This window comes from Rudanella paleaurantiibacter (genome assembly GCF_009184635.1).
In the GTDB taxonomy this organism is placed as follows: Bacteria; Bacteroidota; Bacteroidia; order Cytophagales; family Spirosomataceae; genus Rudanella; species Rudanella paleaurantiibacter.
Window position 1 is genome coordinate 57672 of record NZ_WELI01000008.1, and the last position, 57671, is coordinate 115342.

Below are 57671 nucleotides of genomic sequence, written 5' to 3' on the forward strand. Positions count from 1 at the left end.
GTAAGTGGACCAACCATTGTAGTCAATTGTACGGCCTCTAATGTAACGGTATCGGCTGTTACACCTACCGCAGCTCGGGTGCAATGGAGTACGCCTGTGGGTTTTACCGGTACCTACAACTTTGAGTGGAGTGAGGGGGGAAGTTCCTTTACCCTTATTCCGGGATTGAATACAACCAGCTACGCGCTGACCAACCTACAGCCAAACAAAACGTATCAGGTGCGTGTAAGTACGGTTTGTGCGCCGGGCATTGTTGGCACGAATTCCACCTCGTTCATGACAACCTGCGCGCCCCCGGTCATTTCCTACGCCCCAACAGGCCCCACGTGGGTTACCCCTCATTGGACGATACCTGACCAGAGCACACCCCATGAATTGCAGTGGCGACCACTCGGGGCGTCTGACTGGAACACGCTGGCTAATTTACCGTCGGGTATCCACACCCTTGAAGACCTCACGCCCGGACAGTCCTACGAGCTGCGTGTTCGTCGGCAATGCACGCCCGATGTCTACACCGATTATTCGGCGATTCGGGTTGTTATACCGGGCTGTATGCCACCCACAACAGCCGTAGCGCAGGTGAGTGGCACCGAGGCTGAAATTACCTGGGGCACGGGCTCAACAGGTTTGTACGAGTTACAATGGCGCCCCCAGGGGACCGAAAGCTTTTCAACCGTGACGGGTCTGAGCACAGCCCGCTACACGCTTACGAATCTACAGCCAAATACCACCTACGAGTGGAGGCTGGGCAGTGTGTGTGCGGCAAACATTCCGCCAACCTCGTATCTGACACGCACATTCTCCACGTCCTGCCCCGTTCCACAAAATGTATTGGCTACTGTTATGACAGGGGCACTCGGAACAGTCGGCCTGAATTGGACTGGCGCATTGAATGCGTCGTATCGCGTGGAGCGGCAGGCCCTCGGCGATTCAGATTGGGTTATTGTTCCTAACCTGCCAACTCAGCCGAGTGTATCCTTTACCGACCTGGCACCTAACAAGACGTACCAGTTTCGGGTAACAACCGTTTGCCCGAATGCCGGGGAGTCGTCGCCGGTTGTCTCAAACACGGTGGCGTTACCCTGCCCGATTCCTACTTATGCCTACAGTGCCCGACAAACGGCTACCTCAGTATGGCTGCAGTTGCCACCATCCGGTAATGTTAACATCAGCGGATATGAGGTGCGCTGGCGTTCAACCTACGGCGAACCCGCGGAATGGCAAAGCCGCTCGGCTTCGACGGATGGGCTGTTCTATCTCAGTGACTTAACCACCAATTCGTCGTATGAATATCAAGTCCGAACGGTGTGTGGGGCAGTTGGGTCATCGGCATACAGCGCAAGTCGAACACTGTACGTAGGATGTCAGAAACCCACTATTTCCTCCCCAACGCCCACCCCGATTATCAATGGTAGCGCTGCCCTTCAGTGGATTCCCCGCTCGACGGTGGGGACGTTTGAGATTCAGTATCGAAAGTTGGGTGAACTCCCCTGGGCAACTATTTCGACTACGCAATCGGGTAGTTATACGTTGACCAATACAACCCCCAATACAATGTATGAGTGGCGGGTGCGGGGTATGTGTACAGACGGTCAATGGTCTGAGTATTCCGATCCGCAAACGCTCAGCCCTCCCGATTATGCTCGTTCTCGACATGTGGTGAACCGGAAAGAAGATTTGTTGAATCAGACGACGGCCAAACTTAGCTGGGAGGGTAGGGGCGATGGCATCAGTAGTTTTGAGATTCGCATTCGTCCGGCCCTGACAACGAGTTGGGGTGAACCTATGCCCGTTAGTAGTCAGTCGTTGGTATTAACCAATTTGCAGCCGGGTATGAGCTATAACTGGCAAATCCGTTGGGTCAGTGCGTCGGGTGAGCGTGGCCCCTGGGAGTATACAGAGTTTTTTGCAATGATTTGTCCCAGATTCAGTTTCAGTAGGGTTTCTCCAGCAGGGGCTAATTCGTTCACGCTGCAGCCATACAATACTGATAGTTGGAATGAACCTACGGCTGGACTGCTTCGCTATCGCACGGGTTCTGATGATTGGCAAACCGTTCCGATCAACAGCCTCACAATGGTACTGACTGGGTTGCAACCCAGTTCAACCTATCAATACCAGACCCAACGATTATGTGCCAGTGGGGATCGCTCGGAGTGGACAGAATCAACAGAGATGACCGCGGCTTGTCAGGCATCCGTTGAGGCATTGGTCCTCAATCCGACGCTTGTCCGGTTTAGTGTTTTGAATCCCCAAACGCTGCCTGTTTCGGTACAGGTTCGGCGGTTGGGTACATCGGTTTGGGAGTCTATTAGCCTGAATACCAATTCGTATGACAAGGCCGGATTACAGCCCGGTACCGTGTATGAATGGCGCGTATTGCGAACCTGTTACCCGCCCGGCCTGACCAATTTTGCCGTCCCGCAACAATTTGTAACCCGGTGCCCGGTGCCCCCCGCGCCTGCTCTGATAGCCCGAACGGCCACCAGTGCCGATGTCAGATGGCCTGCCGACCAGGGCGCAATGACCGTACAGTGGCGTAAAGTAGGGCAAACTGACTGGCAAACGGCATCGGGTGTGCAATCGCCGTATCTGGCAACGGGGTTACTGCCGGGGCAGGGGTACCAGTTTCGGCTCCGCAGCTTATGTGCCGACGGGCTGACGAACAGTGGCATCAGTGCCGAAACGTATTTTCAGGCTACCTGCCCGGCAGGGGCTTATTACGGAACGAATGGCGTTGTCACGGCTCCTGCTGCCCAGAGCGTAACGAGTAATAGTGTTCAGATTGTCTGGTCGGGCAAAACACCCGGTTCTGACGTCTCGTTTACGCTCCGCTGGCGTCCCTTTGGGCAGCTTGCCTGGAATGAGACCTCCATCTCCACGCCGTTGTATGAACTTACTAACTTAACAGGTAACACAACCTATGAGTGGCAAATTATGGGCGACTGTGGCACCGGAGGGCAAACAGCCGCTGATCGAGCAACGTTCAGGACTCTTCCTGATCGTTCGGGCTTTTACACGATTCTCCCCGGCGATTGGACCGACCCCGGCATCTGGTCGGGAGCGGCATTGCCCACCTCAACTGACCGGACACAGATCCGGCACGTTGTTACAGTGTTACCCTATTTGCCTGCACAGTCTCAGGCTATTCAGTTCGACAACGGCGGAGGTATGAAATTGAAGGGGAAGGTGGTTATGGGGCAATAGATCCTTTTCACTCCCCCATCTGCTTATAAATGGCCCGGAGTTGGGCGTCTTTTTCGGCAGTTCGGATGGCGGCCCGGAGTTGCGATACCCCTGGCAAGTCTAGGAGAAGGCCCAGGGCCTGATACGCCCCAAACCGGGCGTACGGGCTGGCATCGTTGCGGGCAATGGCCTCCAGCGTGGGCAGGGCTTTCTTCTGAATTGCCTGACTCGACAACAACAGGTACTTACCGAAGGCCAGCAAAAACTCGTACCGCTCGGTTGGGCGAATCTTACCAATCGATTGCGTAAACCAGTCGTACCGGCGTGGGTCGGCAGCTTCGGCGTAGTAATCGGCCACGGCCGCCAGAACCGAGCCGTTTCGCTCGTTGGCAAACTGAGCCACAATGGCGTCGGCATCGGCGGGTTTGCCTTTCAGGTAACTCACCAGAGCTACCGACACCACCGTGTACGACGAATCGGTGAGCGCCTGCTTAAACACCACGCTGTTGGCCGGGTTGCGTAAGGTCGACAGGGTAGCGAGTGCTTCGGCCCGGACCGCTGATTTGGGGTCGCGGCCAGCCAGCTGACGTAGCCGATTATCGACCACCGATACGGCATCGCCCGTGTAATTGGCCAACCCGCTGACGGCCATCTGCCTGATTTTCCAGAACGGATCGTCGAGGGCTTTTATCAGCGTTTGTACCACATCGGGGTGGGTGAGGGCACCTGGTTCGAGGAGCCGGGTCAGGCTCTCGACCCGCGCCCGGAACGTGTCGGCATGTGTGTACTGAAACAGCGACTCGGCCCGCGACCGCGTATGCTCCACCGTGCCCACCAGCCGGTAGTCGGCGTCGAACAAAACCAGTTCCGGCTGTTCGGCCACAGGCAGGGTAACGGTTTGGTCGGCCTGGTTGAGCCACACGTCGTACCGCGTACGCTTGCCTTTCACCCAAACATCAATCAATACCGGCACCCGGTAGGCCGACACAAAACCGGGGATGCCGAGGCTGTCTTGCCGCTGCCGAACCTGCAACGTAAGTCGGCCGGGGGTGTACTGTTGTTCTACCCGCACCACGGCATGACCCGGTGCCAGAAACCACTGCTCAAAAAACCAGTTGAGGTCTTGCCCGGTCACGGCTTCAAAGGCCTCGCGGAGGTTGGCCACCTCGGCCGTACCGAAACGGTGCGTGTTCAGATACCGTTTGAGCGACGCAAAAAAGGCTTCATCGCCCACCACCTTGCGGAGCAGATGCAGCACGAGCCCCCCTTTCTGGTACGAGTGGGCGTCGAACATATCTTCGCGGTCGGCATGGCGGTACCGAATGAGGGGCTCTTGCTTGGTTTCGGCCTCCGATAGATACTGGAACAAATCAGACTGTCGCTGCAGCTCGGCCTCGTCGGGGCCTTTGGCGTGTTCGAACCACAGGTACTCGGCGTAAGTTGCAAAGGCTTCGTTGAGGGGCAGGTTAGCCCACGACTCGCAGGTGACCAGATCGCCAAACCAGTGGTGTGCCAGTTCGTGTGCGATCACGGCATCCGAGTTTTCGTCAACCAGTTGCCGGGCGTCCATCTGTACGGCTTCGTTGTGAACGGTGGCGGTGGTATTTTCCATAGCTCCGCTCACAAAATCGCGCACCACCATTTGGCTGTATTTGTGCCATACATACGGCACCCCAAACACCTGTTCGAAAAAGCGAATCATGGCCGGGGTACGCCCAAAAATTCCCCGGGCGTTTTTTTCATAAGCCGGTTCTACGTAATAGCTCACTTCCAGCCCCTTGCGGTCGGCGGTGGGGGGGAGAGAGTCGCGGACGTAGGCAAAATCGCCCACGCCCACCATAGCCAGATACGGCGCGTGGGGCAGGGTTTGAACCCAGCGGTCTGTACGGGTGCCGTCGGGGTTGCGGGTTTGCGAAACAAGCTGCCCGTTCGACAGGGTCCGGTAGCGGCTCTCGACCGTCAGCCGAAAATCCTGCGTCATTTTCTCATTCGGCGTGTCGACCGTCGGAAACCAGCACGAATTGGCCTCCGTTTCGCCCTGTGTCCAGATCTGCCGTGGTACACCGGGTTGCTTGCCGTCGGGATTGATAAAATACAGCCCTTTGTCGTCGGAGGTAGCCCCGGCTGTGCTGCTGCGTTCGGTCGGGCCGCGTTCGGTTTTAGGCAGTTCGTTCGGTCGGGCTGTGTATGTAATCCGAATCGCAAACGATTCCGTGCGGGTATAGGTGCGCGGTAGCTTCACCCGGAGCACGCGGCCATCCGTGTACGCGTAGGAGAGGGGCGTAGTGGTGGGTTTGGCCCGGTTGGTGTCGATTAAGGCAACGCTGCTAATCAGGAATCCTTTGGCGTCGATAGCCACCGAGTCCTGCGGATAAAACCACGGTTTGAACCAGAGCGTAGCGGTGCCGGCTGCCTGTTGCTTCGTCCAGTCGAAACGAAGGTCGAGGTCGGTGTGGAGCAGGTCACAGGCTAAGGTTCGGCTGGGGTTGTAGGGGCCAAACCGGGTTTGATAAAAGGCCGAACGGACCGTGTCGGTCTGAGCCGAAACAAGCCACGGGGCCAACAGCAGCAGAGAGGTAAGAAGTGCGCGCAAGAGGAGATTCGTAAAATAAACGTTAAAGATAGACCTGGTGTCGGACAAGTTGGTAAGCGATCACATCTTTATCGACTCTGTACGTACCAGGACAAAATTGAATGGATAATGTACAGTGTACAATGGGTAATGAATTGTCTGATAATCAGTGGTATAACCTATTGCGTATTCTTCAGTACTGGACATTCGGACTTCAGACACTGGACGTTAGACTTACTACCTTTAGAGGTAGGTCTAACGTCTAATGTCCAACATCTAATGGCCGGTACTGCGTGTGTATTATTCCTTGTGCATTCACGTAGTAACAAACAATAAAGTTATAATTTGGTCGGAAATCCAGTTCTATGCTACCCGTTTACCAGCTTCAATCGTTTCCCCGGCACCACCCCGATACTCCGTTTTACATGACCCGGCTCGAACGGCTGGTTCAGGAAGTGCAGGGCATTGAGAAACCCCACGGCCACACGTTTTATCTGGTCATGTGGATTAGTCAGGGCAGCGGTACGCATACCATCGACTTCCGAACATACGAGGTGGCACCCCGGCAGTTGTATTTTCTGACGCCGGGCCAGATTCACAGTTGGGCTCTCTCGGCCGATGCCCGCGGCTACAACCTGTTTTTCGAGGCCAGTTTTTTCAAAGGTCGGTTTGGCAACCGGCTGCATCAGTATCCGTTTTACCATTCGCATCAGCACCAGCCCCTGCTGTCCGACATTCCCGAGTCTGATTTGTTTCAGAACGTGTTCGATTACGCTTTCGATGAGTACGAGGGCGGGCAACCACATCGCCCCGATGTGTTTTTGTCGTTTGTACACATTCTGCTCGAAAAGGCCAGTCGGCTGTATCGGGAGCAGCAACCGGGTGTGGATACCCAGCTATACGACCGGCTCCGGAAGTACGAAGAGTTGCTCGAAAAGCAGTTTCTGACCGTGCGTGAGGTGCGTCAGTACGCCGATCAGATGAACCTTTCGCCCAACTACCTCAATCATATCTGTCGGCAAATTGTGGGTAAAACGGCCAGTCAGTTGTGGCAGGAGCGGCTACTGATCGAGGCCCAGCGGTTGCTCACCCATACGGCCGAATCGATCAAGGAAATTGCGTTTGGGCTTGGTTTCGACGACCCATCGTACTTTGTGCGGTTCTTTCGGAAAATGACCGGGCGCACACCGGCCGACTTCCGGGAATCGGGTGGTAATCGTTGATTTGTACCATAGTGTGGGTGGTTTGTGGTTGGCTGGCCCAGGGGGCATTCGTACCTTTGTAAGGCCAAATCGCCCGCTTTTGTCGCGCACGTGCCGACCCGCCGGGTGGTGGCTTACGCTATGAGAAACAGCCGATTGTATGCCATATTGTTCAATAAATGTCCCCGTTGCCACGAGGGCGATTTCTTCGTAACCGGGAGTGCATTCAGCCGTAATTTCGACAAAATGCACGAGCGTTGCCCGCATTGCGACGAGAACCTCATTCCCGAACCGGGCTTTTATTGGGGCTCCATGTTTGTAAGTTACGCGTTCTACACCGCTTACGCCCTCATTACATTCTGGATACTCGTAACGGGCCTGAACCTGGATCTGGATTACTACCTCGTTGGGCTTATTCCAACGCTTCTGTTGCTGACACCGTATTTTTTCAGATTGGCACGCCGTACCTGGCTGTCTATTTTTATCAAGCCTCGGCCCCACTCGGCCTGAGGTGTATCTACAAAAGCGATTAAATAACGTGAGTTATGGATAATGCATATTGCAAATATCTTTTCCACAGTTAGTTGCTGGCGCACAGGGCTTCGACAGGCTCAGCCTGACCACAAATTTGTGAGCCGCCTGTCAGGCTGAGCTTGTCGAAGCCCTGTGCGCCAGCAATGTTCCGCAACTCACGTTAAATAGCAAGGCCCCCGGCAAACCAGTTGCCGGGGGCCTTGCTGCGTATAGAACAGGGGTTATTTCATGGGTGAGTAATCGGTCGGTACCAGATACAGCGACTCAACCTTGCTCGTGATCGGGCCTTCTTTCTCCGAATCACCTTTCGCCTTCAACCACTTGGGGTCTTTCCGGAAAGCGTCGAATGAAGCTTTACCCGCGGCTTCGCTCTCGTGAGCGAGGAAATACACGAGCCGGGGCTGCCCATTGGCGTCGGGCGCGGTGGGCTCCGTTGTCAGGAAATAAGCCACGTTGGTCATGCCGTGCTTTTTGAAAAGCTTTAGGGTATGGTTGCGGAACCGGTCGAGCAGGTTGGGCATTTTGCCGGGCGCGGCCGTGTAGGTACGCATCTCAAAGGTCCGCACGGGCGACTTGGCCTTTACGCTCACCTTGGGCGAAAAGTCGGTTTCTTTCATAAAAATCTGGTCGACTTTAGCCACGAGTTTGCCTCTGGCTTCCGTCTTAGCGACTACCTCTTTCCAGGCGGGGTCGCTGCCAAACGCTTTCCACGACGCATCGCGGGCGGCCTTATCGGGGTAGGCCAGAATGTACACCAACTGTTTGTTGGTGGTATCGGTAGGGGTCCAGTAGCCGATATTTTCCATGCCGTGTTTTTCAAACAGCTTGGTGGTGTACTGCCGGAACCGGTCGACGATTTCGGCGTACTTACCCGGTGTTGGGTAGTAAATCCGAATTTCGTACAGTCGGTCAGAGGGCTTAGCGGTTGGCTCACCGTCCCGGTTTGGTCGGGCCGCATTCGGTCGGGCTGATACTGTCAGAGCCGCGAGCAAAAACAAAGCAACGAAAGTAGTAAAACGAAGCATGAGGGGTAAAATGCTGTTAAAGCGAATGAGTCGAAAATCTGCCTTGCCCGGCGTGTGAGGTAATTTAACGAGTAACGAATACCCGGGTATTTACCTTACCTGATGCTGTGCCTAGCATTATCATGTAAATGCCGGGTGGCCAGTTATCTACTGAGAAGGACTCAGTTTGTGGAGTTCCGGTACCTTTACGGTTCATGCGAAACAAAGCCTGACCACTCATGGAGACAATGTGTATGGTGGCTGTTTCGCGAGCAGGTGCAATCCACTTTAGTGTGGCCTGGGTGGTAATAGGATTCGGGTAAGCCTGAATGGTAAGCCCCGGCTTAAACGGCGTATCATCGGTGGCCAGTGGGGTTAAAACTGTCAATCGGTACGCATTGCCTACATCACCTATACCGCAATCGTTTTGTAAGGAGCGCAGACTGTATGTGGTGCTGGCTGTGGGTTTTTCCCAAACAATGAATGGGTTGTTTGAGGTTGTTATGGCTTTCCCATTCCACAAAACTAAGTTATAAGGGGCATCACCAGTAAAACGAATTCGGATGGCTGTACTATCATAAAGTGTCACGATGGAGTCGCCTGATAGAGTTGCCCGTGCGGGCACCGACACGCGAACTTCTAACCGACTGAGTGGGCTTTCGCAGTCATTCACTACCTGTTTGACATAATAATTGAAAATACCGGTTGCATTTGGCGAAAAGCTAATCTGGTCACGGGCTGTGCCGCTACCATCAGGAGTATTGTACCAACGAAGACCGACACCTGTAGCTGCCAGATTTTGAGTTGCCGTGCCAAGACATAGTTTTAACGGTGATTCTACAATTGGGGCAACCGGCTGAGGTCGTATGGTTACCTGAATGGTTGATGGTGAGCTGAGGCAGCTTCCTATCTGCTGTCGTACTTGATACGTAAGTGTACCAGCCGTCGAATTGGGTGGCATAGGTGCTGTGCTACTGGTTCCGGTGATACCCGGCCCGCTCCACTGTAAGCCTACTCCACTTGCCCGCAGGGGAGTGGATACGCTGTTTTGGCAGATAAACTGATTGGTGACCACATCGGGTGGGTTTGGCTGAGCCAGCACTTGTGCATCGACCTGGGTACGGGGGCTTTCGCAGCCAGTGCTAACGGAAACCTGTGACACGTAGTAGGTCAATGTTCCGACACGACTGGTGTTTGGGCTTGGCGAGTCGGTGGTAAAGGTGCCACCTGTGGCCTGCTGATACCAACGTAAGCCAGTCCCGGATGCTGTAAGAGACCGGGGAGAATCGTTTAAACAATATAAGACAGGATTGGCGGCAACAGACGGGCGGTCGGGAGCCTTAACAACCGTTTGCTGAAGCCGGGCTCGGTTGCTTTCGCATCCATTAATAATCTGACTTACGTAGTACAGTTCGACTCCTTCAGTGCTTGTTCGTGGAGTCGGGGCCTGAGTGCTTCCAACTCCGCCAGTTTCGTTGGGGTACCAGCGAAAATTCTGGCCTGTAACAGCCGCGGATAGAACGGTTCCCGAAACTTGAGCAAATTGACATACAGAGGCTGGTGTAGAAACCGCAGGAGCAGCCGGTGGTGCCGTGATGGTAACTACGATTGCGGTTAAATCAGATGCGCAACCGTTCTGATTCTGAGAGACATAAAATGTCTGATTACCTATAGTTCCTGTATTAGGAACTGGTGCATTGGAGCCAAGGCTTTGTTGGCTTGCGGTATACCACTGAAGGCCAACGCCTTGAGCCGTTAGCGCCGACGCGCCCCCATTTTGGCAGTAAGTGACCGGTGTGGAAACTACGGGGGCGGATGACTTACTGTTTGCGATAACACGAATCAGCGCACTACTACTCGGACAGCCATTAACCGTTTGGGTGACGCGGTAACTACTTGATCGGTCATTGGGGGGGATTGGTGCTGTATTCCCAAAGGATTGCCCCGTATCGTCAGCACTAAACCATTGTAGGTTAGAGCCTATGGCCGTGATTGTTGGTGGTGTACTGCCTATACAGAAGCCATAATCAGTTACCGACGGGGGGGATGGTCGGGTAAATACCAGATCGGCCGTGGCACTGGGAGGCAAGTTGCTGTCTGATACAATACGTAGCTTGTAGCCGGTTCCGGGGGCGTCATTTCCGGGGGTAACTCCGGTCAGTGGACTACTTGTACTCGAGGCTATTTCACGTGGATTGGCAAAACTTCCTGATGCGTCAGAGAGCTGAAGTCTGTAGCGTGTCCCCGTAGCGACATTGCCACTAACGGCAAAGCTGACAGATAGGGTATTTCCAGGACAGGTATTGGGGTGACTGACTCCGGTAATTGCCAAGGCTAACCTCGATACACGAATCTGGGAAGATCCGCTGACAGTACCTGCACCACAATAACCACTAAATGATAAAAGCCGTGACGTACTAAACAGATAGTCGCTTGTTGGGTAAATGGGTAGTAGTACCGTGTTGTTTGTTGTGTTTGTGACTGTCTGGATCCCGTTTCTTAAATCATTGTAGCTGTACGACCATGGCCCTTGCCCGGAAAACGTTAATCGAATGCTTGCGGCCTCTCCTTCATTAATATTAGTGGTGCCGTCGGAGATAATAGCAGACGGTTGACTTGCCACTACAAATAGATTACTTAGGCTGGCATTGGTTGTAGCAGTTGCGTGCAGAATGGCCAGTTTATAGCGGCCCACCGGGAGCGAGTTGAGGAGCGTTGTGGAGGCAAGCATCGCTTTTGCCGTGCCGGTAGTAGATGTATACACTCCCTGATTCGGAATTAGTCGAACAGGGTTTATGGCCGAAGTAGCATTTTCGGAATAGACACCAATGGTGTAATTCTGCGTTTGTAATCCATTATCAGTAGCAGTCCAGGTAAGTTCGATAGAGCTACTATATCCTGCACAGATAGTATGGGGGGTAATATTTGTGATGACGGTGTTGATAGTACCCAAGGAGGGTTGAACCTGAAAGGCGGCACTGTTAGTCCCGGTAATGGTTGTTGGTAAGCCCGTTGATGCTACCCGTACTCGGTATGTGCCGGCGGCCAGATTGGCAGGCAAAGAAGCCGAAATAGAACGTAGGTCGCCTGAACTATATGTGGCTGGTTCCCGACTGGTGTAAGCCGGGTTTGAACTTAGGTTCTGTATGAAATTACCATTGGCGTCGAGCAACTGAACCTGAAAGCCGAGCCCTATCGGAAAAGTCCCTACCCCTGTACTGAAAAAGACGGGGAGTGTAGAGCCTGGTGATACTGAGCCTGTAACGGAAAGTTGTGTGGTTATAGGCAGTGTCCGAACCGTGATATTGACGGAGCCGGTTACAGTACCTGAAAAGTTCAGAATTTTGGTTCGGTCGATGACCGTGCTACCGGTTGGTCGAATATTAAAATAGCCAGTTCCGGAAACAGTTTTCGTAATATTCTCGCCCGGTGAGAAAATCTGGAACGACCGGGTCCCGCTCCCCCCAAACAGGGCGTAAATGGCCACATCTCCAACCTGGTTGCCCACTTGAAAAACATTGCCTGTAGACCACGTTTCGGGTGGTGTATCCGGAGGGCCATACAAAATAGATAAGGAGAGGGGTTGGGCTTGCAGAAAGGAACAGACCAAGAGAAATCCGGAAAGAAGTAGAATACGTCTCATGAGTCGAGTTGAGATAAATAGTGTGAAAATCAGTCAAAGGCAGGTACTACTTATTCGCTTGCTGCTTCTGACGTTTGTGGGCTTTGAGCAGTTTACCTATACCAGTTACCAGTAAGCCTACGCCGGTAGCTCCGGCACCGTACACGGCATAGCTATTTGATCCAGAAAAAGAGGTAAAACTCAACGGGGTTAGGGGGCTTCCTGTAGGTTGGAGCGATAGTTCACGCCATTGCTCGTATTCGGCGTTTAAGACATCTACCTTTCCTGTATACGTTTTATAGTCGGTCTGAAGGCGGGAGTGAATCAAGTACCCACCTGCTAAGCTAACCACCCCGCCGGCTATCAGAAGCCACCCTTGCCGTTGGTAGCGTGGATTAGGCGGTGGGGGACCTGAAACCGTTGTCGGTTGTGTAACCGGGGTAGGGGGCTGTGGGGGTGGAGTTACAGATGGCGCAAACGCTAGTCTTGTAATCATCACAGACCAGCCTTTACCAACCCGCTCGGCCCGAAATTCGGCTACTCGTCGGGTTGGCTGATAGGGCTTTGCTATCTGGTTATGCTGACTTTTAAACGTCGATACAAAGTAAACTTGTAGATAGGGAACAGCCCCATTTTGAACATTACGGGGAATCACCTCCGTGAAGTCAATACTAAACCCTTCTGTCTTGGTATAAAAGAGGTCTAGATTGCGTAGATATTTTTCAATAGGCACATCGGCAGGTTTCCCGGCACCGGTGTTTTCAGGGTTGATATCATCCTCAACAATGACCCCATCATTCAGGAAAATCTGGTTAGCATTGGGCAAAAAACTATTCTTGATCACGGCGTCTCGTTCAAACTCCGACACATCGCTGAAGGTGATGGTATTGAGCAGAGCCCGTAGGTTCTCAATTTGTTTACGGGCCATATTTCGGATCTCTGCCTGATCGCTTTTCGAGAGGTTAGGTATAGGCTTTGGTTTGGTTTGAGCCATGCCCGCGACGGATGAGAGCAGTAAAAGGAAAGGTAATAGTTTTCTCATGGGCAGTTGGTGTAGTAAAAGCGGGCGCGGCTTCCATCAGACCGGGCATACCCTGTGGGATAATTTTGTGCGTTGTACGCGTAATTGTACTGTAGGATTGAACTTTCAATCAAGAAACCAGACCGATAACGCCGGATGGTTTCGGTCTGCACATTGCTCCGGGCACGGCCGTTTGCGCTGAGGTCGCTTTCTGGAAATCCCTTAAAGCGCAGTTCACCTGTACGGATAGGCAGACGATTATCGTAGCTGATGGTTCGCTCGATACGCTCGCCTGTATCGCCATAACTTATTGTTTGGTTGGTTATTTGCCCCTGTGCATCGTAAGTGTATCGGGTAGTGTCTTTGCCACTAACCGTGCGACTAATCAGGCCGTTGGTGAGGTCTATAAGTTGGAATTTCGGTTGTTGGATTCGGATGGGGCGCCCGTCGGAGCCTACCGATATCTCTGTTAGCAACGTACCTGAAGCTGCTACTTCTCTATATTGGCTTAATTGGTTACCTGTGTACTGATAGGTAGTGGTCCAGGGAGAATCGTTTGGTACGGTGCCGCTGATTCGGCGAATAGACTGAATTTGCTTTGGTGTACCTTGATATTCATACACAAAGGCCCCTTCCGTAATGGTTGGCAGGCCGTTTGTGTACGTAGTAATCCGGTCGGTGCGGCTGTTTAAGTAGTGATCGGGGCCGAAGCCAAAAAACTGGCTAATCTGCCGGGTAATGCGTCCCTTCTCTTTGCGGATAGCAGTTGTTTTGGTAAGATGTCCAAATGAATCATACTCATAAGCCGTTGAATCGGAATACCCCTCGTAGGTATACGTGGCCAGGCCAAGACGGCAACCTGCTGGAATAATCGAATTGGGTAAATCTGGAGTATGGCTGCAACCAGTCCCCCCCAATACACCCAGCATAAGAATGTTGCGAATGAATTGTCTCATTGATCAATCTCAAGTTTTAGAAAAACCCGTCGGTTTTTAGCTTTATTCTCTTCTGTGTCACGAGGGGAAATAGGATATCGGCTACCCTGACCACTCCAGGCCATTTTCTTTTCGGGCACCCCCTGCCACAACAAGAAGTTGCTGATCATTCGCGCCCTGAGCTCAGACAGGTAGCGGTTAATTTGTTCATCGCCTTCAGGGTCGGTATGGCCAATGATTTTTAGACGATACTCTGGGTGTGTTTGCATAAATACACCTACCTGCCGTAGCAGGTCGCGGTCCTCTTCATCGAGGAGATAGCTGCCCTGTTCGAAGTAGATCAAAGGCAGTTCGTCGGGCAAGCGATAGACACGTTTCGGCGATACCGTCAGGTGAGGGCGCGCCGTTGAGGTAGCTGCACCGGCCGAAATATTTGGGGGAGGGGCTATAGCCGGCAGCGCAATCACGTTAAGACCGGTTCGAATCGTAAGTGGTTGGCTGTAGCGGGCAACGCCGGTCGTGTGTTTCGCGGTTAGCTTGTACTGCCCCGGCTGAATCATGTAGGTGCACAGTTGGTTATCCACGCCGGGTACACTTTGTAGAGGTGTGGTTGTGTTGTCTCGAACAGATTGTAGCTCTCCGTTTACCTTCTGTTGACCCTGCGGAATTTGTATTGACACTACTGTCAGTTCCCGTAGTAGCTTGATGGAGTGTGTACGTTGCTGCCCATCAAGCTGTTCAATGACAATATTTCCCTGATAAGGTAGATAACCTGATTGCTGAATTTCCAGAGCTACGATATCCTGTTTTGAGAAGGATGCGCGGAACAAACCTTTGCTATCCGTATCAAAGCAGCGTTTTGTTTGTTCGTTCGTTGAAAATAAGCATGCTTTGACTCGTAAAGGAGAGTTGGTAAGGGCATCGGTTACGGTAAAGAGTCCACGCTGTGGCATACCCATCTTTGGGCTTCCCTGCTGCTCATAGTGTCGTTGTGCCGACTGTTGGTACAGCTGATCGACCCCTTGTTTATCTAAGGCTACAAGAGGAATAAGAACTCCGAAAACGACCGCTGATCGATTCGCTGAAAGGTTGGACAGAGAGAGTTGCTGAGTGTGATAGCCTGTATGCTCAATAATTAATACGGTTGCCCTACAGTCGAGGTCAATTCGAAACTGCCCCGAGCCTTCGGCTGATTGCCCCAACAAAACCCGCCCTGTAGGTAGCTTAACGGATAAGCTGGCTTGTATAGGTTGCCGGGTTTTATAATCCAGCACAACTCCTGATACGATGAGGCAATTGTCTGCCCGGCTATTTCCTGCGCTTATAAATGAAACCCACCATAGGGCAAGTACTATCCACCTGATCGCTCGCACGTCCACACCCGTATAGGTTTAGGGCTTAATTATTCGCCACTCCGATGTTACCCAGTAATACCTGCCAGTTGAGTTGCCCTTCACCGTTTACGGTTTTCTCATACGACTGTAGCTTGACCCGTACATTTTTTTGGGTTACGTCGCTGTAGAGAACATTGCGTCCTCCTGGGCCGCCGTAACCCGTAAAGGTTTGTTGACCAGTGATAGTACCGTAATAGTTGCCGTCAGCAGCTTGTGTTAACTCCCTGATATATTGAATTTCGGACCATTCGATATTGGTTCGACTGTAAGGGAGTAATTTCAAGCGGGTCAGGTACTCCCGAATTGGGTATCGGCGAGAGCCGGGTCTGTTGGTAGAGGTAACTTCAATTGTAGCAGTAGGCATGAATAATCGTACTGCTTGCTCAATGGCTTGATCGCGTCGATCTAAAGGAATTGATTTATTCGTGATGACATTGAGGTATCCTGAGAACTCATCAACGCGCTGTAACGCTTTGACTCTGTACGATTCATATTCTGAATCACTCAAGGTAGGTCTTGCTTTGGCCACAGCAACTGCCGTTACTGGTGTACTTACTGGCGAATTGACAGCGGGGGTAGAAGGATCAGATGCTTGTTGCCCTGTGTTTACTACCACAACAACAGCTGGCACATTAGCCGTTTCTGATGTATTGGGTTTGGGGCCCGAAACAACTGTTTCGGAGGTTCCGGTAGCCGCAACGGGAACCGTGGGTTCTGTTTTAGCTACGGTGCTAACCGGTTCGGGTGCGCCCCCCGCCAATACTTGCTGACGAATGGTTGGCAGGAGCGATACCACGTCGGTAGGAGCCATAATGAGTTGGTGTCGGCCATCTTTACGCAACACCATTACCAACTCATCTTTGTTGATAGATGCGGCAGTGCCCTGGAGCGTCTTGTAGTTGATAACCTGCTCACTTTCGTACGAAATAGTTGCCGGAATAACCGTAAATGGAACGGCTTTTACCAGAAAGTCAGACTGCCGATTTGACGTTTTAGCAGTAGAGAACTGCTCGATTTGTTGCCGGGCTGAGGCTGCATCGGCCGGTAATGTAGAAATCACCAGAAAATCACCTGCGGCATTGAAAGCCATCAGAACGTTGCTTCGTTGAAAGCTGTATGTACTTGGGCCATTGTCTCTTTTTACACTCAGGACAACTTTGTCTTCCGTAGCATCGGCCAATCGTGCATTGGGTAGCTTATCGCCGTTGGCAAAGTAAATGGCTTCCTGCGCAAGGCTCCGCTCGGAAACGAAAAATAGCAGTATGACAGGTAAAAGGTGTTTCATGGTGCAGAGGTATCGGTTAACGCATCGTTTGAACTAACTGGTGTGTTGCATCGGCCATGAACGATTCTAAGTCGTTCTGGTCAATCGCTTCGTAGGCCGTAATTTTAGCTTTTGTTTCGCCGGGACGCACCCATTGAAATGCTCTGAAACCTGTATTTTTTTTGTAGTACCCGCGGCAGGCATCATCGGTACAAGGGGTGTAATGAATCTTGTAATTCCCGACAACCTGATTGGTTTTCACCTGAATCAACTTGAATTCAACCGATGCGCCACCCAATGTTCTGTAGTCTTGGCGCATCTTTACACTACGCTCCGAGTCGCCGTCCTGAACGTAACAAACGTTGGTATTGTAGCCAACGGGGCGCTCAATACTGATGAGCTCCAGAATGAGGTCCGTGTCGGTCTGATTACCAATTTTCTTATAACTCTCGCCGGGCAATACCTGATTGAACAGTGCTCTATCGCGTACGCTGAACCCTTCTTTGAAAAGTTGTTTTTCGATAGCGTTGTAAAGAGCGGTCTCGTCGTATTGCTGTTGGATTTCGGTGTATTTCGTCGCTGCTTTCCCGCGCCGTTCTTTGACCACTACTTGACGCCCAGTTTTGATTGGTTCGGTCGGCTTAGACGTGACGCCATTATATCGTAAATCATCTTGGGGTCTTGGGACCCGCAGCACAATCTTAGGTGATTTGTTGACAAGCATTAGCTGTGTAAGGGCATCGGAAGAGTGAAGCTCGGCTGGCTTTTGCGTAAATCGGACGATGGCCTTTTTCGCGCACCCACTCAGGCTCAGTAACCCTACGCATAGGGCTACGGGAATCATACGAATCATGTGTAGTAGTAAATGGAATGGATGGATAGACTACCGGCCGTAGCCACAGGCTTTACAATTAACAACGAGCACTTTACCAAACTGCACGTTTCCGTTTTCGTCAAGCACTTTTTCGTGCAACGTGTGCGTTTCGTAATTACAAATGCCGTACGGAATTTCTGTTTTGACTTTGGTGATAATCCGACTGCCTACTTCTTTTTTGCTGCCAGTATTATTATTCCCACCGGTAGCGCCAGGTGGTTCTGGTTGCACGGGAGTTGGTGGGTCTGGTGGCGGAGGAGGGTTATGGGGTATTGGTGCAGGCGGATTGTAAAGAACGGTAAAGTTTGCTCTGTCATTCGCGCATAGCACTTTCTGTATGTATGTTCTGATGTCGTCTACATTGCTAAATACTCTGTACGATTTTTTACCAAGGCGGTATTCATTGAAGGAATTCGAATAGACAAGAATGGAGTCATTTTTTGCATTCTTTATCAACCATCGGGTTAGTGAGTCAGCAGTACCGCTACGGGCAGGATTCGCGAATACTTTAGGAACTTCTAATTCGTCAAAGTTCTTGCTGATTAATTTCCCGATAACTGTTGGGCTCCCCGTCTTCTTGGTTCCGCCCTTTTCAATGGTAGTTTTCATTGAAAAGGTGGATGTTTGATCTGGCCGGACCAAGGTTGGATCAAGGATATACGTCTTCGTACATTGTTTTTCATCCGCAGATATTACCGCGCACAGCTCACGAATTGACTCGGGAATTCGGCTTACATTATCGTCATCATATTCAACATTTAACGAATCCGACAGCACGATGTTGAGGCTATTTCGTACAGCAGGAGGGTCTTTTTTGCAGCCGGGTAAAACCGTGGATAGAATAAGTAAAGAAAGGAGAATGTAGATTTTTTTCATGGTGTGTTAGCTGGTTTGAAGAATCTCCATTTGGCGTTGTAATCCTTTTCGGGCAATGAGTCCTTGTATGTCAAAGGGCTGTTTCACGATTAAATCGGCCAGTTCACGGTCTGTCAATACACCAGTTGTTTCAATAACAAAATGATTTTCATCTTTTGGATAAATGTGATGATTGCCTGCTGATACTTGTATTGGCTTTACTTGAGGTGTGCTGCCATTAATAAATAGCGGCTGTTGTATCGTACCCGTACTGTCTTTAAATCTTTGACCGCCTGAACTAACGTACCGGCTATACTCCGATTGAATTTTGTAATTGAAACGGGACGTGTACAAAAAATAGCCTGTGTATGCTACGTGAAGAATAGATGCCAGTAAGTAACAAACCAGCACAGCTCCGGCAATGGCGTCTGGCGTCATGTATGCATCATAAAAGAAGTAAAACTTCATAATTCCTGATGCAATTATGACCACGTAGAAAAAGTTTGTGTATAGTGTGTACTTGCTTATTTTTCGTCTTAAGTCTTCTTTAAGAACCTCATTGTCTGCATTAACTAATTCATTTTGATGCCGACAAATACGGTCGTGCCAAGCATGAGACACTACTGCCAGGAAAATGTCAATGAAAATAGCAGCAGCGATTGCTTCCCACATAACGCCTTGGTCAATACCGTAAATAGTGGGAATAATCTCTAACACTAGAATGGCAAAGAAGGCTATCATTTGAGTCGGGTAGCCAATAGTTTCGAATAGCCCAGGTAGCACTACTCCGCCAAATGTGCGTTTGCTCTTTTTAGTATAGAGCCAAAAGTTTTTGGTTTCTTTTGATGGGACGAAATCTTGACCTGGTGGGAAACTGAATAATTTAAAACTTAGCATGTAAAGGGAAAAGTATGGAAAGTGATCATCTGTAAACGTTACAAATATATGTAACTGATTAGTTAAAAGTCACGTCTCATTTAGCAAGCGTAAATTATTTTTTAAGCCGTCATTAGTTACAAAAGTTGTGTATCTATATAGTGTTAGTATATATTTGGCTTGGTAGTGAAGCTTGAGATGTACTCTTTTCAAGATATACTAAGGTATGGTGTCTTTAATGAAGAAGCTGGTTTTGTTGTATCCCCCTTAACAAAATTTGTGAAACATTTTCGTGGAACACTCTTGGAATATCAAAATGCATCCGGCATCTTTGACACTGCAACGTACCAAAACCCATGGGCAAAGTCATTGCTGTCGCCAACCAAAAAGGGGGCGTCGGAAAAACCACTACGACAATCAATTTGGCTGCCAGTTTGGCCGCCCTCGAATACCGAACGCTGATTGTTGACGCTGATCCGCAGGCCAACTCCACATCGGGGCTTGGCTACAATCCGAAAGAAATCGAAAACAGCATCTACGAATGCATGATCGAGGATATTCGGACGCGAGACGCTATTCTGCAAACTGACTTTCCGAACCTCGACCTGCTGCCGTCGCATATTGACCTGGTCGGGGCCGAGATCGAGATGATCAACCTCAAAAACCGCGAAGAGCGGATGAAAGAGGCTCTCAACGATATCCGGCATGACTACGACTTTGTGGTCGTCGATTGCTCGCCCTCGCTGGGTCTGATCACCATCAACGCGCTCACAGCCGCCGATTCGGTTATTATCCCGGTACAGTGCGAATACTTCGCTCTCGAAGGGTTGGGCAAACTGCTCAACACGATCAAAATTATTCAGTCGCGGCTCAATACGGAGCTGTCGATTGAGGGTATCCTGCTGACCATGTACGACTTACGGGTTCGTTTGTCAAATCAGGTGGTTGGTGAGGTAACTGCCCACTTCCAGTCGATGGTATTCAACACCATCATCCCGCGCAACATTCGCCTGAGCGAATCACCCAGCTTTGGGGTGCCTGCGCTGGCTCAGGATGCCGATAGCAAAGGCGCTATCAGCTACCTGAACTTAGCTCGCGAAATTTTAGTCAAAAACGGTATCATGCCCCAGGACATGGCCGTCTGAAAAAGTTAAAAAACGTTTACGGTTTATAGTTTACAGTTGCAGGCCGTGATTGTCGAGATCCACGTACTGCATGGACTGAAAACTGTAAACTGAAAACTATAAACTCTTACAATGGATACTTCGAACGCCAAAGCGCCAAAACGAATGACGGGTCTGGGACGAGGATTGGGCGCCTTGTTGCAGGATAGCGATGGGGGCAGCCGACACACCAAGCCATCGCCGTTTGAGGCCATCAGTACCATGACCGAGATTAATCTCGGATACATCGAAACAAACCCGTTTCAGCCCCGAACCCGCTTTGATGAAGAGGCCCTCAACGAGCTCGCCGAGTCGATTCGGGTGCAGGGCATTATTCAGCCCATTACGGTGCGGCAACTGGGTAAAGATCAGTATCAGCTCATCTCAGGCGAACGCCGGTTGCAGGCATCCAAAATTGCCGGACTGACTCATATACCCGCTTATGTTCGGACGGCCAACGACCAGCAGATGCTGGAAATGGCCCTCATCGAGAACATTCAGCGGGAGAACCTTAACTCCATGGAAATTGCCCTGAGCTACCAGCGGCTCATCACGGAGTGTAGTCTTAAGCAGGAGGAGCTGGGCGAGCGCGTTGGCAAAAACCGGACAACGGTCAACAACTACATCCGGTTGCTCAAACTGCCACCTGTGATTCAGGCATCCCTGCGCGATAACGTGATTTCGATGGGCCACGCCCGGGCGATTATCAACATCGACAACCCCGAAACCCAGATCAAACTCTTTAAGAAAATTGTGGAGGAAGACTGGTCGGTGCGGAAGGTGGAAGAGGCTGTTCGGAACCTGGCCGACGAAACCGAAGGGGCAACGGCCCGGCGGGTGACCTTGCCCAAACAGGAGATTCGGAGCTTACAGTTTAAGCTCTCGTCGATGTTTGGTACGAAGGTGTCGATCAAGGCTGACGAGAAGCATAAAGGCGAAATCAAGATTCCGTTTGCCTCGCAGGAAGAATTAGACAAGATTCTGCTGGTTCTGAATTCCAGTGCGTCGTAAACAGCGGGCCATGAGAGGGGTAAGGATGGGGCTGGTGCTCGGGGTGGCACTGAGTATATGGGCACAGGGGGCCAAAGCGCAAACAACGGGGGCTGCCCCCGATACACTGCGGCCGGCCGGTGCCGATAGCATTCGGGTGGGCAGTTCGGTACTGACCACCGAGCCATCAGGCATTGATACGGCAGGCGCGAAGCCCCTGTCGGCAAAACAGGAAGCCCTACGCCGGACGATTATTCCCCGGAAGGCAACGCTCCGGTCTATCATGCTGCCCGGCTTAGGACAGGCTTACAACCGCGATTTCTGGAAAATACCACTGATCTACGCCGGCATTGGCACGTCGATCTACTTTTTGGTTGATAACAACCGGGAGTACCTCAAATTTGAAAATGCCTACCGGGTTGCCTACAATGATACCACCAATGGACCCGGACAAGGTACGGCTTTGGTGTACATCCGAAGTCGGAAAAGCGAGCAGCGGTTAGGGATTGCCCAGCTCAAAAGCGCCACGAGCTTGTACCAGCGTTACCGGGACATGAACGTGATTATCACGGTGGCGCTGTGGGCGCTCAATGCGGTGGAGGCCAACGTGGCCGCTCACCTGAAAACATTTGACCTGTCGGACGACCTGACCCTGCGCATACGGCCCAACGTGCGCTCGGTAGGAGGCACTGCGGTGCCGGGTGTCCGGTTAACCTTGAATTTTAAAAAATGAATATTCTTTTACTCGGCTACGGCAAAATGGGGCGCACCATTGAGCAGATTGCGCTCGAACGAGGACACCAGATTGTTGGCCGGATTGACGTGAACAACCGGCACGAACTGGATACTCTGGCCAACGATGCCGTGGATGCCGTAATTGAGTTCAGCACGCCCGATTCAGTAGTGGGCAACCTGACGTACTGTTTTGAACGGGGTTGGCCGGTTGTGTGCGGTACCACCGGTTGGCTAAATGAGCGGCCCGCCATTGAAACGTTGTGCCGGGAAAAAAACGGTGCCTTTTTCTACGCATCGAACTACAGTATTGGTGTAAACCTGTTCTTCCGGCTCAACAAAACGTTGGCCCAGTTTATGCACCAGTACCCGTCGTATCAGGTGTCGATGACCGAAATCCACCACACCGAAAAGAAAGACTCACCCAGCGGCACAGCCATTACGCTCGCTGAAGGGATTATGGCTAATTTGCCCGGTAAAACGCGTTGGCAGGAGCAGGCCGAAGGTGTGGCCGAGGCCGACGAAGCGGTCATGATCGAGTCGATCCGGGAAGGGAAAGTGCCCGGTACGCACACGGTTCGGTATGAGTCGGAGGTAGACCGGATCGAGATCAGCCACGTGGCGCACAGTCGGCAGGGGTTTGCCCTTGGGGCCGTGGTTGCCGCTGAGTGGGTTGCGGGTCGGCAGGGTATATTTGGTATGGATGATTTATTAGGAATGTAGTACTCAGTAAGCAATGGCAGTAGGCAGGCGCGAAAGCTAAACTGCTCACTGCTACTGCCAACTGCTCACTTTTTTTATTATGGCAATAACGGAGCAAAAACCAGTCTCGAAACAAAAGCCTAAAAAGTCGCCCCTTCGCGAGTGGTTCGACTCAATTCTGTTCGCCGTTGTGGCAGCTACACTGATCCGGTGGTTGTTCATGGAGGCTTTTACCATCCCGACGCCCTCCATGGAAAACAGCTTGCTGGTGGGCGATTTTCTGTTTGTGAGCAAACTGCATTACGGTACGCGCACTCCGCGCACGCCTTTGCAGGTGCCGCTGACGCACCAGAAAATATGGGGCACCGAAATCCCGTCGTACAGCACAGCACTCCAGTTACCATCGTTCCGGTTGCCGGGCTTCACGAGTGTAAAAAATGGCGATGTAGTGGTGTTTAATTACCCCATTGAAGATCAGTACCCACCTGATTTGCGCACCAACTATATCAAACGCTGTATTGGTATTCCGGGCGACGTAGTCGAGCTGCGGAGTCAGGAGGTATTCATCAATGGAAAGCCAATGCCGACTCCGCCTGGGGTTCAGCATGAGTATATCGTATTTACCGCTGATCAAAGTTGGGAAGATAAATATTTTCGAAAGTTTGGTGTCGTTAATGATTATCGAGATCCTGACCCAAATAATCACACGTTAAATTGGCAACCCTGGCAGCAGTTCAACGACTCTACTAAGCAAAATGAGCTTATTGGTTATAAGGTTATTACTACTAAAGAAACTGCCGAGAAGTTTAAAACGGTTGAAGGCGTTAAGGCCGTTACATTACTTGTCGATCAACCGGGAACGGGCTTTGGGGTATACGGTGGTGAGCAAACCAAATGGAACCGGGACTTCTTCGGGCCGTTGCAGGTTCCCCAAAAAGGGCAGACTATTCAGCTCACCCCACAGACCATTGCGTTCTATGGGCCGGTGATTCAGCGGTACGAAGACAACGGCAAAGTGGAGGTGACGGCCAACAGCGTTACGATTGACGGGAAGGCGATCTCCTCGTACACGTTCAAGCAGGATTACTATTTCATGATGGGCGACAACCGGCATAACTCCCTCGATTCGCGGTTTTGGGGCTTTGTTCCCGAAGACCACATTGTGGGTAAGGCCGTATTTGTCTGGATGTCAATTGACCCGAATCCAGAGTCGTTCTGGCAGAAAATCCGCTGGAGCCGCCTGTTTAGCATTATTCAGTAGAGACGCAAAATCTTGCGTCTCACTTGCGTCAGCAATGTTTCTGCGGTGGCAAAACCATCCGGCGGTGAGACGCAAAATCTTGCGTCTCTACAAATCCCTCACCATTCAATCGGTGCCAATCCTTTGCTGGTCAGATACTCGTTTGCCTGGCTAAAGTGTTTGTTGCCAAACCAGCCACCCCACTGGGCGGCCATGGGTGAGGGGTGTTTACTGGTCAAGACAAGGTGTTTTTGGGCGTCGATTACGGCGCCTTTTTTTTGCGCATAGGCCCCCCAAAGCAGAAAAACAACGTGCTCTTTCTCGTCGGAAATCAGTTTGATGACCGCATCGGTAAAGGTTTCCCAGCCTTTACCCTGATGCGAGCCCGCTTGCCCGGCCCGTACGGTCAGGGTAGCGTTGAGCAGCATAACACCCTGCTCGGCCCAGCGTTCGAGGTTGCCCGATTTCGGAATAGGTTTACCCAGATCGTCCTGTAATTCCTTAAAAATATTGATCAGTGAGGGTGGCTTGGTAATACCATCGGCCACCGAAAATGCCAGCCCGTTGGCCTGCCCCTCACCATGATAGGGGTCTTGCCCCAGAATTACCACCCGGGTGTCGTCGAAACTGCATTTATCAAACGCGTTGAAAATGAGTTTGCCCGGCGGATACACACGCTGTGTGCTGTACTCATCGCGGACAAACTGGGCTAACTTAACAAAATAGGGTTGATCAAATTCGGCCTGTAGCCGTTTCTGCCACGATTCGGCAATGACAACTTTCATGCGGATTGTGCGTTATGAGGGCAATGATAGAGGCTAATTACCCGGGCGCGACACCCAATGCGTGACGTATATAGGTCGCCAGAGTGAAGGCAAAAAAAATAGGTAGAGCCACTTGCTAAAGTAAACTTAACAACCTAATTTTCGTTCTAAGGTTGTCAAAATGAGCCTAAAATTATGATTTCGGCAGTAACGGAAGGTATCAGGGTGAGTGTGAAAACCGAGTATCAGTCGGACTACTCCAGCCCCTTACAGGCGCACTACGTTTTCACGTACCGAATCACGATTGAGAATGCCAGCGATTACACCGTACATCTGCTTCGGCGTCGCTGGACCATTTACGATTCCAACGGCACCATTCGCGAGGTAGAAGGCGAAGGGGTGGTGGGTCAGCAACCTGTGCTTGAGCCGGGCGAGGTGCACGAATATGTGTCGGGCTGTAATCTGCGCTCCAGCATGGGCAAAATGGTTGGTTCGTACCTGATTGAGCGTGTTATTGACGGCAAGCGCCTTCACATTACCATCCCGGAATTCACCATGGTGGTTCCGTTCAGATTAAATTAAGTTGATTCAAGCGTACCTCCGTTATTGGCTCGCGGCCCGCGACGAGCACTCTCTCCATTCGCCCTTTTTGTACGATCTGTACACGCGTACTATTCGTGTTGATGACCGAAACGCCCCTGCTTACGCACCCATTGCGCAGGTGAGGGAGCACCTTTGCTCGAACTCATCCCAGATCCACGTTACCGATTTCGGTACCGGGGCGGGGCAGTATCATCGGTCGATAGGCTCCATTGCCCGCAAATCGCTCAAGGCCGACAAATATGGCCGCTTGCTGTACCGGCTTACCCAACGGTTTCAGACCCGTACTGTGCTCGATTTTGGCACCTCGCTGGGCGTTACTACGGCGTATCTGGCCAAAGGGACTGAGGGTATGGGCGGGCAGGTTGTCACGTTTGAAGGCTGCCCCGAAACGGCTGCTCTGGCGGGCCAAACCTTTGCGCAATTGGGGTGTACCAATGTGCGGCAGGTAGTAGGTAACCTTGATCAGACGCTGGCACCCGCTTTGGCTCAGTTACCACCGGTTGATCTGGTTTTTTTTGATGCGAATCACCGATATACGCCTACTATTCAGTATTTTACGGCTTGCTTAGAACGGATTCATAACGACTCGGTGTTTGTGTTCGATGATATTCACTGGTCGGCCGAGATGGAGCAGGCCTGGCAAACGATTCAGGAGCATCCGGCCGTGACGGTATCGGTCGATTTGTTTGCCCTCGGTCTGGTTTTTTTCCGGCGCGAACAACCTCGGCAGCATTTCGTTCTTCGATTGTAAGAAGCATATTGAACAACTACGGTCTGACAGACTAAATACCGAACTGTAAACTCTAAACCGTAAACTTTTAACTATACCCTATGCGCCCTGTTTTGTTTACGGCGTTGGCCGCTAGTGCGTTATTAATCAATGCCTGTCAGACAGGTAAAGAAGCTGGCGAGACGGCATCGGCCGAGAAGTCGAGCTTTACCCTCTTGCAGGAGCGGATTCTGACGCCTACCTGCGCTACGGCCGGGTGCCACGCGTCGGACAAAGACCCCTCGTTTGCGCAGCATGGTTTGGTGCTCTCGGCGGCTGTGGCCTACACCAATCTGGTGAATGTACAGCCCCGAAACAGTGCGGCCAAAACCGATGGTTTGATGCGGGTGAAGCCTTTTACGTCTGCGCAAAGCCTGCTCTTTCATAAATTTGACCCTAACCCGGCGCATCATGGCGGCAAGCAGTACGGTAGCCTGATGCCCCTTGGTATGGACCCCCTGAGTGTGGGTCAGGTTGAGTTTGTCCGGCGTTGGATTGAAGCCGGTGCCCCCCGCCAGGGGAGTGTGGTAGATGCCAGCCTGCTCGATGACAAAACACCTAGCGTAACCTACGCTCCGTTTGAGGTGTTGCCTAAACCAGCCGTTGAGCAGGGTTTCCAGATGAACCTGCCCCAGTTTTCGGTGGCCCCTAATTTTGAACGGGAACTGTTTATGCGACGGTCGGTGGGCAATGCTACCGATGTCTATGTTAACCGGATTCAGGTTAAAATGCGGCCCAACAGCCACCATTTTGTGGCTTACGGCTTCAAAGACCAGGCGCTCGTGCCTCCTATGGACCAAGTCCGTGACCTGCGTAATCCCGATGGGTCGGCTAACCTGCTCACGTATCTATCCATGCAGAACCACATTTTTGTGGCAGGTACACAAACGCCGACCTACGACTACACGTTCCCGGCTGGTTCGGCACTACTGATTCCGGCCAATACCTCACTCGACCTGAATTCGCACTATGTAAATAAGACGGGAGCACCCCTGCCCGGCGAGGTGTCGATGAACCTCTACACTGTTGATAAAGCGAAGGTGGTTAACGTGGTGAAAACGCTGAACGAAGCCAACACCAATTTTTCATTGCCAGCCGGTCAGCGCCGAACCATCACTAAAGATTTTATCTATACCAAACCCCGCATGATTCTGGCACTTACGTCGCACACGCACAAGCTTGGCGAAAAGTTTGTGATCAAAATTAAAGGTGGGGCTCGTAACGGGGAAGTAATTTACACCAACACGGATTGGGAGCATCCCCAAATTGTAACCTTCACGACGCCCATTGCCCTCAAAGCGGGCGAGGGTCTTACCTCTGAGGTGACCTATTTCAACAATACTAACCGAACCGTTGGCTTTGGCCTCACCAGCGAAGACGAGATGAATATTATTTTCGGCTATTATTTTGAATAGCCGACTGATCGATGTGATTACAGCAAAAAGGCCATTCCCGCAAGGGAATGGCCTTTTTGCTATTGACACTGTTCAGATTACCGGGCGACTTCAACGCCTACCCGACGACCTTTGATAGAGTTACCGTCCATGATTTCAACAACCCGGTTAGCCATGTCGCTCGGTACATCGACAAACGTGTGCTTGTCGAAAATATCGATGTGGCCAATGCTACCACCCGGAATGTTGGCTTCGCCGGCAATAGCCCCGACAATGTCGCCCGGCCGCACGTAATCGCGCCGACCAATGCTCACAAACAGGCGGGTCATGTTGGCATCGCGCTCGCGGGGTGGGCGGGCGTTATCTTTCTCAAAATAGCCCCGGCGGCCACCGCCATCACGTGGACCAAAGCTACCTTCGTTGCGGTCGCCAAAGCGGCTTCCGCCCCTGTCGTTACGGTCGCCGAAACGGCTGCTACCCCGGTCGTTGCGGTCGCCAAAGCGGCTGTTACCCCGGTCATTGCGATCACCGCCAAACCGGTCGTTCCGGTCGAAACGGCCACCTCCTTCACGACGGTCACCGAAGCGGTCATCAGCCCGGCCCCGGTCGCGCCGTTCGCGACGGTCGTCTTCCAGACCCAGGTTCTGATCCGAAAACTCATTTTTCACGATACCCATGCTGCGTTTCACCAGAGCGGCTACCACTTGCTCAGTCGAAAGACCGGCGTGGTGCAGTTGGGTCAGAATATCGCTGTACAGGTGCAGGTCCTCGCTTGAGGTGATCGACTCGCGCAGTTGCTCAATAAAACGGGCTTTGCGGAGACCAACGATGTCTTCAAACGAAGGAATAACGCCTTTTTCAACCCGAACTTTCGTATAGTTCTGGATCTCGCGGAAGCGGTATTTTTCATCGCGGCTCACAAACGAGAACGCCCGGCCCGACTTACCCGCCCGGCCCGTACGGCCAATCCGGTGTACGTAATATTCTTCGTCAAGCGGAATATCGAAGTTGATTACCGCGTCTACATCGTCTACGTCGATACCACGGGCAGCCACGTCGGTAGCCACCAGGATATTAGTCGTACCCGACCGGAACTTCGACATCACGTTGTTCCGCTGGGCCTGCCGCAGGTCGCCGTGCAGGCCCTCGGCCATGTAGCCGCGTACCTGAAGGTCTTCCACAATTTCGTCGACCTTACGCTTCGTGTTGGCAAATACCAGCAACAATTTCAGGTCGTACGTATCAATCAAACGGCACATTACCTCCACCTTCGCTTTGGGTTTTACTTCGAAGTAAACCTGCTCAATGTTGGTGTTGGTCAGCTCTTTCTTGATCACCTTCACCAGAATCGGGTCCTGCTGGAACCGCTGCGTGATGGTCATGATTGGCTTCGACATGGTAGCCGAGAACAGCACGGTCTGGCGCTCTTCGGGCATGTCTTCCAGAATGCTTTCGATGTCTTCGCGGAAGCCCATATCGAGCATCTCATCGGCCTCATCGAGAATCATCATCTTCACATTGTCGAGCTTCAGGGTGTTCCGCTCCATGTGGTCCATCACGCGGCCGGGCGTCCCGATTACCACATGAACCCCACTCTTGAGGGAACGAATCTGCCGCTCAATAGAGTCGCCACCGTAAATGGCTTCGACCTTAACCCCACGCTTGTGCTTTGAGAGTTTCCGCATTTCGTCGGCTACCTGAAGCGCCAATTCGCGGGTTGGGCACAGAATGAGCACCTGTACGTGACGCTCGCTTGGGTCCACAATTTCGAGTGCCGGAATACCGAACGCGGCTGTTTTACCCGTACCGGTTTGGGCTTGTCCGATCACATCGCGACCGGTCATGATAGCCGGAATGGCTTCGGCCTGAATGGGCGAAGGCGAGGTGAATCCCATGTCGGTCACGGCCCGAAGCACTTCTTCAGAGAGGTTCAGCTGGGCAAACGTCCGCTGCTTGGGGTCAACCAGCAGGCTTTCGAGCGTTACCGGAGCCGCACCGTCGGCAGCTACCGGTTGCACCGTTACGGTTTCAACAAGTACCTCGGCTTCTTCAGCCACCGGTTGCGTTTCAACGGCGGCCTCGACCACGGGTGCTACGTCAACGGAAGGGGTTTCGTCAACCGTTGCTTCGGCGTTAACCGCTTTTTTTGATTTGGTTTTTTTAGGAGCGGCCTTTACGGGCGCGTCCTCCTGCGGAGTTTGGAACTCCTCATTTTGATTCACTTCCATGAATAATAACTGAATAAGGATGAATTATCATCCAAGCGAAGTGAGTGCCGGTAGTCGGCGTGCTATGCGAGATTAAACTTTAGAAACCGCCCGTGCGGTTGCCCTACTTACCCTGACCAGTCCCAAAGACGACCCAACGCTCCGATATACGGAAGCCAGCAGACAACAAAGACGAACGATTAGCCCACGCGCAAACGAATCCACACCGGTTGCTTCTATCCAAGAAGCGTCCACACAGAAGACCCACCATTAAACACCCGGAGAGCTCTGTCAGACCTACCTACGCGATGATAAAAAAGGAGAGACAAAGCAATGCGACGAGTGTCGCTTGAAAACTTGCGTAAAAGTAAGAAAAATAGGGCTAAATAAAAAATTTAGCCCTATTAAATTTGTATTATTCTAAGTGGAGGCCTGCTCAGGGATGCCCGGCTGACCTCTTCTGAACTGCGCTGAGATTACCCTACGGGGCCAGCAGGTGTACTTCCACGGCAATATCTTTCCCTTCGTCGTTTTTCCCAATTTTAAACGAAACCTCGTCGTCAACTTGTAATTCGTTGAAGTCGGCACCAACCAGACTCGTGTAGTGGAAGAACAGGTTGTTAGGTGGGTAATTGATAAACCCATACCCTGATTTCAGACTCCGAATCGTGCTGATCTTGAGTTCTTCGCCATTGTCCAGATCAACCGTGTTATAATTAGGCTCGTCCTGGTAGGTATTGTGATTAGTGGCGTTCCCATTGTTGGCAACGGGTCCGTTACCGTACGTGGGTGCATTGCCCGATGAAAAGTTCATGCGGGTTTGCTGTTGCTTCACAAACAAATTCTGCACAATCGGGTCGTTTTTGCGAATCCGGTTGTCAATTTCCTGGTGCATCGAGATCGGGTACGATACCTCTTCGAGCAAATCCTGCGAGGTCCGGGTCACGATGCGCTCACCTTCGTCGTTGAGGAATTCGAAATCCCAGCTGAGTACCATCACGCGTGATCCGAGGGTGTTCAGTTTCCGCACCAGCGGCACATAGTCACCATCGGCCGAAATCAGCACAACCACGTCGAATGATTTGTGCAGGGCCAACTCGTACGCTTCGAGGGCCAGCCACACGTCGATTCCTTTTTCCTGCCGGTATCCCTGATAGGTTTTTACGGGCAGATAGTGCGTAACCACCCCTTCCGACATAAGGATATCGTCGAACAGGCGATCATAAAACAGTTGATTGCCCCGCTGATGGGCCTCGTGGGCATTGAGCCGCCCCCGAAAGTAATGTGCATCAACAATTTGACATAGCCGAACATCGGTATCTTCTTCCTCGGCTACCTGCCGCCGGATAAACTCATGAATACCTGAAATGCTGATACGGCTACGACGTTCGTGAGAATAATTGTAATAGTTGCTTACGTGTAGGAAATAATTACCGTCGTAAAACACGCCAATACGTGTCAACTTGCTACGATTGTCTGACATTTTGTTACTAATTGAAAATGTTAATCTATGCTTAGTTTACTTTAATACGTACAAATTCGATGTTGGATAGAGGAAGGAATTAGGTTAAGTATAAACGGAAATGGTGCTTAGGTGTAATTGCGTCTTGTTGTTCTGTATAACGTACTACAAAGATAGATTATGCGGTTGATAATCGCGTAGTTTCAGGAGTTCGAAGCCCCGAAAAGCTTTTGTTTTTGTCAGTTCCCGATACAGGGCTGTACCTTTGCTATTTACAACCGCCTTTTTTCAATCGCTCATGCGAACTGTATTGTTTATCGACCGCGACGGCACCCTTATTGTAGAGCCGCAGCCCGACCAGCAGGTCGATTCGTTAGAAAAGCTCACCTTCATACCGGGGGTGCTTTCAGGAATGCGCCGTATTGCCGAGGATACCGATTATGTACTGGCCATGGTGACCAATCAGGATGGTCTCGGAACGGCTTCGTTTCCGGAAGAGACGTTCTGGCCCGCGCACAACAAAATGCTCGAAACCTTTGCGGCCGAGAATGTTCGTTTCGATACTATTCACATCGATAAACACTTCCCGCGCGACAACTCAACTACCCGCAAGCCGGGTACGGGTATGCTCACTGAGTACCTTAATGGGGAGTATGACCTGGCCAATAGTTACGTGATTGGCGACCGGCTAACCGATGTGCAACTAGCTATCAACCTGGGCGCCAAGGCTATTTTGTTTTTGCCTAATGCGGGCGAAGCCTCGCCGGTGCTCAATGCTGATGTGGACGGTATGACGGACGAAATGCGCAATGCTATTGCCTTTAGCTCGGGCGACTGGCACGCCATTTATGAATTTTTGCGGTTACCCGCCCGCACGGCTACGGTTGAGCGCAACACGAAGGAAACCCAAATTCGGATTGAGCTGAACCTTGACGGAACAGGCCGGGCCGATATGCATACAGGCCTCGGTTTCTTCGACCATATGCTCGACCAACTGGCCAAACACTCTGGGGCCGACCTGAGCATTCGGGTGCAGGGCGATTTGCACATTGATGAACACCACACGATTGAAGATACCGCGCTGGCACTGGGCGAAGCGTACCGTAAGGCTCTCGGCGACAAGCGGGGCATTAGCCGGTATGGGTTCCTCTTGCCCATGGACGAAGCGCTGGCGCAGGTCGCGATCGACTTTTCGGGGCGACCCTGGATTGTGTGGGATGCGGAGTTCCGGCGGGAAAAAATTGGCGAAATGCCAACCGAAATGTTTTTCCATTTCTTCAAGTCATTTAGCGATACCGCCCAATGCAACCTGAATATCAAGGTAGAAGGGCATAATGAACACCATAAAATTGAGGCTGTGTTTAAGGCCTTCGCCAAAGCAATCAAAATGGCGGTTCGGCGGGATATAAACGAGTTAAACAACCTGCCCAGCACGAAAGGAGTGCTGTAGGGCAATGGGTTGGACAGTAGCGCCTGGGCTGGGCTTCGGTAAAAAAGTAGGACAACCCATAGCTAAAGTCCAATGTCTCGGCTTAATTTTGCCTTACCAAAAAACAACCTGTTTCTGACAATGGATTTTTCAACAATCGGTACGATTCTGTTCTATGTGGTTCTGTTGGCAGCGGCTTACATCACGGGTCGCTGGCTGGTCAGCAAAGAGCGGAAATATTAATCAGGGTTACAGACACTAAAGACAGATAGAGCTGGCCGAATGGTCGTGGCTTAACTGGTCTTTAGTGTCTGTAGTTCAATGTATACTCACCTATGCTCGGTGCTATTGCCCGTTGGTTATTTGTTTCTGTGTACGGCTGGCGGGTTGTCGGCCCGGTTCCCCATCATTTGCCCAAAGCAATTTGGGTAGTAGCTCCGCATACAACCAACTGGGACTTCCCCATCGGGTTGGGCGTGCGGCCTACCATCCATGTCTGGATTGAGTACCTGGCCAAAAGTTCGCTTTTTACCTGGTATGCCGGCTGGCTATTCCGCGCCCTCGGCGGACGGCCCGTGTACCGTGATAAGTCGCGCAATATGGTCGATGCTGTAGCCGATGTGCTCAACAAAGCCGACCAACTGCATATCTGCATCGCACCCGAAGGCACTCGTAGCGATGTCGAAAAACTCAAAACAGGCTTTTATTACATGGCCCTTAAGACCAATGTGCCGCTAATCCTGACCGGATTCGATTGGCCCAATCGTCGGGTTATTCTGAGCGAACCCCTGTACGTAACGGGTAATTATGAGCAGGACATGTTACCCTTCTACGAATTTTTTAGCAAGGTGCCGGGTAAGAAAAAAACCTGGCTCAAACGCTGGGAAGCTACGGGTGTAATGTAAGTCCGCCCGTTTACGTCGTCTTCTCCTTTCTTTTACACGCAATTTCTTGTAGTAAGAATAGGCCCTGCTTTACCTCAATAGGTGCGGCCGTAGGCGGGTATTGCCCCGTACTTTGACTACCCATGTAGATAGGTGCGCGTAGCAAATACCGAAACTTAGCGGAACACTTGGGTATAAACAGGTTGCTACGGGCTTAAATAGGCGGATTAGTCATCAAACACAGGATTACTTACTGCCCATGACAACACGTAGGACCTTTCTTAAGAGCACAGGAGGTTATCTGGCTGCTGCGAGTATGAGCCCGGCCATTGCATCTGCCCATGCTCCCGAGACAACCGCTGCCCCCGACACAGATCTGTTTAAATTAGGTATGGCGGGTTACACCTTCGTTCACTTTAAGCTTGATCAGGCGCTCGAAATGATGCGTAAAGTGGATGTTCGTTACCTGTGTATCAAAGATTTTCACCTGCCGCTCAACAGTACCGCCGAACAGATTGAAGCCTTTCATGCCAAGCTGAAAGAGTCGAATGTGACGGGTTATGCCGTTGGGCCAATTTATATGAAAAGCGAGGCCGAGGTCGACCGGGCTTTCGATTATGCCAAGCGGGTAGGGGTGAAGCTGATTATTGGCGTGCCCAATACCGAGTTTCTACCGTACGTAGACAAGAAGGTGAAGGAGTACGATATGCGCTTTGCCATCCACAATCACGGCCCCGATATAGCGTTGTATCCCAATGCCGTTTCGATCTGGAACGAGATCAAAAATCTGGACTCTCGCATTGGTTTCTGTTTTGACATGGGCCACGACCGGCGCAATGGCGACGACCCCGTGGCTGATCTGCAAACGTATGCAAAACGTATTTTTGACATTCACCTCAAAAACGTAACGGCGGCATCGAAAGAAGGTAAAACCTGTGAGCTTGGCCGGGGGGTAATCGATGTGCCCGCTTTTGTACAGGCGCTGCGGAAAGTGGGTTATACCGGTTCGTGCAGTCTTGAATACGAGAAAGATATGAAAGACCCGTTGGCTGGTATTGCTGAGTCGGTGGGTTATTTCCGGGGTGTTTGCGAAGCCACGCGTTCGGGCAAGCGTAAATCCTGATTCCCCCATAAGTGAACCCACGTACAGGTTGTTCAGACCGGGTGGGGTAAGCGATTAATTCCCTTAAGTGTATCTGATGTTAATGGAAGGTTCAAGAAGAGAGTTTATCAAGAAAGCTGCCCTCAGCACGGCCGGACTGGCGGTTGGGGGGCTTGCCAACGGTATGTCGGCCAAGAGTTACGCCAAAATTATCGGGGCCAATGAGCGGATCAACGTGGCTATTGCGGGGTTGGGCCGCCGGTTGGGAGCCTACTACGAGCCAATCGGCCTCAAGAGTAGCAACGTGGAGTTAGTATACCTCTGCGATGTAATGAAAAAGCAGCGGGAGTCGGGCGCACAGAAGTTCTCGAAGTTTATCGACTACAAACCGAAGCTCGAAAACGACATTCGGAAGGTGATTGCCGATAAGAATGTCGACGCCCTGTTCAACGCAACCCCCGACCACTGGCACGCACCCGGCACCTGGATGGCCGTACAGGCCGGTAAGCACGTGTACGTGGAGAAACCCTGTAGCCATAGCCCCCGTGAGGGCGAGATTCTGGCCGAATGCCAGCGCAAATACGGCAAGGTGATTCAGATGGGCAATCAGCAGCGGTCGGCGGTTGAGTCAATCGACATCATCGGTCAGATTCACAACGGCGCTATTGGTACGCCTTACAAAGCGGTGGCGTTTTACATTGCCAACCGGGGCGAGGTGCCCGTGCCGAAACCCGCACCGGTACCCGACGGCCTCGATTGGGATTTGTTTCAGGGTCCGGCCCCGCGTACACCGTACATGCACGACACCTGGGACTATAACTGGCACTGGTACGACTGGCTGTATGGTACCGCCGAAAGCGGTAACAACGCTACGCACGAACTCGACGTTGCCCGCTGGGCCTTGCAGGTCGACTTTCCAGAGCATGTGAGCGTAGAAGCGGCCAAGCGTCATTTCCTGAACGATGGCTGGACGATGTACGACACAATGGACGCTACCTTCCGGTTCCCCGGCGATAAGATCATCAAGTGGGACGGTAAGAGTCGCAATGGCTACCTGACCTACGGTAGCGACCGGGGTACGGTAATTTATGGTAGCAATGGCAGTGTGTACGTTGACCGTAACGGCTACAAGCTGTTCAGCCGCGAGGGTAAACTCATCAAAGACAGCAAAGCTAAAGGGAACGAAGCTGGCACGGCCCTGGGCGGTGGTGGCGACATGACGACCCGGCACGTTGTTAACTTCTTTGAAGCAATTCGGGGTAAGGAAAAGCAGGCGTCGCCAATTGACGAAGGGGCCAAGAGTACGTTGCTCAGCCACCTGGCCAACATCAGCTACCGGACGAAAAAGTCGTTTGACGTAGACCCCAAGAATGGCCATATCCGCGATCGGGAAGCGATGAAACTGTGGAGTCGGGAGTACCACAAAGGGTGGGAACCACCGATGTAATCCAGTATCATACAGAAACGTCAAAGGCGGGCTTAATGCCCGCCTTTGACGTTTCTGTATGATACTGGATTGAGTAATAACTATTCCCTGCCCTTCAGAAAGCCAGAAGCCGTACCATTGGCCTCCAGAAACTATAAACAACAAACCATAAACTCCTTTACAGGGCCATGCCGAAGCGACTGTATGGAATGGGCCCCTTGTGAAAAACGTCGCCTTCGGCCTGCATTCCGAATCGCTCATAAAATCCGGCGGCTGTCAGACGGGCATCGCACCAAATATGGGTGGCCCCACGTTGCCGGGCGTGTTCGATTACATGGTTGAGCAATTGGGTACCAATGCCGCGCCCCTGATAAGCCGGGGCTGTGGCAAATTTTCGAAAACGGGCAATTCGAGATGTTGTCGCGTCGCTCTCAGCAATAAACAGCGAAATGACCGAAACCAACTCACCATCGACAAAGCCACCCAGGTGGAAACCATCTGCATCGTCGGGGAGCCGCACGTAGTCAAATGGTTTGTCGGGCCACAGCACCGAGTGGCGAAGGGCGAGCGTATCTTCGGCTGCGATAGGTTTAAGCGTGACGTGTGGCATGGATTACGTACAATTTAACCAGTTCGACCATGCGCTGGCCAGCCCGCTCTGAGGCACCGGGGCCTCCTACTTTTTGCTGCACCTCGGCGTAATCGCGGAGTATGGCCTCCCGGCGGTTACCCCCCACCAGAATAGCCCGCAGCTCGTCGGCAACGCGGGTAGGGGTACAGTCGTAGATTAGTTCGCGCACCACCAGCCGACCCGCAATCAGGTTCACCAGCGACAGGTACGGAACTGCCAGAATCCGCTTACCGATTTCGTACCACCAACGCGGGGTTTTGTACAGAACCACTTCGGGCACGTTGAGCAGAGCGGTTTCGAGCGTTGCCGTACCGGAGGTGACCAGGGCCGCTTCGGCAACGTGCAGGAGGTCGTAAGCGGCATCTTCAACCCGTTTCACATCGGGGTAATTGGCCAGTAAACGGTCGTAAAGGGCCCTCGGCAGGTTATCGACGGTGCCTACCGCAAACTGATACTTCGGAAACTGCCGCGAGGCTTCGAGCATCACGGGCAACATGTTTTCTACTTCCTGTTTACGGCTACCGGGTAGCAGTGCCACTACCGGCCGACCTAGATGGCGCGGCCCGATGGCAAAGTTCGGGTTGGGCCGAAACGCCGTGAGGGCGTCCATGAGCGGATTTCCCACGTATTCGACTTCGTAATCGTATTGCTTGAAAAAGTCGACCTCGAACGGGAAGATCACAAACAGCCGATCCACGAGGGCTTTGATCGTGAGGGCGCGTTTCTGGTTCCAGGCCCAGACTTTGGGCGAGATGTAATAAAAAACCGGAATACCATGTTTTTTGGCGAATCGAGCCATGCGGAGGTTAAATCCGGCATAGTCGATCAGGACAAGAACGTCAGGGCGATTAGCGAGCAAATCGGCCTGGCATTCGCGCATGATTCGGCGAATGGTGCCGAGGTTTTTGGCTACTTCGATGAAGCCCATGAAGGCCATCTGCCGATAGTGGCGCACCAACGTAGCACCGGCCTCCTGCATCTGTTCACCGCCGTAAGCCCGGCACTGCGCGTCGGGGTCGTGCTGCCGTATCGACCGGATCAGGTTGCCCCCGTGGAGGTCGCCGGAGCGTTCGCCAGCTATGAAGTAGTAACGCATCGTATCGGTAGTGACAATGGGCAGTGGCAGTGAATAGTACAACTGCCTACTGCCGCTGCTTACTGCTACTTTTTACTCTCCGTAGTAATCTACTAGATTTTTTGGAGTCTCGATCAGCCGAATCTGATGCAGCCGGGCTTCCGAAACCTCGGCCAGAGCGCGTTCGAGAATTTTCCAGATTTCCATCACAAAAATCTCACAACTCGCCATTTTGCCCTGCATGAAAGGGACATCCAGGTTCAGATTTTTATGATCGACCAGATCAATGATTTCGCGCTTGATGAGGTCGCCCAAGACTTTCAGGTCGATCACGAAGCCCGTGTCAGGGTCGGGTTCGCCTTTGACCGTGACAATCAGTTCGAAGTTATGTCCGTGCCAATTGTAGTTGGCGCAGGGGCCAAAAACTTCTTTATTCTTTTCGTCGGACCAGTTCGGGTTGAAGAGCCGGTGGGCCGCGTTGAAGTGTTCTGTTCGACTAATGTATACCATTATTCTGGTTTGTTAAGGGCGGTTTTTCCAGACAACGCCCACCGTAAAAGCGGCAAAGGTACGACTTTACGAAGTCCAAAAAAAATGCAGTTAGCCTGTACACCCAAGTAGGGCTAATTGGCTCTGTAGCATCACTTTGTCTTTCTCTGATATTAGAAAAGTTATATTTTTCCCTTAAATAAGGTATAGGTTTCTGTTTGCATACACCCTACCTTTGGGCCACTTTTTGCCTAATCACGCCTTCTGATTTAATCAATAGCCACTATACGCTTTAGATTTACTGAATATGATTGTTGTAACGGGGGCTGCCGGGTTTATTGGCAGTTGTTTAATCAATAAGTTGAATGAAGAAAACTTCAATTTTATTGTCGCCGTTGATGACTTTTCTCACCCGGAGAAGGCAGCTAACTTAGCGGATAAACGCATTCAGGAGCGTGTCGACCGTGAAGAGCTGTTCGACTGGCTGGAGGCTAACTACCAGGAGATTGAGTTTATCTTTCACATTGGGGCCCGTACCGATACCACGGAGTTCAACTACGAAATCTTCGCCCACCTCAATGTGGAATACTCCAAGAAGATTTGGCAAAAGTGTATTGACTACCAAATTCCCCTCGTCTATGCCTCATCGGCGGCTACCTATGGCCTGGGTGAATTAGGGTACGACGACAATGAATCGGTGATTCCGCAGCTCCGCCCGCTAAACCCCTACGGTGAGTCGAAAAATGAGTTCGACATCTGGGCACTTGAGCAGGAGCGGAAGCCGTTTTTCTGGGCAGGCCTGAAGTTTTTCAACGTGTATGGTCCCAACGAGTACCACAAAGGCCGGATGGCATCGGTTATTTTCCATGCCTACAATCAGATCTGCCAAACGGGCGGTATGAAGCTTTTCCGCTCGCATCATCCCGACTTCAAAGATGGTGAGCAGATGCGCGACTTTGTGTACGTGAAAGATGTAGTAGAGGTGTGTTTGTTTCTGATGCACCACCGGCGCAACTCCGGTATTTATAACCTCGGTAGCGGCAAGGCCCGTACCTTCCTTGATCTGGCCAACGCCACCTTTGCGGCCATGGATCGCGATTCCAACATCGACTTTATCGATACCCCCACCGATATTCGCGACAAGTACCAGTATTTCACGCAGGCCAATATGGCCAAGCTACGTTCTATCGGGTACGAAAAACCGTTTCATTCGCTCGAAGACGGTATCACCGACTACGTGCAGAACTACCTGCACGACAAACGATATCTGTAAAAAGGCGCCCAGTTGCTTACTAACAGAACGATGCCCGATTTTCGCCCTGGAGCAAGGTGAAAATCGGGCATCGTTCTGTTACCCGGTTTAGGGCTGGTAGATTATTTAGTCCCAGATAACTTCGATCACTTCTTTTTTCAGATCAACCGTCGTGCGGGCTTCGCCGTTGACCCGCTTGATGAGCAGTTTCCCATTGCTCACCTTTAGGGCTTCCTGCTGAATAACATGGGTTTCATCTTTCTTGCGGAAAATGGAAACCGTTTCCTTATCGTTCAAACCCAAGGGCAGGCTGACCGATTTGCCCGACGCATTCACTGACCGGGCTGTAGCGGATAGCGGTTGTTTGCGCAACAAAGCCAGCACCCGCGAGGCCTGAGGTACCCCGTATCCTACAAAATTGTTGCCGTACGGGTACAGGTGCGACGATTTTTCGATCAGCTCAATGACCTCGCGGTTGGTAAGTTTGGGGTTGGCCTGCATAATACACGCGGCAAAACCGGTAATAACGGGTGCTGATAACGACGTGCCATACAGCGAGAAACACGATACGTTTGGTTTCAGGTAAGGGAGGCTTTCGGGGCCGATGCTACTGTACCCGATGCGGTTCCAAAGGCGCGAGTTGGTAGCTCCCACGGCCAGGACACCCTGCGCGTCGGCCGGGGTGCTGATAATGCGCCAGCTGCGGTCGTCGCCCTCGTTACCGGCCGATACCACAATGAGCATCCCCTTTTTGTCGGCGGCCATCTGGGCGGCCCGGCTGATTACGCTCGTGTGGCCATCCATTTGCTTCGGCTCGTAGTTCTCTTTGGGGTCGGTAAAACCACGAGCGTAGCCCAGTGAGGTATTAACGAGCCGCACACCGAGGCTATCGAGCCACTCAATAGCCTGCACCCAATTGTCTTCCTCGCCCCGAAATTCGCGGTTACCCTGATCGGTGCGTGCCAGATAAAACGTAGCGTCGGTAGCCAAGCCATACTGAATGTTCTCGGTGGGGTCGAGGCCGGCAATAGCCGCCAGTACCTCGGTGCCGTGAAAATCAGACATGCTTTCCAGGTTATGAAACAGGTCGTTTTTGGTCTTTTTGGCGTTTACATAGTCACGCACAGTGCGCACACCATTGCGGACAAACAGGTGCTTGAGCGCGGCTGCGGAGTCGGCCCCGAAAAAGCCGGCATCCAGCACCCCCACTTTCACAAACCGCCCCGTGAGGCCAGCCGCAGCAAACTCACCTGCCTGAATCTGATTCATGACCGGTGCAAATTGCGGGCGGGTCAGGTCAACATTGGGCAGGCTCGTAACCACCAAGTGGCGGTCAATCGGGACCAGTTCTTTCACAAACGAAAGCTGCTTTACCTGCGCTATATGCGCCGGGCTAAGTTGCGCCGATACCGCGTTGAACCAGCGCGACCGGCACAGGGGTGTAACGCCTTGTTGCTGGAGTTGGGCCAGATAATCGGCCGAGAGCGGCCGGTCGGTGTCATCTACGGGTAGGCCACGTAGCTGGCGGCTGTGCAGCGTACCGGGCGATAGGGCGGGGGCCGCCGACCGATTCTTGTCTTTAAAAACAATCCAATACTTGGTCGGCTCTGGCTCAGTGTGGGAAGCCCAGCTGAGGGCGGGCCAAAGCAATAGCCACAGTACGATGCGTCGGGTCATGATCTACAGGTTAAGATATTGGTAAAAGAAGGGTGTGCGTAAACTACCTCGTCGGTTAGATAACTTCATCGACAATGGTTTTCTTTGCAAACTTAACAAAAGGGCAGGGGATGTTAGTTTCTGGGCATTATACGGGGGAACAGACCACCGGCTAACCCTCCAGAATCGGTCATTCAACGTTCTGTATCCAGCATCGTTTCCATGCGTTACGAACCAATCAACAACACCTTATTTACGACCAATCGGCAGCGGCTGGCGGGGTTGCTCAAGCCTAAATCGCTGGCGATTTTCAACGCCAATGACATCATGCCGACCAATGCCGACGGGACAATGGGCTTTCGGCAAAATAATGATCTGTTCTACCTGACCGGTGTCGATCAGGAAGAGACCATACTGGTGCTGTTTCCCGACCACCCCGACGAGCGCTTTCGGGAGGTCTTGTTTCTGCGCGAAACGAGCGAACTCATCGCCATTTGGGAAGGCCACAAACTGACCAAGGCCGAGGCCGAACAAACCAGCGGCATTGCCCAACGGTCGATTTACTGGACGAGCCAGTTCGATCTTATTTTTAAGCAGATGGTGTTTGAGGCCGAACGCGTGTACCTGAACACCAACGAGCATACCCGTGCCGAAGTGACCGTGCAAACGCGCGATGCCCGCTTCATCGACTGGTTCCGGCAACAGTTTCCCCTGCATACGCTGGAGCGCGTAGCTCCGCTCATGCACCATCTGCGGGCCATTAAACTACCGCAGGAGGTCGAACTTCTCAATCGGGCCATTCATATTACCGACACCATGTTTCGGCGGTTGCTTCGGTTTGTAAAGCCTGGTGTTTGGGAGTACGAAATCGAAGCCGAAATGATGCACGAGTTTCTGCGGAACCGATCGCGGGGGGCGGCTTACACGCCCATTATTGCGTCGGGGGCCAATGCCTGTGTGCTGCACTACATCGATAACAGCGCACAGTGTCAGGACGGCGACGTGATCCTGCTCGATATTGGGGCCGAATATGCCAATTACAATGCCGACATGACCCGGAGTATTCCGGTCAATGGTCGCTTTACCCCCCGGCAGCGGGCGGTGTACGATGCCGTGTTACGCGTGATGCGCGAGGCTACTCAGATGCTCCGGCCGGGTAACCTCTGGGACGAGTATCACCGCGAAGTGGGTAAGATTATGGAGTCGGAGCTGATTGGACTGGGGTTACTCGACAAAAGCGAGGTGGCGAAACAAGACCCTGAGGCACCGCTGTACAAAAAGTATTTTATGCACGGTACGTCGCACTTTCTGGGGCTCGATGTCCATGATGTAGGCAACAAGTACCGCCGATTTGAGCCCGGCATGGTATTTACCTGCGAACCGGGTATTTACATCCGGGAAGAGGGGTTAGGAATCCGTCTGGAGAACAATATTCTCATCACTGAAGATGGTAACCTCGACCTGATGGCCCAGATTCCCGTAGAGGCCGACGAGATTGAAACGCTGATGAATGCCTGATGAAAAAAGCCTGCCCGACTAATCGGGCAGGCTTTTATTCGCTTATCATTGGATCAGTAACTAATTCGGAGATGATTGCAGGCCAACGTTAGTCTCGAAGGTGCAATCAGTCATTTTTACTTTGCTTCTTTGGCTAGTTCCATAGCCGTATTAAGGCTTGAATACACCCGGCGGATAGCCTTCTCGATCCGATCCCAGCCATCTTGCGAGGTCAGATCAATGTCCATAATCTTGTCGCGCTGGTTGCTGATAAGGGTAAGGTAGGTGATGCCTGAGAGCAGCAGGGCTGTGATCGCGTTTGGATCATACTCAGGGAAGGGGGCCAACTTTTTAATGAGTTTCTCGTACGAGTTGTCACGGAAGGTTGCTATGCGCTTAGCCAGCTCGGTTTCACCGTTCGACATTTCCCAGCGAACCAGGTCCTGTGATGACTTACGGCTCCGGAATTCACGCATCAGGTTGATCGCATACTCTGACCAAACTTTGCTGCGATCGGCCGCCGGCACGTTCTCCGGTACCGACTCCAGATACTTTTCGTTGAACATCGACAGGAAAAAGCCCCGCTGTACGTAGGCTTCGACCAGTCCGTTCCAGCCGCCAAAATACCGGTATATCAGTACCTTGTTGACCTGAGCCTTTTCGGCTACGGCGTTAATCCCGGCTTTTTCAGTGCCGCGTTCGGCGATGACCTCGCCGGTGGCCCGCAAGATGCGTTCCATAGTCATCGCACGGTTCCTTCTTTTAACTACTTTCATAAGATTACCTGACTGTTTTGGTGGTTATTAAGAATGCAAATGGGCAGTATCCAGATTATGCTTTAAGTAACATGTTTACCTAAATACTGGTAGTAACCAATTGTATCACGACCATCGACACAAAAATGGAAATTAAAAGTAATGTTACCAAGTGGTAACGTTTTTTTTAGTAAAACAAATGACTTATTAAGACTAGTTTTTGGACGGAGCACGGCTTTTAGTCTACTTTTCGGATAAGTGGTCACTAAAATATAAAACAGACGCAACTTGATAGATTTAGTTGCGTCTGCCAATTTAGATGAAAAAGTAAGATTTACCTTTCTGGGTATACAGCCAGTTGGTTGCTTAAATCGCTGATGAGGTCATTAAACTGGGTTTCGTTTAAAACCATATCCATCTCAAGCGGAAAGTCAGGGTACGGATGCCAGTTGGGGGTTAGGCTACGGTTGAGCTGAATTTGAAACTTGTACTTATTATTCGGTAAGGCATAAATGTCGACACTTAGGTCCTGATCAGATAACGTACAGGTCACATGAGCGGTGCGTTTTAGGCGCAACTGTTCCAGACTCACCAACAGCCGCGACAGATCGTAGGTCTGCAATGGGGCTGACTGACGGTCGCTCTGCTTTTTCCAGAACGTAGCAATTTCGCAGCGAAGATTATTCCGATCCCGCCAGTTCGTATTGTTTTGGCCGTAGCCCAGAATAGATAGTTCAAATGAATATACTGGCGAAACAAGCTTCATAACCTATAGATATTGAGTATAAATAGATAACCTATTTATCCCGTTCGTGGTTTTGGAGCGTACGCATTAAAAAAAGAGGGCCGCTCAGGGGATAGACGTTCGTAGATACCGGCCAAACGCCAGTACCCCTGAGTCCGTTTTATACATTGATTTGCCCGAAACGCCCTCAGAAAACCAGATTATCAATCAGGCGCACTTTGCCCAGATGAGCCGCCAGGCAAATAGCCGTTTGGCCCGGTGCCTGCATTTCCGATACAGGCTGTAGTGTATCGGCATTGGCAACTTCCACATACTCGAGCCGGAAATGGGGCTGTTGTGCAAACAAGCCTGTAACGGCTGCTTTGGCCTGATTGGGGCTTTGGCCTTCGAGCATCAGATCATGCGCGAGGGTCAGAGCCTGGTGAATAATGGGCGCTTGCAGTCGTTCGTTGGGCGTGAGGTTTCGATTCCGTGATGACATGGCGAGCCCATCGGCTTCCCGAACGGTGTCGCAGCGGATGAGCTCAACCGGGAAGCTCAAATCGCGGATGAGCCGCCGGACCACGGCAATCTGCTGTAGATCTTTCTGGCCAAAATACGCCCGGTCGGGCTGAACCAGATTAAAAAGTTTAGCCACTACAATGCCCACGCCGTTGAAATGGCCGGGCCGGAAAGCTCCCTCCATGACTGTTTCGAGTTCACCGAAATTCAGGCGGAGTTGGGGGGCTTCGGGGTACATTTCGTCGGCCGAGGGAAAAAATAATAGATCCGTTCCAACGCTTTGGAGCATTTCGGCGTCTTGTTCCAGTGTACGCGGATAGCGCGCCAGATCGTCGGGGTTATTAAACTGAACCGGATTCACAAACACGCTGGCAACGACCAGATCGCATTCTTGTCGGGCGCGCCGGACGAGGTCGAGGTGGCCTTCGTGCAAAGCGCCCATAGTGGGTACGAAGCCCAATGTCTGACCGGGAGTGTGTGCGAGACGAAGTTGCTGCCGAAGCGCGTGTACAGTGTCAATACGTTGCATAGAGGCAATCGGGAAAGGAGCAAGGCTCCGTGATGACGACAAAGTACGGGCTAAGTTGGATAGGGCGAAAGACGAAGTCGTTTAAACGCGTTAAAATGGTAATTATTTAGGAGTTTATGATTGAAATTCTACCAAAAAAATACCGGTGCCAAATAACTGAAATCGGATAAAAGTTTATTAGTAGTGGTTGTAAATAGTTCACATTAAACTATTTACGAATGAGTACAGAACCACTCCAAACATTATTAGAAATGGCATCCGGTACGAGTAAAGATGTTACCGCGATTGCGTCAGCGGTTGCCCGGCTTGAATCGATGGTGGCACAATTACTAAACCAAACTCCCGCCCCGGCCGCGCCTACAAATCAAACAATATCCCTACTTGAATTAATAGATACCCATTACGAATACCAGGCAAAAAACGGCCGCAATAAACGGGGTAAACCTATCTGCAGAAACACCCTAAAAACGTACAAAGTAAATCGGGGCTTTGTAAAGAATTACCTGCACTACATAAACCAGCCAACCGCCCCGGCATCGGTGCTCAATAACGACTTTGCCCGTGAATACGAATTGTACAATTTGGATAGGTTGGCCGCAACATCGGCACGAATGGCCGTCAGTTTTTTGGCCGGGATTTCTCGCTTTGGGGTCGAAAAAAAATTTTTGTCTGCAGACAATCGAATTACCTATAAACCGGCCGTAGCTGAATCGGTACCACCGGCACCACTCACCCAGGACGAACTATTAAAACTCGAATCGGCCCGGTTTCGTAGAATCCGACAAGGTGCCGTCGATTGCTTCTTATTCCTGGTGTACACTGGCTTTCATTACATCGACGGTGCGTTGATCGATAGCAACGCCCAACAAGTAACGCCGGATGGCTTTACGTATCTGCAGATAAACCGCCAAAAAACCGGTGAAACGGCTATAGTCCCCTATACAGAGAAAGCCCGCGCCCTGGTGGATAAATACGGTGGTCTCGACAAACTGCCATTTAAGACCAACAACACCATGAACTATCATTTAAAAATGGCTGCAAAGGAACTAGGCTTAGGCCGTGAAATAACCATGAGTATTGGCCGTGATACCTTTGCCGATGATGTTACCAACAACCGTGGTATTTCAGATGAATCGTTGGCCGCTATGCTTGGACATAGTGGTACGGGGTATGTACGTAAGTACCGGAAAGTGAAAGTTTCCAGGGTTGCGAAAGAATGGAAATCAGAATAATATTTTGAGATCCGGCCGCTGCAGCAGCTGACAAACCAAATATTATACGGATAAAAAGAAAGCCCGACCATTTGGCCGGGCTTCGTTGATTTTGCTATTCTGGAAAAATAAAGGTGTAGTCCTGGCATTTACCAACCAGAATACTTGTCTTGTTGACGGTTGGATAAAGTAGGTAGCCGTTAACCTGCCTAAACTCAATATCTACAAAACCCGGTGTGACTTGTACATCTTTGTACGCCGTTTTGCCCTGGGTACGTAGTAGCTGTTTGCCGTTGATGAAAACATCATACTGGTATAACGACACATTGGTTAACTGGAACCGTCCGTAGTTTTTGGCTTCACAGTCAATCTGTGCAGCCGTTTGAGGGTCTTTGATACAACCAGCCAGGGCAACGAGTAAAAACAGTGCAGAGTAATATTTTTTCATTTGTTTATAGTTTAAGTCACGAATGTACCAACCTGTGCACATAACGCAAATAGGTTTTAGGATTCGGTAATAAAAAAAGCCCTGGCACATTGTACCAGGGCTTTATTATTCTCACAAATTTACTCGGTTCGCTTCTTTCGCTTCAATAGGTAAACCAGCAACACCAACACCACCAGTACCAGCCAAACGGGTAGGCCGGGCTTCAGTTGTTCGGCTTCTTTGGTGTACCCGGTGTACAGGGTGCTTAAGTCCTGCAGTTGGGCCATTACATACTCTTGCCGTGCCTGTAATACCTTTTGCTCGTTTGCGCTTGCCTTCTTTGCCAGTGCTCCGAACGCAAAACCCAGGGTTGCTGTAACTGGAATAAACGGCCCGGTTGCCAGTGTTGCAGCTACACCGGCCCCGGCTCCTAATAACCCTGCTGCCTGAGAAATTGTAATACCTTTCTGGTTGGCAAGCTGCGTTATTTTGTCCTGGTACCGTGTTGCTAATTCGTTCAATCGCTTTAGCTGCAAACTGACAAATTCGGCCCGGTTGTCGGTTTCTGCGTTAAACGATTGTTCGTAGGCCGCAATGTCGGCCGCTGTTGGCAGATCGGCCCAACCAGGAATACTGTTTAGCTGGTTAATTGCCTTTTGGTCGGTTCGCTGGTTGGCAATGAAGAACGCCAGGCCAACCGGCCCCGTAAAGGCTAAAACTTTGTTTTTGCCGGTGGCTACTTCCTTCACCCAATTTGCGGCACGATTGAAAAAGCCCATTATAGCGTTAAAAACAAAGATGCTTCGTTTTTGCGTCGGTGCACCAAACCTGGCAACACATTACCACCCGCCCGGCACCACCGGCCGAACTCGGCCGCAACTTCCGCCCTGGGTGCCCCTGCGTTTAGTTTCCGTACCAGCGTCGATTTTGCAAAAGCCCCCTCACCAATGTTGTAGGCCAAACTTACCAGGGCATCAAATTGGTTTTGACTGATCGGCACATGAACAACGGCGTTTACAACTCGCTCGAAGCGTTCCAGATCGTGTGTAAGCAGATCGTTTGCCCGGTCTGCAGTAATCCTTTGCCCTGGGAACACATCGGGGCCGGTGTGCCCGTACCCAATCGTAAGTACCCCGGCCGGGCACTTGTACGCATTCAGCCTAATACCTTCCTCACGTCGGATTAGGCTTTTTCCGGTTTCGCTCGTTTTCATTTTCGTAAGATTGAGTCTCGCAAATCGCGTAACATACTGGTATGCTCGGCAATGGTTTTGCTGTTGTCCTGGATGGTTTGAACCAGCAATCGGGTTGAATCCCTAGACAGATAAAACAGGTAAACCAGGGCACCCATATAGGGCGATTTTTCGAGTAGGGTTAGGAACAATTGGTTATCCATTTGGAACCGCTTTTAGGGCAATAAGCCCGGTTAAAATGATAATTGCCGCCGTCCGAATTTGCCGTATAATGGGCACTGCTTTTGGCTCCTGTTTGGGTGCCGCTGGTGGCACCCCCGTGCTGATCGGGGCCGGGCTTTCCAGTACTGCCAGTTTTCCTGCTGCAGATTCGTACCGTTGCCGGTACATTTCGCCTTCTCGCAACCGTTCCAGGATTCGTGCGTTTTGCGTCGAATCATAGCAGTACTGCTTGGGTTCCTGGCTACTTGATAAGGTTAAGGATTGCCCGTTGCTGATCGTTGCCAGGGCTGCTGCGTTGAGCCATACCCAACCGGCAATTTTCCAGAGTAGAGCGTAAATCTTTGTTTTCATAGGTCAGGATTTGGGTTCGCTTTACCAGGCTGTCTGCTACTGCCTGGTATTGCTCTGTTTGCCGTTGGGCGTTCGCTTGTTGGGTTTCGTAGCGGTTCCGTAGAACTAGCATGAGTACCACCAGCACCAGCACCACCATTGTAAAAATGGATAGTGCTTTGTGCTCGGTGATTAACTGCCAAAACCGTTGGAGTAGGGTTTGCATCATTTTCATAGAATTATTTCTGAACCTGAATTTTCCCCCAGGCTATTAAATTCGATGTCATCAACAAAGAATGAACCACTACCCGGCCCCAATCCATCGGCATTAAAATCGATAACAACGTACTTAGCCCAACATGGTACCCGTAATGGATTGCCGCCCGTTGTGCGTTTATTCCATACTGAACCAATCGTTGACATATTTACCGCATCAACACCGGCTGGCTCTTTTCTGTGAAATGGATCATCAAAATTGTTTTTGAAACCTGCAGCAAAGGAATATCCAATGTAAAGGGTGCCAGTTGAGTTGCCGTTACTTAAAAACAATTGGCCAACAAGCTGCGTACCTGGTGTAACAGGGATTATTAAACTCATTACGGCACCACTGCCGCCCCCCCATCGTTTAAAAAATTTTAACGACTTTGTTCCTGTACGTGCCCGTTCACTTGACTTGCTAATTTCAACTTCAGCATTTCCGTCACCGCTATTCATTCTTGTTCTTGATGCCCTAGAGCCAGTGCCAGAAACGAACCAAGCATCTGAAATTGTTGCACCCTCAAACGTCCCATCATTAAGAACATTCCGCTTGCTTGAAATCAGTAAGAATGCGTTGTAAACTTCATAAGATGTTGGGTCTGTTACTGTCACTTTTTCGGCCGAATTTCCCCCGGCAAAATACCCGCTGGAATACCCAATATTATGAATGTCGGTATTTGCGAATTTTCCACTTGCACCGTTTTGACATTCAACAAAAAATTCAGGAATCGTCTGATTCTCTGTATTCACAATCCGCCCCCCGAAAATTTTAAAGTGTGCACCAGACCCATTTAGATAAATAGGGGCACTGATGTAATTTTTCCCCTCAATGTGTCCCCCATGCATCTCGATAAGTGCACCAGTGGTTTCTATCTGCCTTTCATTGTAGTCCAGGGAACAACCGTACAAATACAGGTCAGCGTTGCCGTTGGCTGATACAATCCCTTTCTTGCAGTTGAAAACAGCTATTTGATTCAAACAGATATTTTCCCCTGAATTGGCACCATTAGGGACGTGCACCCCTATACCCCCATCATAACTGCTACTTTGGTGGCACTTCTGTAAATACGCATTGTCGCCTATTTCAATGTTTATCCCGAAACCGGAAACAACGAAATTATTCAGGGCGAAATGACTTGTTCCGCCCTCTGTACCCGTAGACAAAACCACCCCCTTTACTTCGCTATTTTTGCCCGGCCCAACTATTCGAATAAAATCCAAACAGTTTACCCCGTTAGCATAGGGGTTTCCAGTACCAGCACCTATTATTGTTACTGCCGTCCCGGTTGTCATCTCGGTAAAATCAAAAACACATCGTTCGCCCATCAAACGAACTTTTGATATATCCAACGTGATACCCTGATTAAATTTGTAGGTCTTTTTGGGTATCCATAATGCCTTTTCAAATTGGTTTTGCAAGGCTTGGTTATATGCTTGGTTTTCTATTGCAATCCCGTCACCAACCGCCCCAAATCGCGAAACAGATTGACCATAGCTTGTATCTTCAATCTGTTTAACTCTCTGCCCGGCCGCCTGAAATCCTGCCTTAATTCTACTAGTCAGGCTCATAATTAATTGGCTGCTGTTGTGAATGCTCCGGCAAAGTCGGTGTTAACGTCGCCCGTTTCTGCCTTCGTAAATGCGTCGGTTGCTGGCAGTCGTGCTGCATCGATGGTACCGGACGTGATTTGGTTGGCATTGATAGCCGCCCCGGTATTCATCTTACTACCCAGGCTGGTTTTAATCGCCTTCATTTCCGTTCCAACTGATTGAAAGGCTGCAAGGATGTTTCCAACTAATGACATAGTGTTTATGGGTTTAGGGTTAAAACTCGTTATTGTGCTGCCTGGGTAAATGCCCCGGCAAAGTCGGTGTTTTCATCCGGTACCGTGCCCCCTAGTTCCAATATCGCCCCTTCTAGTGCCTGGATTCGCTTATTTACGTCGGCTCCAAAATTGGCGTTATCGCCTAGCACATCCATTCGGATATGGTTAATTGTGTGCTGCAGTTCGTCTAGTCTGCAGAGTATTTTTTGCGCTTCCATAGGTAAAAGCCACCCGCTAGGGTTGCAACGGTTAATAGTCCGGTTGTTGAGTTTATTCCAGCACTGCTGGAACCGTCCGGGTAAGGTTGTCGGTCGTACTGTCGAATAGTCCATGCAATTTCTTCGAGTGTAATTTTTCCATCCTTATTCCGGTCAAGTGCCGCGTTCTGGCTGTACGCCGTGGTGCCCTTTGCATAGGCTGTATAGCTTAGCGGTTTGGTTGCGTAGGCCGGTGCAAAAACATAGAAGTACAAAACATCTAGGCTAGTAACCTTGCCGGTAATGTTCCAGCGTTCAAAATATCGTTCTACGTAATCCAGTTGCTTTACGGCCGTCATGCTTGCCAGGGCTGCTGTTGTGGTGCCCAGGCTTGCTGCAGTACTGCTGGTAAACTGAATCAGACCAACCGCCCCGCTATACGGGTTCTTCACATTTGGCCGAAACGTACCGGCACTTTCAAACCTCATTACCACCATTAGCCAATTGGGATTGAATCCAAATCGATTGGCAATCTGCCTAACCCGCCGTTCAAACGTTGCCCGGTCGGTTAATACCATTTCATCATATACCAGAGCCATTACAATGAATCGTTAAACGTTACCAACTCATTACCTACTACATCGAACGTCCACGTTTTAGAACCGCCTGGGTGCTTGATCGTTACCCGCCGTTGTGCGTTGGGTATTGCATACGGGTCGTAAAAAAAACCACTTACCAAACCGTTTTTGGTTCGGGTTTGAGCAATGCCCATTTTCTTACTCGCTTGCACCAGTACGGTTGCGCCGTCGCTCGCTGGCTCCTGCCATGCGTTGCCGTCTTGCCCATCCACGTAGTACGGGGCATACGCCCGGTTGCCCCCTTCCGTATCGCGTAAGTCGTGGTACATTTCTACACCGGCCCGTATGTAATCGTAGCCCCATAAAGGTTGTGTCGTGTAGCTGTCTGCAGTCGAATCCGAATGATTGCCGGTGTACGGGAATTGTGCCGGGCTACCTGGTGCCGGTGCCCAGAAATCCTGTCGGGCATCGTCTGGGTGCGAACTCTTAAACTTGTTCCGGTCAGTAACAAACTTTCGTGTATCGTGCCACTCGATTAGCCCCCGGCCGAACCACATAGACGAAAAGCCAACCATTACGCATTCTGTCAGGGCCGAACTACCATAATCACGAATTGTAAGCACCCCGGCCGGGCTGGTGGTTTCGTGGTGCCAATCGAACGTCTTTGCCATGATTGGCGGGTTGTTCGGGGTTTCGTACATCGGAAAGGGTATTACGTAACACCCCCGGTCATTCGCTAAACTGTTGATTTCTAACGAGTGCACAATTTCCAGTGCTCTGTCGAACTCCTGTGAATTGTGCGGGTAGTAACTCACATTCGACGCAATGGCATCACCCAGGTTCAAACCGGCAATGGTTGTGTAAAAACTGTTGGTGCCCCGCGCTGCTGCCTTCGAACCGTACCGGCCGCGCCGGTGTAGTGGGTCGCGTGATCCAGAAACCAAGTTCAAAAAACGGCCCTGGTACATACCCAAATCACCATACGAACCAACCAGCACCGTAGGAAAGCCCGCCCCCGCTGCCCGTTCAAGTAGCCGCTGCATAAACCATCGGTATTGCGGTTTTTCAGACGTACAAACGGCCGTCGGCCCCTCTCCGAATTGGTCGATAATAAAACCGGTGATCGGGTAGGCATCCGCAACCGCCCGGCTTTGTGCTTCGTTTAAGTTGCTGCAGTTCGCATTAGCACCAGCATTGGCCCACATTTCCCAATTGGGCATAGTGTGTTGTTTGGCCGGTGTTAGGCCGTCTAAAACGTGCACATGAGTTGCCCCGCGTTGCTCGTATGCTTCGGCCGGTGTGTCTTTGCGCTTTCGGCTGATAGCGTACACCTTTCCTGCCGGTAATGTCATCACCCGGCCAACCACCGGCCCCCGTTCCAAAAACTCAGGACGTACCCAGGACGGTAAAAAATAACGTTGCATTGTCTAGGTATTTAGGTTGTAGAAATCAGTACAATACTTTGTGCCCAACCGATAATGAATGTGGGGTCTGTCTCGTACTGGTACAAATCAAGTCCTGTTGTTGATCGGGTAACAATACAGGTAATGTTGATTTGTTGGCCCGGTGTAAACAGCGTTGCTGGCAGTGCGTCGATATACCGCGTGTTCTCCACGTAGTACACTTTATGGTACCCTGCTGGCAGTACGTACCCCGACGTGTCAGACAGACGAACCAAACCGTTTACGGCCGTCTGCGTAATTTTCATTACATTCTGATTGGCCGTAATTACATACCCGGTGCCCGGAATCGGCCGGGCTGTTGTGCTCGTTGTTGGCTCGGTATTGCCTGGGTTCGCTGGTGCCGCTGGTGGTGTTGCCGGGTCGTAATACGTTACGCTTTCAATCTCCCAGGTACGGCCCGAAACCGGGTTTTCGTTACGGTTCCAATTGGTAATGTAGAATTGGTTTACAATCCCATCCCAACGCCAGGTACCCTGCATTTGAACCGCTACGGTATGAACGGCCCCATCATTCGGCACTGCAAACTGTACCATTTGTTGTTTGCCTTGTGCCGGGTCTACCGTGTCGCTGTCCAGTTGCCCTGCCTTTTTAAACCCAATGGCTAATTGGGTTTCAGGGCTGCTGTTTTTCATGCGTACATAGATGGTCGAAACGTCTGCAGCATTAAACGGTAAGTTCGGGCTGTAAACGGCCGCGTTGCCCTGGGTGTGCGTCACAATCAGTTTACCGCCCGTTGCCCGGTCATTGGTTGTTGCATTCTGCGTAAACCAATCGCCCCGGTTTTGTGCAAAGCTGTACGCTGGTTTGTTATTGGCCCGGTTGCTGCTTTGGTGTGCTGTGCTCGCTTGCCGGATTTCATCGATAGAGCCAACCACCACGTCAAACACATAGTACAATGTATCTACCGGGTCGATTTGACGGCCAATTAGGTTGGCCACATATCGTGCCCGGCTCCCAAATTCGCCACCGGTTGCCCCTGGTTCTTCGTCCCCATCGGTACGGGTATTGAAAGAAAATTGATCGGGGCCGGTAACACCAATAAACCGCGAACCATTGCCCAGCGCGTACCAGGGTTCGACCGTTGGGGTTGTTTCCAGATCATTGGCCGGGTTGCTCAAATCTCGCATTACAACACCGTTGGGGCCATAGAAAGCAGTGTACCGGTAAACGTCATTGCCGTACAATATTGGTGCTTCCTGGAACTCGCCTTGATAGCGTTTCAGGTTCCCGTTTGCGTCGCGTTCTTGCCGTTCGTCATTCGCCTGGTTGATGCTCACTTTGTACCAGTTCCGTACTACGTTTTCCCCAATCAACCGGCTCCATACTTCGTAATTCGTGCCGGTCTCGTAGTTTTCCATCGGAAAGTTTTTCGCAATGTTTTTGGTGTAGTGGGTGCCGGTTGCGGCATCGTAACCGTAGGCTATAACCTGCGAAGCATTGTTTTTATAATCACCCGCTTCTAACGGATTCATCATAAAACGTTCCCATCCCGGCCCCTTTGGAAAGTCAGGGTGATTGTACGGGTTTGGCCCCATGTAGCTCGATATGGGCAACAAACGGCCAATATCGTAGCGGTTTACAAAGTTGGCCCCGCCGTTCTCTGATACGTGGATAATTGCGCCCCCTGCGTTCAAATCGCGTATTAACTTGATTCGCCCGTTCTGGAAAACAATTTGCCCGTTTGCCGGTCGTGCCCCTGTATCTGGGATAGGCGTAAACGGAAAGTTAAAATACTTATCCGCCCCTACTGGCTGCGTTGGTGTTGGTGCCGGTGCTGTTGAGTTGGCACCATCCAGGCCGTACACTTTTAACGGGCTGTCCTGGTTGGCAGTAGGGCTGGTAAACTCCACGCTAAACGTTTGGTTCGTTGCCCGGTTTCTGAATGCCAATACATACTGTTTGTTTGGCTCGATTCCACCCGTACCCAACGTTGCCGGGTTGTACACCAGGGCTTTATTATAGTTCGGGTACGTGTTGTTGCCAATCGCTTGCCGGTAATCGGTATGGTTCCAGCCAAAACCAGCCAGGGCCGTACCATCCTTTCGGCTTAAACGTACATCCAAATCGTAAGCACTGTACACATACAACGTTGCCCCGTGGGTGTTTACGTCATACGTTAGCCCAACCAGTGTTACTGTGTTGTTGGTCGGTGTAGTCGTGCCACCGGTTGAACCAGTGCCACCGGTTGAACCAGTGCCACCGGTCGAACCAGTACCACCGGTCGAACCAGTGCCCCCGGTCGAACCAGTGCCACCGGCCGAACTCACCACCCGGTACACTTGCCCCGCCCCGGTTTGGCCGGTGGTGCTGGTGCTCGTTTTTTTACGTGTAGCCAGGTATAAACCCAATCCACCAACCAGGCCAAATAAGGCTTTCTTATCAATTTTCATGGTGTGGATTAGGGTTTATTTTAGGCCAACGGTATAAGCATAAACGTCGTGAATCTCCGTTACCCAACCGATAAACGGGAAAGTGCCGGTACTACCAAAATAACTGTACTCGTACACCACGTGGGTATTTCCGTTTACTTTCTTCCACCCCAACGCCTTGCCTAGTGTAGCACCCGCGTTGAACGTCCTACGTACCGGGCTTGTGTGGTAAACTGTCTTTTTGGATAGTACATAAACGGTCTTACCCTTAATGTCAGGCAAACCGGGTACCGTGTATGGGTTCGGGGTTTGGCCCGTGCCGGTACTGCCAGTGCTGCCAGTCGTGGTGCCGCTGCCAGTTGTCGAACCCGTGCCGGTGCCGCCAGTGCTTCTGGTGCCTAGCAGTTGCGAAAACTTTACAAAGTCGCTACCTAATTCGGACTGCAAACGTTGTACAAGGTTTTCTTTATACAGATTGAAATACGCCGTTTGGACTGCTGGCCAATCCGTAATTAACGGTGCCACTGCAAACAACGCATCTTCGTCGGTGCCCGGTGCCCATCCCAGGAACGCCCCCCAGGGTTCGAAAGCATCCCGTATTTGCATTGCCTGTTGAGTCGGTATGCTGCTGGCTGCATTGGCCAACGTCGAATCTTGCCGGTACTTGCTTAGGGCATTTGTAACCAGCCAGTAACCGGCAATAAGTAGGCCCGAAATTGCCAGAACGTTACCCGTAGAAACGCCGTTTTTCCGGTCGGCTTTCGTGCCGCCGTCCGATTCCTTTTTTGTCAGGAATAGGCCCAAAAAGAAAAGCAAAATATTAATCATTGTTCATTCGGGTTAGGGTGTTGGTAAGCAGTGTTCTGCTGCCTACTTTCCAAAAATCTTGTTGAGTGAAGCAACCAGGCTAGGCAGTGCGCCCATTAAATCAGTAAGCCCCCATTTTTTGCCCTTCATGTTGGCCGCTACTTTCGACAATTCAGCCTGAATTGATGGTGTAGCCAGTTTCTTTGCAAAGGCCGGTTCTTCCAGCATCAAGCTATTTAGGTACTCGAAAAGCTGCGTAGTTGCCGCAATCCCGACCGTTTCCGCGCTGGTGTTGATAAACGTAGTTGCTGCCACTTCCAGGGCTGCTGTATCTGACTGCATTACCACTGCTTCGACTGCTTTATTTGCCTTGTTCATAATTGGGGTTTACGCTTTAAGTCCTTTTAATCCACTCAGTAGGCCCGGCATCTTAGATACAACGTCGGTCATTCTGTCAATTGCCGATTCGTCGTTTTCGTCGTCGTCGTCGGTCAGTTTTTTAAGCTGGTTCCGAATCTCAATTATTGAATCCTCCAGGGCTTGTAATCGCATTTCCTGTCGTAACTCTTTCTCGATTTGTTCTCTCAGTTCCTTTTTATAGGTGTCCAGATCGGCTGCACTGATTCCCATGTTTTGCGCTGGTTGTGCCGTGGTTGGCCGTGGTTTTGCTCCTATTGTAAATTCGTATTGGCCTTGCCCTGCCTGTCCGTTTTTCGATTCCCGAACCTTTAGTGTGTACCGGCCGGTGTTGAGTAGTTGTAAATACTCCGTTAGTTCGTTCTCACTTTGCGCCAAATCGGTGCCGTCGAACTCATGTATTTTTTTGCCGTCGCGTTCCAGGCACCAGTACGGTTTAGAACGTAGTCGGAAATAGGTTAAGGCTTGTTCCATCGGTTAGAAAAATGGCCCCGAACCTGCACCGGCCGGGGCCATTTATTTAGGGCTTGTGCTCTTACTTTTTCTTCATTTTGAGAATCTCGTCCTTGAGCTTCTTTTTAGCTGCTTCGGCTCGTAAGATGCTGTCGTTGTGCTTTTTGATTTCCACAACCTTTGCCTTTTGCTTTTGCAGTGCTTCCAGGCTAGGGTTGCCTTTCAGGGCTTTCGGGTATTTTTTGAGTTTTGCCACTTTGAAAATGGTTTAGGGTTTAGGAATAGCCCCGGCACCAGATCGGCACCAGGGCACCTGCTTGGGCTATGCCCGTGGGTTACTTTTTCCGCTTTTTCTTGCCGAACAACTTGAACGGGTCGAAATAGACGAACGCACCAACCAGGGCAACAACCAGAATCCAGTTTGCCTGGATGAACTCCCATGCCTGGGTCATAAAACTCTTTTCGCCACTTGCTGTAGACATTGCCCCCAGGAAGTTGGCAGTTACGGCCGCGTTCTCGGTGTAGTCGTCTACCGTGTCGCCTTTGAGGGAAAAGAACGGTTGGCCGGTGTACACTTCTTTCAGG

Annotated in this window: 52 protein-coding genes (2 of these 52 cut by a window edge); 18 read left to right on the forward strand and 34 right to left on the reverse strand. The window is 51.2% G+C overall.

What is annotated here, in order from left to right; all coding sequences use genetic code 11:
- On the forward strand, positions 1–3207 hold the 3' portion of the coding sequence (locus F5984_RS18600) for a fibronectin type III domain-containing protein (protein ID WP_152125731.1). The gene continues 690 nt to the left of window position 1, outside the view; only the last 3207 of its 3897 coding nucleotides appear in the window; the start codon falls outside the window, past its left edge; the stop codon is at positions 3205–3207.
- 7 nt (positions 3208–3214) lie between these two features.
- On the opposite strand, the gene F5984_RS18605 is transcribed toward F5984_RS18600, so the two are convergent.
- Complete coding sequence (locus F5984_RS18605) at positions 3215–5779, reverse strand: M1 family aminopeptidase (RefSeq protein WP_152125732.1); 2565 nt, start codon at positions 5777–5779, stop codon at positions 3215–3217.
- Positions 5780–6123: 344 nt separating this feature from the next.
- On the opposite strand from F5984_RS18605, the gene F5984_RS18610 reads away from it, so the two are divergent.
- Together F5984_RS18610 and F5984_RS18615 are read left to right on the forward strand one after the other, a co-directional pair.
- On the forward strand, positions 6124–6981 hold the full coding sequence (locus tag F5984_RS18610; RefSeq protein ID WP_152125733.1) for a helix-turn-helix domain-containing protein: 858 nt from the start codon (positions 6124–6126) through the stop codon (positions 6979–6981).
- A 120-nt stretch (positions 6982–7101) separates the two neighbouring features.
- Positions 7102–7470, forward strand: a complete 369-nt coding sequence (locus F5984_RS18615) for a DUF983 domain-containing protein (protein ID WP_152125734.1) — start codon at positions 7102–7104, stop codon at positions 7468–7470.
- A 245-nt stretch (positions 7471–7715) separates the two neighbouring features.
- Here F5984_RS18615 and F5984_RS18620 read toward each other — a convergent pair whose 3' ends face one another.
- The 9 genes from F5984_RS18620 to F5984_RS18660 form a co-directional block, all read right to left on the reverse strand.
- Complete coding sequence (locus F5984_RS18620) at positions 7716–8519, reverse strand: NIPSNAP family protein (RefSeq protein WP_152125735.1); 804 nt, start codon at positions 8517–8519, stop codon at positions 7716–7718.
- Between the two features lie 64 nt (positions 8520–8583).
- Positions 8584–12141 carry an Ig-like domain-containing protein gene (locus F5984_RS18625; RefSeq protein ID WP_152125736.1) on the reverse strand — a complete coding sequence of 1186 codons (3558 nt, stop codon included), beginning with the start codon at positions 12139–12141 and terminating at the stop codon, positions 8584–8586.
- Between the two features lie 46 nt (positions 12142–12187).
- Positions 12188–13162 (reverse strand): hypothetical protein, encoded by a 975-nt coding sequence (locus F5984_RS18630; protein ID WP_152125737.1) that lies wholly within the window; start codon positions 13160–13162, stop codon positions 12188–12190.
- Positions 13159–14097 (reverse strand): hypothetical protein, encoded by a 939-nt coding sequence (locus tag F5984_RS18635; RefSeq protein ID WP_152125738.1) that lies wholly within the window; start codon positions 14095–14097, stop codon positions 13159–13161. Before F5984_RS18635 ends, F5984_RS18630 begins: the two co-directional genes overlap by 4 nt.
- Positions 14094–15350, reverse strand: coding sequence for an OmpA family protein (locus F5984_RS18640; RefSeq protein ID WP_152125739.1), 1257 nt, complete (start codon positions 15348–15350; stop codon positions 14094–14096). The genes F5984_RS18635 and F5984_RS18640 overlap by 4 nt, the downstream gene beginning before the upstream one ends.
- 124 nt (positions 15351–15474) lie before the next feature.
- A complete protein-coding gene (locus F5984_RS18645) occupies positions 15475–16755 on the reverse strand; it encodes a hypothetical protein (protein WP_152125740.1) in 1281 nt (426 codons plus the stop codon).
- A 16-nt stretch (positions 16756–16771) separates the two neighbouring features.
- Positions 16772–17587, reverse strand: coding sequence for a hypothetical protein (locus F5984_RS18650; protein ID WP_185155564.1), 816 nt, complete (start codon positions 17585–17587; stop codon positions 16772–16774).
- Between the two features lie 30 nt (positions 17588–17617).
- A complete protein-coding gene (locus F5984_RS18655; RefSeq protein WP_152125742.1) occupies positions 17618–18484 on the reverse strand; it encodes a hypothetical protein in 867 nt (288 codons plus the stop codon).
- 6 nt (positions 18485–18490) lie between these two features.
- On the reverse strand, positions 18491–19360 hold the full coding sequence (locus tag F5984_RS18660; RefSeq protein ID WP_152125743.1) for a hypothetical protein: 870 nt from the start codon (positions 19358–19360) through the stop codon (positions 18491–18493).
- 335 nt (positions 19361–19695) lie between these two features.
- Here F5984_RS18660 and F5984_RS18665 point away from each other — a divergent pair, with 335 nt between their 5' ends.
- The 5 genes from F5984_RS18665 (at position 19696) to lepB (ending at position 24187) form a co-directional block, all read left to right on the forward strand.
- Positions 19696–20484 (forward strand): ParA family protein, encoded by a 789-nt coding sequence (locus tag F5984_RS18665; RefSeq protein WP_019989998.1) that lies wholly within the window; start codon positions 19696–19698, stop codon positions 20482–20484.
- 111 nt (positions 20485–20595) lie between these two features.
- A complete protein-coding gene (locus F5984_RS18670) occupies positions 20596–21513 on the forward strand; it encodes a ParB/RepB/Spo0J family partition protein (protein ID WP_152125744.1) in 918 nt (305 codons plus the stop codon).
- A gap of 10 nt (positions 21514–21523) precedes the next feature.
- Positions 21524–22225 (forward strand): DUF5683 domain-containing protein, encoded by a 702-nt coding sequence (locus F5984_RS18675; RefSeq protein ID WP_185155565.1) that lies wholly within the window; start codon positions 21524–21526, stop codon positions 22223–22225.
- Complete coding sequence (gene dapB, locus F5984_RS18680; RefSeq protein ID WP_152125746.1) at positions 22222–22947, forward strand: 4-hydroxy-tetrahydrodipicolinate reductase; 726 nt, start codon at positions 22222–22224, stop codon at positions 22945–22947. Before F5984_RS18675 ends, dapB begins: the two co-directional genes overlap by 4 nt.
- A 79-nt stretch (positions 22948–23026) precedes the next feature.
- Entirely contained in the window at positions 23027–24187 is a 1161-nt protein-coding gene (gene lepB, locus F5984_RS18685) for a signal peptidase I (protein WP_185155566.1), read from the forward strand.
- A gap of 98 nt (positions 24188–24285) precedes the next feature.
- On the opposite strand, the gene ung is transcribed toward lepB, so the two are convergent.
- Positions 24286–24951, reverse strand: a complete 666-nt coding sequence (gene ung, locus F5984_RS18690; RefSeq protein ID WP_152125747.1) for a uracil-DNA glycosylase — start codon at positions 24949–24951, stop codon at positions 24286–24288.
- Positions 24952–25125: 174 nt separating this feature from the next.
- On the opposite strand from ung, the gene apaG reads away from it, so the two are divergent.
- The 3 genes from apaG (at position 25126) to F5984_RS18705 (ending at position 27717) form a co-directional block, all read left to right on the forward strand.
- Positions 25126–25512, forward strand: a complete 387-nt coding sequence (gene apaG / locus F5984_RS18695; RefSeq protein WP_152125748.1) for a Co2+/Mg2+ efflux protein ApaG — start codon at positions 25126–25128, stop codon at positions 25510–25512.
- Between the two features lies 1 nt (position 25513).
- On the forward strand, positions 25514–26284 hold the full coding sequence (locus F5984_RS18700) for an O-methyltransferase (protein WP_152125749.1): 771 nt from the start codon (positions 25514–25516) through the stop codon (positions 26282–26284).
- 80 nt (positions 26285–26364) lie between these two features.
- On the forward strand, positions 26365–27717 hold the full coding sequence (locus tag F5984_RS18705; RefSeq protein ID WP_246169152.1) for a monooxygenase: 1353 nt from the start codon (positions 26365–26367) through the stop codon (positions 27715–27717).
- Positions 27718–27794: 77 nt separating this feature from the next.
- Here F5984_RS18705 and F5984_RS18710 read toward each other — a convergent pair whose 3' ends face one another.
- Positions 27795–29924 (reverse strand): DEAD/DEAH box helicase, encoded by a 2130-nt coding sequence (locus F5984_RS18710; protein WP_152125750.1) that lies wholly within the window; start codon positions 29922–29924, stop codon positions 27795–27797.
- A 460-nt stretch (positions 29925–30384) separates the two neighbouring features.
- Positions 30385–31386, reverse strand: a complete 1002-nt coding sequence (locus tag F5984_RS18715; RefSeq protein ID WP_152125751.1) for an NYN domain-containing protein — start codon at positions 31384–31386, stop codon at positions 30385–30387.
- Positions 31387–31663: 277 nt separating this feature from the next.
- Between F5984_RS18715 and hisB the strand changes: the two genes are divergently transcribed.
- The 4 genes from hisB (at position 31664) to F5984_RS18735 (ending at position 36227) form a co-directional block, all read left to right on the forward strand.
- Positions 31664–32815 carry a bifunctional histidinol-phosphatase/imidazoleglycerol-phosphate dehydratase HisB gene (hisB, locus tag F5984_RS18720; protein ID WP_152125752.1) on the forward strand — a complete coding sequence of 384 codons (1152 nt, stop codon included), beginning with the start codon at positions 31664–31666 and terminating at the stop codon, positions 32813–32815.
- 314 nt (positions 32816–33129) lie between these two features.
- Positions 33130–33699, forward strand: coding sequence for a 1-acyl-sn-glycerol-3-phosphate acyltransferase (locus tag F5984_RS18725; RefSeq protein WP_152125753.1), 570 nt, complete (start codon positions 33130–33132; stop codon positions 33697–33699).
- A gap of 238 nt (positions 33700–33937) precedes the next feature.
- Positions 33938–34801 carry a sugar phosphate isomerase/epimerase family protein gene (locus F5984_RS18730; RefSeq protein ID WP_152125754.1) on the forward strand — a complete coding sequence of 288 codons (864 nt, stop codon included), beginning with the start codon at positions 33938–33940 and terminating at the stop codon, positions 34799–34801.
- An 82-nt stretch (positions 34802–34883) separates the two neighbouring features.
- Positions 34884–36227: a Gfo/Idh/MocA family protein gene (locus F5984_RS18735; protein ID WP_152125755.1), complete on the forward strand. Its 1344-nt coding sequence runs from the start codon at positions 34884–34886 to the stop codon at positions 36225–36227.
- Between the two features lie 157 nt (positions 36228–36384).
- Here the strand turns inward: F5984_RS18735 and F5984_RS18740 are convergent, their stop codons facing one another.
- The 3 genes from F5984_RS18740 to F5984_RS18750 all read right to left on the reverse strand — a co-directional run bounded on the left by F5984_RS18740 (position 36385) and on the right by F5984_RS18750 (position 38422).
- On the reverse strand, positions 36385–36816 hold the full coding sequence (locus F5984_RS18740; RefSeq protein WP_152125756.1) for a GNAT family N-acetyltransferase: 432 nt from the start codon (positions 36814–36816) through the stop codon (positions 36385–36387).
- On the reverse strand, positions 36797–37933 hold the full coding sequence (lpxB, locus tag F5984_RS18745) for a lipid-A-disaccharide synthase (protein ID WP_152125757.1): 1137 nt from the start codon (positions 37931–37933) through the stop codon (positions 36797–36799). Before lpxB ends, F5984_RS18740 begins: the two co-directional genes overlap by 20 nt.
- 72 nt (positions 37934–38005) lie before the next feature.
- Positions 38006–38422 (reverse strand): 6-pyruvoyl trahydropterin synthase family protein, encoded by a 417-nt coding sequence (locus F5984_RS18750; RefSeq protein ID WP_152125758.1) that lies wholly within the window; start codon positions 38420–38422, stop codon positions 38006–38008.
- 286 nt (positions 38423–38708) lie between these two features.
- Between F5984_RS18750 and rfaD the strand changes: the two genes are divergently transcribed.
- Positions 38709–39674 (forward strand): ADP-glyceromanno-heptose 6-epimerase, encoded by a 966-nt coding sequence (gene rfaD / locus F5984_RS18755; RefSeq protein WP_152125759.1) that lies wholly within the window; start codon positions 38709–38711, stop codon positions 39672–39674.
- A gap of 105 nt (positions 39675–39779) precedes the next feature.
- Here rfaD and F5984_RS18760 read toward each other — a convergent pair whose 3' ends face one another.
- On the reverse strand, positions 39780–41330 hold the full coding sequence (locus F5984_RS18760) for a S8 family serine peptidase (protein WP_152125760.1): 1551 nt from the start codon (positions 41328–41330) through the stop codon (positions 39780–39782).
- Between the two features lie 201 nt (positions 41331–41531).
- On the opposite strand from F5984_RS18760, the gene F5984_RS18765 reads away from it, so the two are divergent.
- Positions 41532–42827: an aminopeptidase P N-terminal domain-containing protein gene (locus F5984_RS18765; RefSeq protein ID WP_152125761.1), complete on the forward strand. Its 1296-nt coding sequence runs from the start codon at positions 41532–41534 to the stop codon at positions 42825–42827.
- 116 nt (positions 42828–42943) lie between these two features.
- Here the strand turns inward: F5984_RS18765 and F5984_RS18770 are convergent, their stop codons facing one another.
- From F5984_RS18770 to panC, 3 genes are all read right to left on the reverse strand, one after another.
- Positions 42944–43552 carry a TetR/AcrR family transcriptional regulator gene (locus F5984_RS18770; RefSeq protein WP_152125762.1) on the reverse strand — a complete coding sequence of 203 codons (609 nt, stop codon included), beginning with the start codon at positions 43550–43552 and terminating at the stop codon, positions 42944–42946.
- 343 nt (positions 43553–43895) lie between these two features.
- Positions 43896–44327: a WapI family immunity protein gene (locus tag F5984_RS18775; RefSeq protein ID WP_152125763.1), complete on the reverse strand. Its 432-nt coding sequence runs from the start codon at positions 44325–44327 to the stop codon at positions 43896–43898.
- A gap of 166 nt (positions 44328–44493) precedes the next feature.
- Positions 44494–45336: a pantoate--beta-alanine ligase gene (gene panC, locus F5984_RS18780; RefSeq protein WP_152125764.1), complete on the reverse strand. Its 843-nt coding sequence runs from the start codon at positions 45334–45336 to the stop codon at positions 44494–44496.
- Positions 45337–45554: 218 nt separating this feature from the next.
- Between panC and F5984_RS18785 the strand changes: the two genes are divergently transcribed.
- Positions 45555–46568 (forward strand): site-specific integrase, encoded by a 1014-nt coding sequence (locus F5984_RS18785; protein ID WP_152125765.1) that lies wholly within the window; start codon positions 45555–45557, stop codon positions 46566–46568.
- A gap of 94 nt (positions 46569–46662) precedes the next feature.
- Here F5984_RS18785 and F5984_RS18790 read toward each other — a convergent pair whose 3' ends face one another.
- The 14 genes from F5984_RS18790 to F5984_RS18855 all read right to left on the reverse strand — a co-directional run.
- Entirely contained in the window at positions 46663–47037 is a 375-nt protein-coding gene (locus tag F5984_RS18790) for a hypothetical protein (protein WP_152125766.1), read from the reverse strand.
- 77 nt (positions 47038–47114) lie between these two features.
- Positions 47115–47753 carry a hypothetical protein gene (locus F5984_RS18795; RefSeq protein ID WP_152125767.1) on the reverse strand — a complete coding sequence of 213 codons (639 nt, stop codon included), beginning with the start codon at positions 47751–47753 and terminating at the stop codon, positions 47115–47117.
- Positions 47753–48187: a lysozyme gene (locus tag F5984_RS18800; protein WP_152125768.1), complete on the reverse strand. Its 435-nt coding sequence runs from the start codon at positions 48185–48187 to the stop codon at positions 47753–47755. Before F5984_RS18800 ends, F5984_RS18795 begins: the two co-directional genes overlap by 1 nt.
- 174 nt (positions 48188–48361) lie before the next feature.
- Positions 48362–48739, reverse strand: coding sequence for a hypothetical protein (locus F5984_RS18805; RefSeq protein WP_152125769.1), 378 nt, complete (start codon positions 48737–48739; stop codon positions 48362–48364).
- Between the two features lie 210 nt (positions 48740–48949).
- A complete protein-coding gene (locus tag F5984_RS18810; protein ID WP_152125770.1) occupies positions 48950–50545 on the reverse strand; it encodes a hypothetical protein in 1596 nt (531 codons plus the stop codon).
- Between the two features lie 2 nt (positions 50546–50547).
- A complete protein-coding gene (locus F5984_RS18815) occupies positions 50548–50781 on the reverse strand; it encodes a hypothetical protein (protein WP_152125771.1) in 234 nt (77 codons plus the stop codon).
- A gap of 208 nt (positions 50782–50989) precedes the next feature.
- Positions 50990–51598 carry a transglycosylase SLT domain-containing protein gene (locus F5984_RS18825; protein WP_152125773.1) on the reverse strand — a complete coding sequence of 203 codons (609 nt, stop codon included), beginning with the start codon at positions 51596–51598 and terminating at the stop codon, positions 50990–50992.
- Positions 51598–53001: a hypothetical protein gene (locus F5984_RS18830; RefSeq protein WP_152125774.1), complete on the reverse strand. Its 1404-nt coding sequence runs from the start codon at positions 52999–53001 to the stop codon at positions 51598–51600. Before F5984_RS18830 ends, F5984_RS18825 begins: the two co-directional genes overlap by 1 nt.
- 11 nt (positions 53002–53012) lie before the next feature.
- Positions 53013–55430 carry a hypothetical protein gene (locus F5984_RS18835; RefSeq protein WP_152125775.1) on the reverse strand — a complete coding sequence of 806 codons (2418 nt, stop codon included), beginning with the start codon at positions 55428–55430 and terminating at the stop codon, positions 53013–53015.
- Between the two features lie 15 nt (positions 55431–55445).
- A complete protein-coding gene (locus F5984_RS18840) occupies positions 55446–56237 on the reverse strand; it encodes a hypothetical protein (protein WP_152125776.1) in 792 nt (263 codons plus the stop codon).
- Positions 56238–56279: 42 nt separating this feature from the next.
- Positions 56280–56594: a hypothetical protein gene (locus F5984_RS18845; RefSeq protein WP_152125777.1), complete on the reverse strand. Its 315-nt coding sequence runs from the start codon at positions 56592–56594 to the stop codon at positions 56280–56282.
- A 9-nt stretch (positions 56595–56603) separates the two neighbouring features.
- Positions 56604–57107, reverse strand: coding sequence for a hypothetical protein (locus F5984_RS18850; protein ID WP_152125778.1), 504 nt, complete (start codon positions 57105–57107; stop codon positions 56604–56606).
- A 61-nt stretch (positions 57108–57168) separates the two neighbouring features.
- Positions 57169–57342: a hypothetical protein gene (locus F5984_RS26570; RefSeq protein WP_185155567.1), complete on the reverse strand. Its 174-nt coding sequence runs from the start codon at positions 57340–57342 to the stop codon at positions 57169–57171.
- 79 nt (positions 57343–57421) lie between these two features.
- Positions 57422–57671 carry the 3' portion of a hypothetical protein gene (locus F5984_RS18855; RefSeq protein WP_152125779.1) on the reverse strand. The gene runs 302 nt beyond the window's last position, so only the last 250 of its 552 coding nucleotides appear in the window; its start codon lies off the right edge, out of view; its stop codon occupies positions 57422–57424.

Excerpts from the sequence above, each read along its gene's own strand:
- F5984_RS18610 (WP_152125733.1), top strand. The coding sequence starts at position 6,124 with ATGCTACCCGTTTACCAGCTTCAATCGTTTCCCCGGCACCACCCCGAT.
- F5984_RS18615 (WP_152125734.1), top strand. The coding sequence starts at position 7,102 with ATGAGAAACAGCCGATTGTATGCCATATTGTTCAATAAATGTCCCCGT.
- F5984_RS18620 (WP_152125735.1), bottom strand. The coding sequence starts at position 8,519 with ATGCTTCGTTTTACTACTTTCGTTGCTTTGTTTTTGCTCGCGGCTCTG.
- F5984_RS18625 (WP_152125736.1), bottom strand. The coding sequence starts at position 12,141 with ATGAGACGTATTCTACTTCTTTCCGGATTTCTCTTGGTCTGTTCCTTT.
- F5984_RS18630 (WP_152125737.1), bottom strand. The coding sequence starts at position 13,162 with ATGAGAAAACTATTACCTTTCCTTTTACTGCTCTCATCCGTCGCGGGC.
- F5984_RS18635 (WP_152125738.1), bottom strand. The coding sequence starts at position 14,097 with ATGAGACAATTCATTCGCAACATTCTTATGCTGGGTGTATTGGGGGGG.
- F5984_RS18645 (WP_152125740.1), bottom strand. The coding sequence starts at position 16,755 with ATGAAACACCTTTTACCTGTCATACTGCTATTTTTCGTTTCCGAGCGG.
- F5984_RS18650 (WP_185155564.1), bottom strand. The coding sequence starts at position 17,587 with ATGATTCGTATGATTCCCGTAGCCCTATGCGTAGGGTTACTGAGCCTG.
- F5984_RS18655 (WP_152125742.1), bottom strand. The coding sequence starts at position 18,484 with ATGAAAAAAATCTACATTCTCCTTTCTTTACTTATTCTATCCACGGTT.
- F5984_RS18660 (WP_152125743.1), bottom strand. The coding sequence starts at position 19,360 with ATGCTAAGTTTTAAATTATTCAGTTTCCCACCAGGTCAAGATTTCGTC.
- F5984_RS18665 (WP_019989998.1), top strand. The coding sequence starts at position 19,696 with ATGGGCAAAGTCATTGCTGTCGCCAACCAAAAAGGGGGCGTCGGAAAA.
- F5984_RS18670 (WP_152125744.1), top strand. The coding sequence starts at position 20,596 with ATGGATACTTCGAACGCCAAAGCGCCAAAACGAATGACGGGTCTGGGA.
- F5984_RS18675 (WP_185155565.1), top strand. The coding sequence starts at position 21,524 with ATGAGAGGGGTAAGGATGGGGCTGGTGCTCGGGGTGGCACTGAGTATA.
- dapB (WP_152125746.1), top strand. The coding sequence starts at position 22,222 with ATGAATATTCTTTTACTCGGCTACGGCAAAATGGGGCGCACCATTGAG.
- lepB (WP_185155566.1), top strand. The coding sequence starts at position 23,027 with ATGGCAATAACGGAGCAAAAACCAGTCTCGAAACAAAAGCCTAAAAAG.
- ung (WP_152125747.1), bottom strand. The coding sequence starts at position 24,951 with ATGAAAGTTGTCATTGCCGAATCGTGGCAGAAACGGCTACAGGCCGAA.
- apaG (WP_152125748.1), top strand. The coding sequence starts at position 25,126 with ATGATTTCGGCAGTAACGGAAGGTATCAGGGTGAGTGTGAAAACCGAG.
- F5984_RS18705 (WP_246169152.1), top strand. The coding sequence starts at position 26,365 with ATGCGCCCTGTTTTGTTTACGGCGTTGGCCGCTAGTGCGTTATTAATC.
- F5984_RS18710 (WP_152125750.1), bottom strand. The coding sequence starts at position 29,924 with ATGGAAGTGAATCAAAATGAGGAGTTCCAAACTCCGCAGGAGGACGCG.
- F5984_RS18715 (WP_152125751.1), bottom strand. The coding sequence starts at position 31,386 with ATGTCAGACAATCGTAGCAAGTTGACACGTATTGGCGTGTTTTACGAC.
- hisB (WP_152125752.1), top strand. The coding sequence starts at position 31,664 with ATGCGAACTGTATTGTTTATCGACCGCGACGGCACCCTTATTGTAGAG.
- F5984_RS18725 (WP_152125753.1), top strand. The coding sequence starts at position 33,130 with ATGCTCGGTGCTATTGCCCGTTGGTTATTTGTTTCTGTGTACGGCTGG.
- F5984_RS18730 (WP_152125754.1), top strand. The coding sequence starts at position 33,938 with ATGACAACACGTAGGACCTTTCTTAAGAGCACAGGAGGTTATCTGGCT.
- F5984_RS18735 (WP_152125755.1), top strand. The coding sequence starts at position 34,884 with ATGGAAGGTTCAAGAAGAGAGTTTATCAAGAAAGCTGCCCTCAGCACG.
- F5984_RS18740 (WP_152125756.1), bottom strand. The coding sequence starts at position 36,816 with ATGCCACACGTCACGCTTAAACCTATCGCAGCCGAAGATACGCTCGCC.
- lpxB (WP_152125757.1), bottom strand. The coding sequence starts at position 37,933 with ATGCGTTACTACTTCATAGCTGGCGAACGCTCCGGCGACCTCCACGGG.
- F5984_RS18750 (WP_152125758.1), bottom strand. The coding sequence starts at position 38,422 with ATGGTATACATTAGTCGAACAGAACACTTCAACGCGGCCCACCGGCTC.
- rfaD (WP_152125759.1), top strand. The coding sequence starts at position 38,709 with ATGATTGTTGTAACGGGGGCTGCCGGGTTTATTGGCAGTTGTTTAATC.
- F5984_RS18760 (WP_152125760.1), bottom strand. The coding sequence starts at position 41,330 with ATGACCCGACGCATCGTACTGTGGCTATTGCTTTGGCCCGCCCTCAGC.
- F5984_RS18765 (WP_152125761.1), top strand. The coding sequence starts at position 41,532 with ATGCGTTACGAACCAATCAACAACACCTTATTTACGACCAATCGGCAG.
- F5984_RS18770 (WP_152125762.1), bottom strand. The coding sequence starts at position 43,552 with ATGACTATGGAACGCATCTTGCGGGCCACCGGCGAGGTCATCGCCGAA.
- F5984_RS18775 (WP_152125763.1), bottom strand. The coding sequence starts at position 44,327 with ATGAAGCTTGTTTCGCCAGTATATTCATTTGAACTATCTATTCTGGGC.
- panC (WP_152125764.1), bottom strand. The coding sequence starts at position 45,336 with ATGCAACGTATTGACACTGTACACGCGCTTCGGCAGCAACTTCGTCTC.
- F5984_RS18785 (WP_152125765.1), top strand. The coding sequence starts at position 45,555 with ATGAGTACAGAACCACTCCAAACATTATTAGAAATGGCATCCGGTACG.
- F5984_RS18790 (WP_152125766.1), bottom strand. The coding sequence starts at position 47,037 with ATGTGCACAGGTTGGTACATTCGTGACTTAAACTATAAACAAATGAAA.
- F5984_RS18795 (WP_152125767.1), bottom strand. The coding sequence starts at position 47,753 with ATGGGCTTTTTCAATCGTGCCGCAAATTGGGTGAAGGAAGTAGCCACC.
- F5984_RS18800 (WP_152125768.1), bottom strand. The coding sequence starts at position 48,187 with ATGAAAACGAGCGAAACCGGAAAAAGCCTAATCCGACGTGAGGAAGGT.
- F5984_RS18805 (WP_152125769.1), bottom strand. The coding sequence starts at position 48,739 with ATGAAAACAAAGATTTACGCTCTACTCTGGAAAATTGCCGGTTGGGTA.
- F5984_RS18810 (WP_152125770.1), bottom strand. The coding sequence starts at position 50,545 with ATGAGCCTGACTAGTAGAATTAAGGCAGGATTTCAGGCGGCCGGGCAG.
- F5984_RS18815 (WP_152125771.1), bottom strand. The coding sequence starts at position 50,781 with ATGTCATTAGTTGGAAACATCCTTGCAGCCTTTCAATCAGTTGGAACG.
- F5984_RS18825 (WP_152125773.1), bottom strand. The coding sequence starts at position 51,598 with ATGGCTCTGGTATATGATGAAATGGTATTAACCGACCGGGCAACGTTT.
- F5984_RS18830 (WP_152125774.1), bottom strand. The coding sequence starts at position 53,001 with ATGCAACGTTATTTTTTACCGTCCTGGGTACGTCCTGAGTTTTTGGAA.
- F5984_RS18835 (WP_152125775.1), bottom strand. The coding sequence starts at position 55,430 with ATGAAAATTGATAAGAAAGCCTTATTTGGCCTGGTTGGTGGATTGGGT.
- F5984_RS18840 (WP_152125776.1), bottom strand. The coding sequence starts at position 56,237 with ATGATTAATATTTTGCTTTTCTTTTTGGGCCTATTCCTGACAAAAAAG.
- F5984_RS18845 (WP_152125777.1), bottom strand. The coding sequence starts at position 56,594 with ATGAACAAGGCAAATAAAGCAGTCGAAGCAGTGGTAATGCAGTCAGAT.
- F5984_RS18850 (WP_152125778.1), bottom strand. The coding sequence starts at position 57,107 with ATGGAACAAGCCTTAACCTATTTCCGACTACGTTCTAAACCGTACTGG.